We start from the raw sequence: 57,671 nt of genomic DNA on the forward strand, positions 1-57,671 counted from the left end.
AGAGCTATCATGGCGACAGGAATTGCTCATCTATTGTCGCTTATGTGCGCGCAGTGCCGTTGTCGGAGGTGGAATATCTGGGGCCATGTTCTTATTGCGCAAAATAGAGAAGGACGGGAAAGGAGGAGACTCAATGGAAGATATAAACCGGGTACATATAATATTTATGACATTTTTAGCGGCTGCGGCCTGGCAGGATTTGCGGAATAAAAGTGTTAGTGTATGGCTGTATCTGGGCTATGGGGCAGTTGCATGTGCCATCAGGCTGACTGGTGGGGAGCCTGTTTTACAGGCCCTGAGCGGGGGCCTGGTGGGGGTGGTGCTTTTGGCAGCAGGCAGGCTGACCGCAGGTGCGATCGGAATTGGCGATGGCTTGTTTTTCGTGGTCAGCGGGCTTTACTTAAGCTTTTATGATAATGTGCGGCTGCTTTTATACGGAATATTATGGGGCGGTATATTTTGCCTGTTTCTATTTTTTTATGGAAAAAAACATGGAATAAATATACACAGAATGACGGTGCCATTTTTACCGTTCCTCATTCCCGGATGGATCTGGATGGTGATTTCATGAAAAAAAGACTGGCAGGAAGTTATACCATAGAGGCAGCCTTCGTTATGGCGCTTGTTCTGTGGGCAGTTTTGTTTTCTGTTCAGGCAGCGTACAGGCTGCGGGATGAGACTGTGGGAGCGATGGCCCTGCAGGGAGCTTCAGAGTATTTACGTCATGGAGAGGAGATTACGTCGGAGGAGGCGGCAGCCTATGCAGAGCGCCTGGCAGGAAGACCATTCTCCTGGAGCGGCTATAAATTCATTATAGAGGAAAAAAGAACGGCACTGATGGGACGGAGCGTCAGCGCCTCTGGAGAAGGGGGAACCTGGTCCCTTTCAATCCACCAGAATGAATATGATCCGGAGAATTTCCTGCGGATGTGCAGTCTTTTAAACCAGGAGGAATGATATGGAAATCACATATAAAAGAGAACTGAAGCATAATTATCTGATTATTATCCCGGAAGAAACTTTTTACGACAGCTATGAGATACGGATGATGGCCTCCAACTGTATCGATGGACTTTTGAAATTTCATGTGAAGCAGGTGGATAACATAAGATCTTACTACTATGAGATTACATCGAGACAGCCTCTGACGCGGCTTCTGGAATACCAGAGCCTGGGGGCAGAGGAGCTCCGATGCCTGATTACGGGGATCGTCAGGACTCTGGAGCGGATGGAGACATATTTACTGCAGGAAGGCCAGATTTTGTTAGAGCCGGATTATATCTATGTGGAGCCGGAAAATTTTACGGTGTATCTCTGTCTTATTCCAGGACGTCAGGGGATATTTCCGGAAGAGATGACGGCTCTTCTGCAATACCTTCTTGGAAAGGTGAATCATCAGGATAAGGAGTGTGTAGTAATGGCATACGGCCTTTATCAGGAGAGCTTGAAGGAGAACTATGGAATGGGGGACCTTCTGAGGCTGACAGGCCGGGATAAGTCTGATGACATGAGAAACGAGTGGGGGAAAGAACCGGAGATGAAAGATAATGACTGGCAGACGGATGCGATGGAAACCGATGGAGAGGCGGAGCTGATACGACCGGTGGGCAGGAATAAAAAAGCGGTGCGAAGAGAACCGGAGTGGAAAGAGCGCGGAAAAAAGGTGCTTGAGAACAAAACTATATTACAGGATGGCAGTAAAAAGAGAGAAGAAAGTCTGGTGGAAACGAGAGCTCTGTTCCGCAATATTTTAACCTTTGCCGTTATTGCTGCAGGCGGACCTGTTTTTTGCTGGTTTTTATATGGAGAAAGAGGTATAAAACAATACTGGCTGCTTCTGGTCGCGCTGGATGTGCTGACAATAATTTTTTTATTTGTGCGTATCGTCATTCCGGAATTACTTGAGGGGGATCAGAAAGAACGGGATTTTGTTGAACGAGAGGACAAAAACAGATATGATGAGGAAGAAAGTCGCCATGAGTGGCAGATGGTGTTTCAGGAAGAACCTGAGAACAGTCATGAAATTCCGGTTACAGGTAATTATGAGATGAATTTAAAGAATGAGGAGTGTACTACGGCCCTATTGACTGAACCGGAACGGCCTTTAAATTCCAGATGCCTCCGCAGTACAGAACCGGGAATCCCTGACATTATCATTTCCTACGTTCCGTTTATTATTGGTAAACAGGAAGGACTGGCAGACTATGTATTAGCCCGTGATACAGTCAGCCGTCTCCATGCGAGAATAGACAGAGAAGGGGAGGAGTACAGGATTACGGATTTAAATTCGACAAACGGAACTACGGTAGGCGGAAGGCTGCTGGAGATGAACGAAACCGCGGTACTTTTGCCTGGAGAAGAAGTTTATATCGCAAATATTGGATTTATATTTACATAAAGCGGCAAATTGTGCTAGAATGGTCGTAAGATTATAAGGAGAGCACAATGGAAGATTTGTACGGACGAAAAAAAGCATATGTGAATACCGGCCTTATCGCGCTAAACGTGCTGTACTTCCTTGTTCTGGAGGCGACAGGTTCTTCGGAGAATACATCATTCATGGTGGCACACGGCGCCATGTATGCGCCGCTGGTAATAGAAAAAGGTGAATATTACCGGTTAATTACCTCTGTATTTATGCACTTTGGAATCAGCCATATTATGAACAATATGTTGATTCTTTTTATCCTGGGTGATAACCTGGAAAGAGCCCTGGGTCATATAAAATATCTGTTTTTCTACCTGATCTGCGGAGTGGGGGCGAATATCGTATCCATGGCCGTGAATTTAGGTGAGTACCGAAACGTCGTATCAGCCGGCGCTTCGGGAGCTATATTTGGTGTGATAGGCGGACTTTTATACGCCGTCATCATAAATCGTGGCCGGTTGGAAGACTTGAGTACCAGACAGCTGGTTGTGATGATTGTATGTTCCCTGTATTTTGGCTTTACCAGCACAGGTGTTGATAATGCCGCGCATATTGCAGGTTTATTAATAGGCATTGTAATGGGGATCCTTTTATATCGCAGGCCCAGGAAAAAACGCAATACCGAGATATGGGGATAAAATGGAAGGAGGTGAGAGTGTGAGGGATGACAATTGTATTTTCTGCAAAATTGCTAATGGCGAGATACCGTCAGAAACCATTTACGAAGACGAGACGTTTCGTGTAATTCTGGATTTGGGCCCGGCATCGAAGGGACATGCATTAATTCTACCAAAGCAGCATTACAGCGACATCTGCGAGTTAGATGAGGATGTTGCGGCCAAGGTCCTTCCACTGGCAGCAAAGATAGGAACGGCGATGAAAAAATCTTTGAATTGCGCCGGGTTTAACGTAGTCCAGAATAACGGGGTGGAAGCAGGACAGACTGTATTTCATTTTCATGTGCACATTATTCCTCGTTATGAGAAAGGGCCTGTTATGGTTTCGTGGGTACCGGGAGAGGTGAGCCCGGAAGAATTAACAGAAACAGGAGCTGCCATAAGGAGCACCCTGTAATCAAAGGGGGCATAGGAGATGAGCATGCAACAAGATGAAGATATGCTGTTACAGTCGATTTACGAAGAGTATCAGGGAACGCTCCGCCGGATTGCGAGAGCGCTGAATGTTCCCAATATGGAACTTGAAGATGTAGTTCAGGAAACTTTCATAGCTTATTTTAGGAAGTATTCCTTAACATGGTCGCCAACACGCAAGAAAGCGATGTTGGTGAAAATCCTGAAAGGAAAAGCGATTGACTGCCTCAGAAAGAATGGACGCTATGAAAAGGTCAGTCTTGATGAGGAGAATTCGGTAAGATGTATTGAGATGCTGACCACGTACGTGGTAACGGATCCCATTGATATTATTATCAGTGAGGAAGCAATACAGAGAATTACCACGGAAATCGCCAATATGAGACAGGAATGGAAAGAGATGGCCGTTCTGTATTTCCTTGAACAGAGAACTATACCAGAGATTTGTGAGATGCTGGAGATACCGGGAACGGTATGCCGCTCCCGGATTTACAGGACAAGAATGTGTCTGAAAAAGATTCTCGGACCAAAATACGATATTTAAAAATTTAATAATGTTTAGTTTGAAGCCAGAGATTCGATCATATCCACGATTGTATCGACGGCATTATGCAATTCACTTTGTTCCATGCGGCTGATATAGGTTTGACGGTCATTGTATGTTTGGGTAATGGCCTGGAACAGGGAATCGTCAGAAAGATTCTCTTCTTCCAGGACGCAGCTGAAGCCCTGTTTTTCGAATGATCGTGCATTTAGGATCTGGTCACCGCGGCTGGCAGCAGCAGAAAGTGGAATCAGGATATTAGGTTTATGGAGTGCCAGAATTTCACAGATAGAATTAGCACCTGCTCTTGATATCATTAGATCCGCTGCAGCGAATAAATGTTTCAATGGTGCGTCAACGTACTCGTACTGTACATATCCTTTGGTGGTTTTCAGGCTTTCATCCAGATTGCCCTTGCCGCAGATATGTATTACCTGGAAGGTCTCAAGCAGTTTTGGAAGTATATGGCGTACAGAGCGGTTAACGGTAACAGAACCGAGACTACCGCCGATAATAAGAATGATAGGGCGGTTGGCAGACAAACCGGTGTATTTTAGTCCGGTAAGCCGATCGCCCCGTAACAGTTCTTTACGTATCGGGGAACCGGTAAGGCATGCCTTTTCTTTTGGAAGGTATCCCAGCGTCTCCGGGAAATTACAGCAGATCTTTGCCGCTGATGGAATACAGATTTTATTAGCCAGTCCGGGGGTCATATCGGATTCATGGATAATAACCGGAATTTTATAATGCTTTGCCGCAAGAACAACGGGAACGGCAACAAAACCGCCTTTGGAGAAGACGACATCGGGCCGGTGGAGTTTTATCAGCTTCAGGGCCTCGCCATAGCCTTTCATAACGCGGAATGGGTCGGAGAAATTTTTGATGTCAAAATATCTGCGGAGTTTACCGGAGGAGATACCATCATAGGGAATACCCGCTCCTTCGATGAGTTTCCGTTCGATTCCCTGATAGGATCCAATGTAACGGATCTCATAGCCATGTTCTTTCAGAGATGGAATCAGAGCAAGGTTCGGGGTAACATGTCCGGCTGTTCCGCCGCCGGTTAAAATGATTTTTTTCATAAGACGTTGCCTCCCAATATCGATATACTATTATAGTAAACGTTAGCAACAAAATGTCAACCCCAAAGCGTGTGGGAACTTCAGGATAACCTGTAATTATGAGGTGTGTGCGTGGACCAAGATAGGAATCATGGAAAAAAATGTTCTGTTTTCAAGCGAATAAAATATTTTTTAACACGACAAGTAAGAATGGATGCACGGTTGCTTGATTTTATGCAGGAGCACCCGGAAATAGCACCAGATTCTGATCTACTTGAAGCACCGCCCGGTGAATTTCAGAAAATATTGGCTGAGATGGATAAAAGAGGAATCAAACCTGCTGTTAAAAGGCAGGTAAAACTAAAAAACAGTCTGACCAACGCAGGAAGATATATGCATAGGCCTGCGTTTGTTGCGCTGTTAGTGGTTTTGATAATTGGTGGGACTTCTGTGGGGACATCGGCGAAGAAGGCTTATGATTATAGGATGAGAGAGAGGTCGGCAGGAAAGAGTAATCTTGTATGGAATAATGATCAATATATATTGTCAGAGGATGATGGCATTGATAAGGCTTATAGTGATATAGAAGAATTATTGGGAATTAAACCTTTAAAAATGGCATATCTCCCTTTTGAGATGAAATTTACAAGAATTGAATTGAGTGAAGGGAATGCTACGATGGAGTTTAACTATAATGATAAAAAATTTTACTTTACTCAAGCTAAGCATCCTGTAGCGGCCTCCAATAGTGTAGCTTCTGATAGGTCTGTTTATAAAGAAATATATAATATTTGGCTAAACCAGAATATAAGAATGGAAAAGAATACCTTAGCTACAGATGATATTGAATATAGTGCAGTTATAAATTACGATGGTGCCTATTATTACCTATCTGGAATTATAAGTGAGGATGAGTTTGCAGAAATTTTAAGGAATATTTTTGTTTAATAAGGAGAAGAAATGAATAAGATTATTAAAAGCATGTTTTTAAGTATGTTAATATGCATATTATGCACAATACCTACTTTTGCAATGGGATCGGCTGAGAATGCGGCTTTGTTAAAAGGGAGAACTGAACAAATAGTTGTAAAGCCTCAGCCGAGAGGATCAATAATATCTACTGGTACATTAAGAATATCTAATGGACAAGACGGATCAATAGGTGTATTTATGCAGACTTTGGCTCATGTAGATGTAGATGAAACCGTTTTTGGAATTTATTTAGATCGATGGATTGAAAGTGAAGAAAGATGGGTAAATGTGGATCATTTTACATTTTCGTATACAAAAGAGGAATACCCGGATGAAGATCTGGCAATGAAATCTTTATCATTTAAGATTATTGGACAGCCTGTAGATTGTTATTATCGTTTGCGTGGTTTGCACGCTGTTGTTTTAAATGGTATGCGTGAAATGCTTACGACAGAAACTCAAGGAGTTTTGCTTACCAAAGAGTAATAAGATTATCATGATTATCAAAAAATGTAATATTTGTTATACAAAACATAAAATTAATTATTAGTATAAATCTTAAAAAGGCTGTAAAATCAGTCCTCAATTAGGGATCGCCAGTTCCGGCAAATACCGGTTCTGGCGATTCTTATTTTCATACTTACTTTTTTACGTGGTTCTTGATTTCGCTTGTAAAAAATGTGGCCACTTAATAAGCCTTTGAGTGTAATTCTTAAATTTTAACAACTTTCAATTGTGTACCTCCTTGTATTTAAAATATATTTTTTAATTACAAGGTGCCCACGCAAATCTGTATTTATGTTAAGCTATTTCATAAAAATTCCCCGTACATCTCATTTTAATATAGAGAGATTTTCTTACCTTATTGCCATTGACCCCATGGCCCGGGTGATTTTTCTTTTAGGGGAGTTTTTAAGACCCCTTTTGATTTTTAGATTATAGAATTATCTTAAGCATCTACTCCACTCCACGTCCTTAAACCCAACCAAAACAAATTCTTCCCCCACAACAATCGGCCGTTTTACAAGCATGCCATCTGTAGCCAACAATTCCAACTGCTCAGCCTCAGTCATTTCTGGTATACGATCTTTTAAATTCTGTTCTTTGTAAAGATTTCCACTTGTGTTAAAAAACTTTTTCAGAGGGAGCCCGCTTTTCTTGTACCAGGTTTCCAGTTCTGCCGCGGTGGGGTTCTGCTCTTTGATATGGCGGGCTTCATAGGAGATTCCATTGTCATCCAGCCATTTTCGGGCGCGTTTGCAGGTGCTGCATGGGGGATACTGTAAAAATAATATGCTCATATTGGAGAATCCTTTCTTTTTATCAAATTTTTCATATATTTATTGGGACTTTCGCATGGGGTAAAAGCCCATTCTGGCGATTGAGCGCGTTACTTTTGGTACAACTGCCATTGACTCTATTTTATACTGGATTGCCCTGAATGAAAAGGGGATTTTTGAATAGAATGTAGTAATAGACAGAATTGAGGAGTTTCAATGAGCTTTATTTTATTTTTATCGGAGGCAATGGTTCCGCTGATTCTTTTTTATATTGTTGGATTTGGAATTCTTTCGAAACGTCCGGTTTTTGATGATTTTATCAATGGTGCAAAAGATGGGATGAAAACAGTTGCAGGGATTATGCCAACGCTGATCGGATTGATGACTGCGGTGGGAGTACTGCGCGCTTCGGGCTTTTTGGATTTTCTGGGGGAACTTTTGAAGAATCCTGCAAGCTGGCTTTGCCTTCCGGCACCAGTGGTACCTGTGATTTTGGTGCGATTGGTATCAAACTCCGCAGCGACAGGACTTGTGCTTGATATTTTTAAGGAATACGGCACAGACTCCTATGTTGGCATGCTGACTTCAATTTTAATGAGCTGTACAGAAACTGTGTTTTACTGCCTCAGTATCTATTTTGGCACTGTAAAAATCAAAAAAACAAGGTATACTATGGGAGGTGCTTTGGTGGCTACAGCGGCAGGAGTAGCGGCCAGCATTATTTTGAGCCGATTTTTGGCATAAAATCCAGTAATTAAACAGTTTTTTAAGAATTTCATAAGAATTCAGGTGGTTGCCTTAGGTTTCATTATCATGTATAATCATGAGGAAGCTTTTATTGGCAGGAACGTATGAAAGGGATAGACGTGGATACTTACGGGACTCTGAACGAAGTATTGGTAAGATTGTTTCGCGATATTATGGACATAGAACAACAGGCCATTATTACATCTGAGTTTAAGGACTTGACGAATAATGATATGCATGTCATAGAAGCCATTGGGATCGAAGAACCGAAGAATATGTCAACTATAGCAAAAGAGCTTTCTGTGACAGTCGGGACACTGACGATTGCGATGAACAGTCTGGTTAAGAAAGGCTATGTGACTCGTCAGAGAGGAAAAGAGGACCGCCGCGTTGTCTATATATTTCTTTCAGAAAAAGGAAGGGCTGCTTACGAGCATCATGCCAGATTCCATAAGGATATGATCGATGGCGTTATCGGTCAGCTGAGCGGAGATGAAGTAGAAGCTTTTATTAAAGCTCTGACCAAGTTAAATACCTGGTTTCGGAGCCTTGAGGAGAACTAGAAGGAGGCTATAATTAATCATGAAAAAATTCATCATGTGTTTTGTAGGAGCTATGCTGGTATTATCTTTGGCGGCATGTACACCAACTCCCGTAAAACAGTCAGAATCAGCAACAGAGCCTATGGTTGAGGCATCGACCGGCGGGGCCAGCGATAAAGTACCGGATCCGAACGTGGAACCGATGGAGATCATATCTGTATACAGTTCTAACGAAGATGCGACAGGATTAAATCAGGCGATGGACGCAGTAGATGAACTGACAGCGCAGTCGCTGGTTGATAAGCTGATTGAATATGGTGTTTTAGAAGAAGGGACTGAGGTCCTTAATTTTGACACAAAAGATGGCATCGGTACCCTTGATCTTTCAAAAATACCATCCAGCGGGACGTCAGGAGAATTATTAATGCTGACAGCCATTGGGAATACATTTACGGAAAATTTTGAACTGGACAAGCTGAAGCTTCTTGTGGATGGAAAGAATTATTCCAGCGGACACATTGAGCATGGCGATAATGATTACCTGGAATATAACAGAGATTATAAAAAGCTGTAAAGAGGCCTGCAATAATTATTATCATATCGAAGATACTGGTCATGTGTGAAATTATAAAATAGTAATATGGCAGATAGATAAAGGTGCCGCTTAATCACATTTACTTAGTGATTAAGCGGCACCTTTATTCAGTACAAATTATATACTGCATAAATCATAATAAGAAATTAGAAAATGCATGATGGATGGAATGGTCAGTTGGTCAAATGTTCAATAAATAGGGTTGGATAAGTGGCCAAATAAATACCCATTAAACTCATTTTCTGATCCTACTGATCCATCTGTTCCGCCAGCCACAACCGAAAATATGGCTGTATAATGCTGAACTGGGCCGGACCGATGTCGAGGAGGAAGGTGTGGAATGCTTTTAAATCAAATTGATCTTTCAAAATCTTTTCCGCTGTATTTCTCATTTCCATAATTTCCATGTATCCCACGTAATACTCCATATAGTTGGTAGGATTCTCCACCAGGCTGTAATAGATGGTATCTGCGACATCACTGTCACCGATATTATAAAATTTACTGAGATATTCTTTTACCTGTCCTTTATCCCAGCCATCGTAATTAATGCAGATATCGAGCAGTGCATACAGGCCGAGAGAGATGGCGGCATTGTGGGCCAGAAGCTGCCCCATGCTCGGATCGAGTCCATTGTCAAGCGTGTAGGAATAATACTCTACATAGGTGGCCCAGCCTTCCGAATAGCTGGAGAAGGACAGAATCTTCCGAAGATCACAGGTGTTATTGCTGATAAAGTAAACATTTTGATATAGATGGCCCGGATAGCCTTCATGAGCCAGTGTCGGAAATAAATCTTCATTCTGAAATCTGGTGCCGCCGTTAATGTAAATGACATTATCCTGGTAACGGTCCAGCGGAGGCACAAGGTAAAATGCAGGACTTAAGGAACCCTCCAGCGCTTTTGGAACGTATTTGACCTTATAGCTGCATTCGGGAAGCGTGGGAAAATCTTTGGAAATCTGCCCTTTTAAGGCCTCCAGAATTTCATCTGGCTTTGTATACTGGAATGCATAGGTATCCAGGGCATCGACCAGCTCGGGATGAGTCTGCACGATTTCTCCCAATGCCTTTAGATCAGAATTTAACTGTTTCTCAATTGCCTTCTGAAGCTTTTCAACGCTGTCATAGGAGGTTGCCGTGTTGGATTTTACAAGATATTCAAAATATTCCTTTCCCTGTGGAAATTCACTCAATCCTTTTTCATTAGTCCCTGTTCCCATCAGCGAAGTGATCCCGTCAATGAGGTTCTTATAGGCGGGGATAAAATGATCTTTTAATACCGCAAGGTTTTGCTCTTTATATGCAGCCTTTTCTTCCGGTGATGCATCGGTAAGAGCGTCAACCCGTTCGTTAAAGGTCTCCGCCAGGAAACTGTGGTCCGGTTGAATTAAGTAGGCCTCACAGGACTGAAGAACATGGTCGGCGGCGGTGTCACACATGAAAAGTCCTGCCTCCGATTTTTCCTTCTCAAATTCCAGAATCTGTCCATAATATGTATCAATCGTGGACAGCAGGGCCAGGTAGTGATCTACGTCCTTTTTACTGTAAAAGGTGTATTCGGCCAAAAGGATAGGGAGCTGTGCCTGAATGCCGATCGTGCTGGTTAAGGGCTGTGCATAGAGTTCCAGGCCTTCCGAAGATAGTTCCGTCTCAAGATAAGAGGAGAGAATCTTGTAGGTGAGTTTCTGCTCCTTAGTCAGCTTTTTTATATCGATGGAGCCAAGCGCTTTCTTCAAATCCTGCATTTCACCGTAGTTTTTCTTCATGTTGCCCAGAGAAAATTCTCCAAAAGTATCAGGAACTTCTGTGATGCCGCGTGAAGCTGGATCAGCCAGCGTGTAATGAAGATCAAGGCCAGAATTCTTAAGTTCTTCTTTGAAAATAGTCTGAGTGAGGGCGTCAAATTGATTCTGGACGCTCACATTTTCCGATTTGTACTGTTCGTACTGGGCGGAAGACGTTTCAGACGGTGCTGGTGTCTTTGGTCCCGCGCAGGCCGCCAGCATGGAGGCCGAGAGAAGAATGGCCAGCAGACGGCGGGCCTGTTTTACATGTTTGTTTGTCATAATTATTCCTCCAATATTCACTATTATAATTATATGGAGAAAAAGAGAACTCATGAGTTAAAGTTTGACGAAAAACAACGTGTTTTTCAGTTTTATCGGGATTTATAACCAGTTTCCCGCTTGACAAACCGGATGGAAACTATTACACTAAGAGTTACAAATCCAGTTTATATAGGAATGCAGAGAAAAGAAGAGTAAGAAGAGCGCTTCATGTGCAGAGACTCCCGGGAGCTGAAAAGGGAGCTTGAGGTCCTTCCCAACATGGTCTTGGAGCAGCAGAGCCGAAGTGGCGGTTACCGCCTTTAAGCTTTGACGGTCACACCCGTTATCGTGTCAGACTGTAATCCCCGTTTTAGACGGGAGCGCAGCCTAAGAGGTCCGTGTCGTGAGAGACGGATAAATTAAAGTGGTAACACGGGAAATATTCCGTCTTTAAGTGTCCTGAAAGGATATTTACAGGCGGTTTTTTATTTCACAAAAAAACAGGTCCCATGAAATAAAAACGCTTGCCGGACACTTTATTCTTTTCAGTAATGAAATGCAGTTAGTTATAAAATGTACAGGAGGGAAAAACAATGTGTAAAGATTGTAAGAAAGAACCATATTATATTACCACTGCCATTGCCTATGCGTCGGGAAAACCACACATCGGTAATACGTATGAGGCAGTGCTTGCGGATGCGATTGCCCGGTTTAAGAGAGCCGAAGGGTATGATGTATTTTTCCAGACAGGAACAGATGAGCATGGTCAGAAGATAGAGGAAAAAGCCGAGGCAGCAGGTATAACACCACAGGAATTCGTAGATCATGCCGCAGGGCAGATCAAGACGATCTGGGATCTGATGAACACTTCCTATGATAAGTTTATTCGTACAACGGATAAGGATCATGAGGCCCAGGTACAGAAAATTTTCAAAAAGCTGTATGATCAGGGGGATATTTATAAAGGCTATTATGAGGGACTTTACTGTACTCCGTGTGAATCTTTTTTTACGGAATCCCAGTTGGTTGACGGCAAATGTCCGGACTGTGGCCGTGAAGTTAAGCCGGCGAAGGAGGATGCGTATTTCTTCCGTATGAGTAAGTACGCAGACCGCCTGATTAATCATATCAATGAGCATCCGGAGTTTATTCAGCCAGTATCCAGGAAGAATGAGATGATGAACAATTTCCTCCTTCCAGGACTTCAGGATCTTTGTGTATCCAGAACGACATTTAGCTGGGGAATTCCGGTGACCTTCGACCCGAAGCACGTAACCTATGTATGGCTTGACGCTCTGACTAACTATATAACTGGAATTGGATATGACTGTGATGGAAACAGCAGTGCGCAGTTTGCGAAACTCTGGCCAGCAGACCTTCATCTGATTGGAAAGGATATCATTCGCTTCCACACTATTTACTGGCCGATCTTCTTAATGGCTCTTGACCTGCCGCTTCCGAAGCAGGTATTTGGCCATCCGTGGCTGCTTCAGGGCGACGGTAAGATGAGTAAATCCAAAGGAAATGTCCTCTATGCAGACACTCTGGTAGATTTCTTCGGCGTGGATGCCGTAAGGTATTTTGTTCTTCATGAGATGCCATTTGACAATGATGGCGTGATCTCCTGGGAGTTGATGGTAGAGCGTATGAATTCTGATCTGGCTAATATCCTTGGAAATCTGGTCAACCGTACAATTTCCATGTCTAATAAATACTTTGGCGGAGTGGTCAACAATGCAGGCGATACGGAGGCGGTAGACGACGATTTAAAAGCAGTCGTGCTGGACGAAGTGAAAAAGGCCCGCGAAAAGATGGAGAAGCTTCGTGTGGCGGATGCCATTACGGAAATCTTTAACATATTCAGGAGAAGCAATAAATATATTGATGAGACGACACCCTGGGTTCTGGCGAAAGATGAAGCGAAAAAGGGCCGTTTAGAGACCGTGCTCTATAATCTGACAGAGGCCATTACTATTGGAGCATCTCTGCTGGAATCCTTTATGCCGGATACTTCCGCAAAGATTCTGGAGCAGCTTCATACTGAGAAACGCAGTCTGGAGCAGATGGATCAGTTTGGATTTTACCCATGTGGAAATCATGTGACAGATAAACCGGAAATCCTCTTTGCCCGTATGGATATCAAAGAGGTAATGGAGAAAGTAGAGGCCATGCAGGCTGCCTCGGCTGTTGGAACCGCACAGGAAGGCGCTGGTGAAGAGACGGGAGCGGACGCTCATGAGGTTATCGATATTGAGGCAAAGCCGGAGATTACCTATGATGACTTTGCGAAGCTGCAGTTTCAGGTAGGTGAAATAATCGCTTGTGAGGCAGTGGCAAAGTCGAAGAAGCTTCTTTGTTCCCAGGTTCGTATCGGAAGCCAGGTAAAGCAGATTGTGAGCGGAATTAAAGCGCACTATACTCCGGAAGAGATGGTAGGAAAGAAGGTTATGGTAGTCGTAAACTTAAAGCCTGCGAAGCTGGCGGGAGTGCTGTCTGAGGGCATGCTTTTGTGTGCAGAGGACGCGGAAGGCAATTTATCCCTTATGGTACCGGAAAAAACGATGCCTGCGGGAGCAGAAATCTGTTAATAGAGTAGAAAGTTGGGGCTGGGTTCCGGGAATCCGGCCCCAGTAGTCTATGAAAGGAGTATGGATGGAGCAGACTTCAGCAAAATATGGAGCCGGCGAACAGTCAGGTGGAATTTCGGGAAATACACTTAAGATGGTTGCGATTGTTACCATGCTTATTGATCATATCGGAGCGGGAATTGTGGAACCATATCTTAATATGAACATGGTAGTGATGGAAGGAAATGAGTTGCTTAGCCGCCTCTATTACCTGGATATGGGGCTGCGCATCATTGGAAGAGCTGCCTTTCCGATTTTCTGCTTCCTGCTGGTGGAAGGATTTCTTCACACACATAATGTGAAAAAATACGGGAGCCGTCTGCTTCTGTTCAGTCTGATCTCGGAGATTCCATTTGATCTGGCATTCTTTGGTACCTGGTTTTATCCGGCATATCAGAACGTTTATATCACACTTTTTATTGGCCTGGTGGTCCTGGTTGGATACCGGCGCTGGGAGTATGACGCGGTTAAGAAAATGTTAGTAATGGCGGCTGGATGTGCGGCGGCTTATCTGCTGAGATGCGATTATGATATCAGCGGTATACTGATGATTGTTATTCTATATGAATTCCGGAGAAATAAACGGTATCAGGTGCTTGCGGGCGGACTTATGGCGGGGCTGGAAAGCATCAGCTTTTTTGGAGCGGCAGTGCTGGCATTTATTCCAATCAGCATGTATAATGGTACGAGAGGACGGATAAATTTAAAATATTTTTTTTATTGGTTTTATCCGGTCCATATAATGGTATTATATCTGATTCAGCTCCTGGTTGTCAGGTGACAGGCTCGTTGTGTCAGCGCGGGCGGAACTGGGTTTAGAGATATGAGGGAAGAAAATGATGATATTTGATACACATGCTCATTATGACGATGAGCAGTTTGACGAGGACCGGGAGGAACTCCTTGCTTCCATGCAGGCATATGGAGTGGAAGCGGTTACTAATATTGGGGCCAGCCTTGCTAGCTCACAAAATACGATTGAACTGACAAAGAAGTATCCGTTTGTCTATGGCGCTATAGGCGTCCATCCCAATGAGGTCGACGAACTGAATGAGGATGGTATTGCCTGGCTGAAAGAAAATTCCGCTCTGCCGAAAATCGTGGCTGTCGGTGAGATTGGTCTCGATTATTACTGGGATGAGCCGGGGCGGGAGGTTCAGAAAAAGTGGTTTCTTCGTCAGCTGGAGCTGGCTCGGGAAGTAAAGCTTCCAGTGGTAATTCACAGCCGCGATGCTGCGAAAGATACGCTGGATATTATGAAGTCATTTCATGCAGAGAATCTCGGCGGAGTGATTCACTGCTTCTCCTATACGAAGGAGATGGCGCGGGAATACTTAAATATGGGTTTCTATCTGGGAATCGGCGGAGTCGTAACCTTCAAAAACGCAAAGAAGCTGAAGGAAGTAGTGGAATATATGCCGATGGAGCAGATGGTTTTAGAGACAGACTGCCCCTACCTATCGCCTGTTCCAAACCGTGGTAAACGCAACTCATCGCTGAATCTCCCATATGTGGTGGAGGAAGTGGCCCGCTTAAAAGAGATATCGGTGGACGAGGTAATAGAAATCACAAACAGAAACGCGAAAACAATGTACAGGCTTTAATGGAGGGCGCGAATGGCGACACTGGGAAACCCCCAAAAGACGATAGAGATCATACAGAAATATGAATTTGCATTTCAGAAAAAATTCGGCCAGAATTTCCTGATCGATACCCATGTGCTGGAGAAGATTATAGCGGCTGCGGGTGTGACGGAGGACGACTGCGTGCTGGAGATTGGACCGGGAATCGGGACTATGACGCAGTATCTGGCGGAACATGCCAGAAGCGTTGTAGCGGTGGAGATCGATAAGAATCTGATTCCAATTCTTCAGGAGACACTGAAGGAGTATGAGAACATCACCATAATCAACGACGATATCTTAAAGGTTGACATAAATAAACTGACAGAGGAATATAATGGTGGACGGCCGATTAAGGTGGTTGCCAATCTTCCATATTATATTACGACACCAATTATTATGGGGCTCTTCGAAGGAGGGGTTCCCATCGACAATATTACCGTCATGGTTCAGAAAGAAGTGGCGGAACGTATGCAGGTAGGGCCGGGATCCAAGGACTATGGAGCGTTGTCGCTGGCGGTGCAGTACTATGCTGACGCCTATATTGTGGCAAATGTGCCGCCCAACTGTTTTATTCCGAGACCGGGGGTTGGATCAGCAGTAATCAGGCTGACAAGGCATAAAGAACCACCGGTAGAAGTGGATGATCCGAGGCTGATGTTTAAGCTCATACGTGCGTCCTTTAATCAAAGGCGTAAAACGCTGCAGAATGGGCTGAATAATTCGCCGGAACTGCCTTTTGCCAAAGATGAGATCGCAGATGCCATAGAGAGTCTGGGTGTCACTCCTCAGATACGCGGTGAGGCGCTGACACTGAAACAGTTTGCAGATTTAAGCAACTATTTTACACGTAACAGGGGGTAATATGTCAGATTCACTCATTACAAAAAAAGCGATTGCCGCAGCGCTGAAACAGGTTTGCAGGGAAAAGCCGTTTGATAAGATATCGATCGCGGATATTACCGCAGTATGCGGATTGAACCGTCAGACGTTTTATTATCATTTTCAGGATAAATATGAACTGCTCAGCTGGATCTATTATAACGAGAACTTTTCTAAGATCACAGAGGATATTACCTTCGATAACTGGGATCAGAAAATTCTGGAGATGCTTCAGATTATGGAAAAAGAAAAGTGGTTTTATGTAAATACACTGAAAGAGCAGGAACACACATTTGAGAGTTATTTATTTGAGATGGCCAAAGCCCTGTTTTCAGAGGCCATTGCCAGATTGGATGAGAATAATCATTTAAATGATATGGAACGGGAGTTCGATGCCGAGTTTTATGCGTATGGTATTTGCGGAGTCATCGTTTCCTGGACCCAGAGTGGAATGAGAATAAAACCGGAAGTTGTGGCGGAACACTTAAGGAGCCTGGCCAAGGATACAGAGCGGATCGGTTATATCCGAAGCCAGGGTATTATTTAAGAAATCTTATCCATGATATAACTAATGCAATCTTCCATTGAGGAAGTCTTAATCAGCTGGAGCAGTTCATCGTATTTCATGCGGCACTCACACGGGGAAGTATTGAACTTGTTTAAAAGTTCCTCGATGTTGCGGGCCGTCCGTTCCGGTGATTTTTTGCTGTTTCTTAAAAAATGGAAGAGCGCCGTTTTGAACACGGATTCTCTTAGATGTTCCTGCATGTTTGCATACATGACAATCCCCCCTGACTAATATGACTCTGTAATTGAATGCGGTAATCTGACTCTATTGTAGAAGATGAGAATCGATTTATCGATAGACAAAATAGAAAAAATGTCTGGTTTTGCGACACCGTATTGACGGTGTCGTTTTTTTGACATTAAAAATTTCATGTATGGTGACAGGCCAGATGAAGTATGCTAATATTAGGCTATGAACAGTAACCGATTGACGAGGTAAGAAAGGAAACGGATATGAAGAAAAAAAATGGACTGGGAAAAGCGATTGTCTGGGGCGCGGCAGCAGCGGCAGCCGGTGTAGCGGCAAAAAAAGCGTATGATAATTCTAAAAAGAAACAGGAAGAGAAAGTAGATAACGTATCGGATCAGGTTATGGAGAACCGCAGCTATGAGGGAAAGAACGCCTATTTTGTTGGCGGCGGACTCGGAAGCATGGCAGGCGCGGCGTATTTAATCCGTGACTGTAAGTTCCCGGCAGAGCAGATCACAATCTATGAGGGAATGCATATTCTCGGCGGCAGCAATGATGGAATCGGTACTCCGGAAGGCGGATTTGTATGCCGCGGCGGCAGAATGTTAAACGAAGAGACGTATGAGAATTTCTGGGAGTTATTTGGCTCAATCCCATCACTCAATAATCCTGACAGAAGTGTGACTGAGGAGATATTGAATTTCGATCACGCTCATCCTACACATGCAAAGGCCCGGCTGGTGGATAAGGATGGAAACATTCTTGATGTGAGAAGCATGGGATTCACTCAGGAAGAGCGAATGGCCTTGCTGAAACTGATGAACACACCGGAAGATAAACTGGATGATATGACAATCGAGCAGTGGTTTGCGGACATGCCTCATTTCTTTACTACGAATTTCTGGTATATGTGGCAGACGACCTTTGCTTTCCAGAAATGGAGCAGTCTGTTTGAATTCCGCCGTTATATGCGCCGGATGATTCTGGAGTTTTCGAGAATTGAGACGCTGGAAGGCGTGACGAGAACCCCGTTAAACCAGTATGACAGTGTAATTAAGCCACTGGAAACATATTTGAGAGATAAGGGTGTTAATTTTATCGAAAACTGTACGGTGACAGATATTGATTTTGCAGATGGAGACGGAATTACTGCAAAAACACTGCATCTGGATGATAACGGAGAAGAGAAAACTGTTGAAATCCAAGCGGGTGATATCTGTATTATGACTAATGCCTGTATGACAGACAGTGCAACTTTGGGTGATCTCCATACACCTGCTCCGGAACCGGAATTAAAGCCTATTTCGGGTGAACTCTGGAGCAAGGTGACGATGAAAAAGCCAGGACTGGGAAATCCGGAACCGTTCTTTGGAGACGTACATGAGACAAACTGGGAGAGCTTTACTGTGACAAGCCGTGGTAATAAGCTGTTAAAAATGATCGAGGATTTAACCGGCAACGTACCGGGAAGCGGCGCCCTGATGACATTTAAAGACTCTAATTGGCTGATGAGCATAGTTATAGCAGCGCAGCCACACTTTATTAATCAGCCAATGGATGAGACGATATTCTGGGGTTATGGCCTGTATACGGATCATGTGGGCGATTATGTGAAGAAACCGATGAAGGACTGTACGGGGGAAGAAATGCTGACAGAACTTCTTCATCATCTGCATATGGAGGACCATATCGATGAGATCATGGCCGATGTGGTCAATGTTATTCCATGTATGATGCCTTATGTAGATGCCCAGTTCCAGCCGCGTAAGATGACCGACCGTCCGAACGTGGTACCGGAGGGCTCTACTAACTTCGCCATGATCAGTCAGTTCGTAGAGATTCCGGATGACATGGTATTTACAGAAGAGTACTCCGTGCGTGCAGCCAGAATCGCTGTATATACTTTGATGGACGTGGACAAGACGATCTGTCCTGTTACACCATATGTAAAGGATCCAAAGGTACTTTTAAAAGCAGTACAGACGGCATACCGTTAATTGTAGGAAAAAGCCGGGAAGCAGAGAAATTCAGTTTCCCGGCTTTTTAATTGCTCTATTTTTTAATATTTCCACGAATCTTCCAAAAAATGAAAGGATTTTACGGATTGCAAGAAACTTAAATGTATGGTATGCTATAATCTGCGCTGTCTGTCACAGACAGACAAAGAGAAAAGATATGGAGGGAAAGTAACATGAAAAAAATGGCACTTGTATTAGCTGCTGTTCTGGCTTCCGGTATGGTTCTGACCGCGTGCGGCGGATCCGGCAATGCGGCAAAGGAAACAACAGGTAATAATACATCGACCACAACTACAACCACCGGCGGACTTGATCTTGCAGTTCAGGTTGGACCTGATCCGGAGACTGTAGATCCGGCGTTAAACACGGCAATTGATGCATCTAATATCATTCTGCACGCATTTGAGACGCTTCTTACCTTTGATGAGAACAATGATATTGTTCCTGGACAGGCGGAATCCTTTGATGTGAGCGATGACGGACTTACTTATACATTCCATCTTCGTGATGGATTAAAGTGGAGCGATGGCTCCGATTTTACAGCGGAAGACTTTGTTTATTCCTGGAAGCGTCTGGCCGATCCGATGACGGCGGCTCCGTATGCGGCAGACATGCTGTCTATGGTAAAGGGTTATGAAGAAGCTGCGGCCGGAGACATCGACGCTTTGGCAGTGTCCGCACCTGACGCAAAGACTCTGGTTGTAGAATTAGCCAGCCCTTGTGTTTACTTTGACAAAATCATCACCCACGCAAGCATGGCTCCTGTTAAAAAGGATGTCGTAGATGCTAATGGTGATCAGTGGGCTCTGGCTCCTGAGACCTATGTATCCAACGGACCGTTAAAGATGATCGAGTGGGTGCCAGGATCTCATATGACTTTTGCAAAAAATGAAAATTACTGGAATGCTGACAAAGTTACCTTAAATTCCTTAAAGTTCGTTCTGATGGAAGATTCCAACGCGGCTTACAGTGCTTATCAGACTGGCGAAGTACAGATGATTAAGGATATTCCGACTGAGGAGATTCCAAGTCTGCAGGATAGCCCGGATTACCATCTGGATCCTCGTCTTGCTACCTCTTATACGATCTTTAACACACAGAAGGCGCCATTTGATAATGCAAAAGTGCGTATGGCCCTGAGCCTTGCTGTTGACCGTGAGTATGTAGCTAATACACTGATGATCGGTACCGTTGCCCCGGCGACCAACTTCGTAGGCCCTGGCATCTCTGATGTAGAAGCTGGTTCCTCCTTTGAAGAAGTAACACGTGCGAATAACGGCGGGGATTTCTTTAATGTAAGCGACTATGAGGCTGATCTGGCAAAAGCAAAGGAACTCCTTGCTGAAGCAGGATATCCGAATGGAGAAGGCTTCCCGATCATTGAATATATGACCAATGATGCAGGATATAACAAACCGGTTGCCGAATATTTGCAGAGTGCCTGGAAAGACCTTGGCATAACCATGGACATTAAGATTGTAGAGTGGTCTACCTTCACACCAACTCGCCGTGCCGGTGATTTTGAAATCTGCCGCGGAGGCTGGGTATACGACTATGATGATCCTTCTAATATGCTGAACTTACTTGCAAGCACAAGCGGAAACAACGATGGAAAGTATTCCAATCCGGAAGTTGACAAGCTGCTTGAAGAAGCGCGTTCTACTGCTGATAAGGCAGAACACTATGAGAAGCTTCATGCTGCAGAGAACCTGATCATGGAAGATGCAGCTGTTTCTCCGCTTGTTTATTCAAGTGATTTCTATCTGCAGAATCCGAAGTTAAAGGGAACATGGCATTCTCCATATGGTTACTGGTACTTCATGTACGCAACCATGGAAGAGTAATTGGAAATAACAGAAAATCAGAAATCTACAAAGAATTAAATATTCAAGAAATATCGGAAAGGGTTCCGCCACTTGTCAGACAATGTGGCGGGATCCTTTTTGACATACTGGATCATTTGTTATTTTTTTAGTATTCTCATTAAATAGTTGATATCCAGCAGGTTTACTGTTTCAAAATTACCATTATAAAACACACCCCAGTTATTGAATACACAAGGAAGTTCCTTTGCTTTTTGGAGCGTATCTACTTGAATAAAAGATACGGGAATCTTACTCTCTTCACAATGCTGCTTAATCATCTCGATATTTTGATGAATATAGGGACATTGCAAATCATAATAAATGGTCAGCTCTTTACTTTCGATTCCAGGGGTTTTGACATTTGGTGCAAATCTTGGAGTTGTCCCATCCAAAGAAAGAGCAAGCAGCTCGTATCCATTGTCGGTAGTATCGACAACTTCGAAGCCGAATTTTTTTGCAAATGCCTGGTTGGAAAGCCAGGATTTTTGTTTTTTCGCCCCTAACATGCAAATACCGGATTTTCCTTTTTCCTTGGCATCAGCCAGACAATATTCCATCAGAACTTTCCCATATCCTTTTCCTTTGTAACTGCCAGTAACCCATAAGCAATAAAGATACAGATAGTTGTCCCCATTTATAGGAACCCATGCTGTTTCAAGAGGCGCATATTCGATAAAAACTGTAGCCTTTGCATCTAACTTTCTAAAAACATGACCTTCATTCAGCCGGTCTGAAAGCCATTGGCGCTTTGCCTCAACACCGGGATGGGGTTTTTTACTGCGGATAATACAGCATAAATGCTCATTGGCAAGGTTCTCTGTCGTCAAGTTTATAAATTCAGTATCCATATGCTGCCTCGCTTTCAATAAACGGCTGTTATTTTCTTAGCCTTGCGGTATCTTACATTAGTTCAGGATTGTAATGGGCCCGCTCTCCGCCAATAAATTTAGGCCTGGTTCGCGCGCAGACAACGCGGGCGGCACCTACGTATTTGGTGGCGATGCGCACGGGAACCGCAACGGCTTTTAAATGCATGCCGATCAGAGTATCTCCGATATCAATGCCGGCGGCTGCCTGGATATGTTCCACTGCCACCGGATGCTGTAAAGTATGGTACGCCGCAGTGGCAAAAGAGCCGCCGGCCTTTAATTGAGGAACTACATTCACTGGTTCATATCCATAGCGTGCGGCAGCTTCTGCTTCCAGGACCAGAGCCCGGTTTAGGTGTTCACAGCACTGGGCAGCTATGTCAATGCCGTGAGAAGACATGATCTGATAAATAGCGGTGTATACTGCTTCGCCGATCTCCTCGCTGGAGTGAGAGCCGATGCAGTATTCTGCAATTTCACTGGAAGAACAACCGATAACGACAAGATCGTGTTCTTTTAAATGAGCGGCTTCCAATAATTCTGCAGCGGCATCGGCCGCCTGCTTTCTGATGTCATCTAACATGGATTCCACACTTCCTTTTTGGTTTATCAATTATAATGCGGCGCGAATCGCAACAGCCATGTCTTCATACTCTTCATCAGTTAAATACACCTTGTCTGGATTCATGGCAAATGTTCCGCCCCATTCATCCCCGCCATTGTATTTGGGCACGATGTGCATATGAAGATGGCAGCCAGTATCTCCGTAAGCACCATAGTTCACTTTGTCAGGATTAAATACCTTGTGTACAGCCTTGGAGACCTTGGCAACGTCAGCAAAAAATGCGCTGCGTTCATCATCGCTGATATCGATCAATTCACTGACGTGTTCTTTATACGCGAGAATAACTCTGCCGCGTTTGCTCTGTTCCTTGAATAAATATAAAACGCCGGTTTCCATCTCGCAGACAGGATAACCAAATTTTGCGACCAGTTCTCCCTGCATACAGTATGCGCAATTTGGATCTTTCATAATATTAGTACCTTCTTTCTTTTATTTTTATTATTCTGGATCTATTTTATCAAAATAGAGTGGGGATGGGAAGAGGGCAGAGTATTAACTTTCTCAATATAGAGATTAAACAACAGGTCAAAGAAATAACTTACGCCGTATCGGGTGTATACATTTTGAATGCCCTCGGTAATGCGGTCACTGGAATGAAATTTGTGACTGAGATAAATCACATTGTCATAGCAGGACTCAAATTTTTCGGAATGATTAAGGGTAATCAGCACTTTGCAGGCGTGGACGTTCTGCAGGTCGGAGAGCGTAGCTATGGCGTAATTGCCGGTGGTTGAGGTAACAATAACCAGGTCTTCAGGCTTTAGATTTTGCAGGAGAGCAGTATCAGGATAGGCATCTGTAACAATACGAATCAGTTTACCGATCGCAGCCAGTCCCTGCTGCAGTACCTTCGCTGGATAACTAGACAGATCCGCAGCCAGGATAACGACCTGTTCACTGTCGTGGATGCGTTTTACCAGCACTTCGAGATTCTGGGCCAGGAACATCTCATTGATATCCTGCATCATATCATCCATGGAAATACGAAGATACTGGTCGAATTCCGGATGGCAGGCATACTGAACAAAGGCATCCATGTGCTGTCGGGTAATTGGTGCATTCTGTTTCATGGCAGTAAAGCTTTCGTAACCGATCAGTTTGGCAAATCGTTGAATACTGCTTCGGGAAACATAGCATTCCTCCGCCACATCATAGATACTCAGGTTTTTCAATTCATGAAAATGTTCCAGTAAATATCTTGCCAACACCAGGTTCGTATCATCATCTTCATTGGAATTTAGGACTGCCAATAAAGACGTCATTAAATTAAAATAACTTAAACTGAATTTGTTTTGGATTTTATCTGTATTCATAGCCAAATCATATCACAGGTTTTTTATTCTGTCATCGATATTCACAATAAATTCTTATTCGACTTTCCATAAATGTAGTGTTTTTCACAAAATGTGGATTCAAATGTTGAACCCCATCGTTTTCGCTTCTTTGGTACACTGTTTATATGAACCAAACGTAAAAAGCAAAAATCGAATTTTGAAAGGAGACATATTTTATGAAGTATTCAAAGAACCCGGTATTTCCGGAAGGATTCTTATGGGGAGCATCCAGCGCAGCATGGCAGGTAGAGGGGGCAACCGCTGAAGATGGCCGTACTCCCGCGATTATTGATTTGAATTCTCAAACCAAGAAACCTTATGCAGATAACTCGGTAGCATCTGATCACTACCACCATTATAAAGAGGATGTAGCGTTGATGAAGGAGTGTGGCTTTACCAGCTACCGTTTTTCGATTTCCTGGTCCCGTGTAATTCCAGCGGCTGACCGTGAGGTAAATCCCATGGGAATCGCATTTTATAATAACCTGATCAATGAATTGCTGGAGGCAGGGATTACTCCGATTATCACATTGTATCACTATGATATGCCATGCTGGGTAGATGAAAAGTATGGTGGATGGCATAATCGGGCTATTATTGATGAATTCGATTACTATTGCCGTGTCTGCTTTGAGAACTTCGGGGACCGTGTAAAATACTGGCTTTCTATTAATGAACAGAATATGCAGATTGTCTATGGTGACTGGTTAGGTGTATCCAAGGGCTGCACAGACTGGTTTAAGGAAAAGTGGCAGATAAACCACATTATGAATTTGTGTCACTCCAAAGCCGTTGTCGCCTGCCATGAGCTGGTTGAAGATGGAAAAATCGGTCCAGTACCTGGATACGTGCCGATTTATCCTTATTCCTGCCGGCCGGAGGATCAGATAGGTGCCATGAATGCGGAGGAACTGACGCAGAAAATCTGGGATGACTTATATGTATTCCGCGAGTACAGCAGTTTTGTAAAAAATTACTGGAAGGTTAATGATATCGATCCGGATATTCGGCCTGGCGATATGGAATTAATAGCCCAGGCGAAAATCGATTTTATCGCGGTTAACTGCTACCGATCTGATGTGGGAATGGCCCCCGATGACAGCTATAAGCAGGAAATCGGTCTTAATAAATCCGGTATCAAAGGGGAATTCGTATATCCTAACTTGCCAGGTGAATATGCGCTGGCCAGAAATCCTTACGTAGAAGTGACGGATTGGGACTGGCATATTGATCCAGTCTGCATGCGCTATTCACTGCGTTACCTGTGGGATCACTACCACCTGCCGATGGTTATAACGGAAGCGGGCTATGGTGCTCATGAAGAGCTGGGAGAAGATGGTAAGATCCATGATCAGGCCCGTATTGATTATCTTAGAGAGTATGTTTATAATGTAGGTCTGGCGATACAGGATGGGGTAGAGGTATTCGGATTTAATCCATGGTCCTTTACCGATCTTCTCAGCACTGGAAACGGCATGGCAAAGCGTTATGGTCTGGTCTTTGTAAACAGGACCGACGATGACTTAAGGGATATGAAACGGATTAAAAAGGACTCGTTTGACTGGTATTCCACATTAATACACTCTAACGGTCAGGAATGGGGAACGGATATGTCACAGTGGCGTAATTTTGCTAAAAATAAGGCAGAATAAACAATAAGAGGGGGTACCAACATGGTTAAAAAGAATTATGCGGAAATCTGTAACTCGATCATCGCGGTGTGCGGTGGTGAAAATAACATCTCCCGCATTAGTCACTGTATGACTCGTTTGCGCGTACAGCTTTTAGACGGAAGCAAATTAGACAGAGAGGAAGCAGGAAAAATACTGGGAGTTCTGAACCTGGTAGTACAAAATGGTGAATATCAGTTTGTCATCGGTCAGGATGTTCCAAATTTGTATGCAGAATTTATTAAACATGAGGGGCTTAAGACTGACGGAGAAGTTACAGACGCCGCTGCATTAAAGCAGGATACGGAAGCGAAAAAGGGAAATGTAATGAATACCATTATGTCTTTTATTGGTGGAACCTTTTCACCTGTTATTCCCGTGTTAATAGCTGGCGGTCTTACCGGGGCCGTATTGACGCTGCTGACCGCATTCTTTGGAGTATCCACAGAGTCGGGGACTTATACAGTTATCTATGCGATTAACCAGGCGACATTTTACTTCCTGCCAGTCTTCATAGGCTTTTCTGCAGCAAACCGACTGAAGTCCAATGGCTTTCTAGGGGCCTTTTTGGGGGCAATACTGCTGTTCTCCACTATTAACAATGCAGAGGGGCTTAATTTCCTTGGTATTCCTATTCAGCAGATTAGTTATAATTCTACAGTATTTCCGGTAATATTGGGCGTGCTTTTTATGGCAGTCGTATACCGCTTCCTTTCTAAGGTAGTTCCCGTGTATCTGCGAACTATCTTTGTACCGCTGATTACTATGCTGATCACAGTGCCTGTGACTTTAATTGTGTTAGGCCCTATTGGTAATCTGATGGGAACATGGCTGGCAAACGGTGTATTTGCCATCTATCGTGCGGCTCCGCCGGTTGCTGTTATGATTATCGGTATAACGACGCCGTTGATGGTTTTCTTTGGTATGAATAATGCGACTTATCCTATTGTATTTGCTCTGTTGGCAGAGGTTGGATCTGATCCGCTGATCTGTACCGGCATGGCTCCGGCTAATGTTGCCGTAGGGGGAGCCTGTCTGGCGGCTGCGCTGATTGCAAAGGACATTAATGACAGAAGTGTGGCTACTGGCGCAGGGATTACTGCGCTGTGTGGAATTACTGAGCCAGGGGTCTACGGAGTGTTGTTTACTAAGAAGTATCCTTTAATCGGCGCCATGGTTGGAGGCGGAATCGGCGGACTATTGGCCGGATTGGTGGGGATGACCCAGTATGTAATCTCTACGCCAGGTTTTATCTCTATACCGGCGTATATCAATCCTGATGGTACTTCAGCTAATTTGATTTGGGCTATGGTAGTCATGGGCCTTGCAGTAACGGTTGCCTTTGGAGTTACTTATGTATTAGGCAAAAAAATGGAGAAATAGAGTTACAGTTCACTCTCCACCAGGGGCACCGCAGTCCGGTTTGGCCGGGCAGGCTTCCTCAGCCTTTCCAGTTCCGGTTTCGGGCATAAGAAATTCTAAACGCGCAGAATTTTTTAAAAAACAAGGTGAAATTCCCAAACTCGCTGCGCTCAGACAAGTGGGAATTTCACCTGAACGAAAAATTTTGCGCGTTAAGAACTTCTAATACCCTGCAAAGTCACAGGAAAGGCTGAGGAAGCCTGCCCGGCCAAACCGGACTGCGGTGCCCCTGGTGGGGAGTGAACTGTAACGAAATAGATTATGATCGATGAGGGCGACAGCTAAGAGGCTGGACATTGAAAAAACGGTATGCTATGATTGAGAAAATGTATGGAGTAAAGGGGCAGTCCCATGAATAAATTATTTACTATCGGCGAGATGGCGAAGCTGTTCGGTATTAATGCGAAAACGCTGCGTTATTACGATGAAATAGGATTGATCCGTCCGGAGCATACGGACCCCATGACGGGATACCGTTACTATTCTACCGGGCAGTTTGAGCGCCTTAATACAATTAAATATCTAAGAGCACTGGATATGCCCCTGGCTAAAATTATGCGTTTTTTTGAAAATAAGGATATCGGTCAGATGATGGAGATTCTGAAAGAGCAGCAGCAGGAGGTTCTTGTAAAACGCAGAGAATTGGAACGCATAGAGCACAAGATCAGTGAACGTCTCTCACAGCTCCATGATGCACTGTATACCATATATAACCAGGTGGAGGAGGTTACTCTGCCGGACAGAAAGCTGGCTATGCTGCGGACGGGAATTCCGGCCACGGATGATCTGGAATATTCTATCCGCCAGCTGGAACGGAAGACACAATTGGAGGCTGCCATGTTTTTGGGGAAGGTGGGCGTGTCCATTTCAATGCGTCATGTGATGTCACATAAATTCGATGAGTTTTGCTCCATATTTGTTGTGCTGGAACCTGGAGATGTCTATGACGGAGAGGCAGTGGATATTCCGGGCGGAAGATACCTAATACTTAGGTATTGTGGGACGCATACGCAGTCATCAGTCTACTATGAAAAACTTTTGTCTGAAATGAAAGTTAGAGGCTATGAACTGGCCGGAAATTCTATTGAAATTACGTTAGTGGATGCGGGAATGACAAACGATACTACACGTTTTGTAACAGAGCTGCAGCTGCCTGTAACAGTTGGGCAAGAGTATGGCCTTAGGAATTAATATAAAAAGGAATATAGCTTTTATAGTAGAGCTGCCGGCCGGCAGCTCTGCTTTTCTTAAAAACTGTAGTGAATAAGAGATAGTATGCAAAGATAAATAAGAAATAAAAATAATGCAGATTACTGTGGCTCCGTTTCTTTTGGCATATCGTTGTTGTTACGGAGACTTTCTTTGTGTTTCTGAAAGGTCTTAATCATATCAAGGACATAATCCTGTTCTTCTTTTGAAAGTAAGGTAGATAAATGATAGATCTCGGCAAGAAGATGAGCACTTCTTTCCGCGTCTTTTTCTGATTCCATGGGGCCTTCACCCTGAAGAAGCCACGAGCTGTTAATTCCCAGTTCGTAACAGATTCCCCGAATGACGAGCATTTGTGGTTCTGCTTTTTCGTGTTCAATGTTTGTGATGACACCGCGGGAGACACCAATTGCATCAGCAAGAGAATTCTGTGTATACCCTTTTGAACTGCGGGCCTGTTTGAGACGGGCACCTATTCCCATTTGATACTCCATTCCGCGTAGGCGCTGCGCCATAATCGATAAGATGGTAGGACATGCGCCAATCCGCCATTTAATTTAGATTAATAAAACACTTCATAAAATTCTGTGAATCCTGTACTTATTGGTTTCGTTCAGACTTTATCTGTGATATGAATAATGTACAGTGCAATTTCCAACGATTCAAAAATTTCAATCCACATTCTGAGTCCAGAATACAAAACCCAGAATGACATGGTAGCTATGCTACCATTTTATTCGGTTGCCCGGATTGTTTTGACCTCATGTCAGTGGGGGATATCTGCCCGCCACTGCCGCTAAGTTTTTTTTCGATTCATCTCCCACCTATGGAGGCTGGGGGAATTCTCGTAGATTTTGTTAAACGGGAATACATGTTACATGTCAGGCGCATGTGATTACGATTACTTTGGAGGTACAGGTTAAACACAAATGGGAAGCTTATCAACCATGGTAGTTTATGTATACAGTAACGCATGTGTTGAAAATACAATGTGAGTACCGTAATAGAGGTCAGTAACAGTAATTAATCATGTATAAACAATGTACTAAAAATCCTGATAACTAATCTTAACACGGTAAAAATGATTTGTCAAGACATAAATGTATTGATAAGACGGATAAACGTCTTGACAATGTGATTGAAACATGATAGCATGTATTTATAAAACATAAAAAAGATTTATCAAGTCAAAAGCCAAAGGCGGAGGGTGTAGGATTGCAGTCCATAGAAAGAGATCAGGAGAAGAACCGTCCGGAATTAATCCTTGAAGAGTCTGGAAAGCTTTCTGTTAAAGAGCAGGAGTGTATTCTGGCCACGATAAGAGGAATGGTGTTTACCAGAAGCTGTTTTTTAAAAAATGGTGTGTATAAAGACGAAAAAGAATGAGTTTGTTTATAGTGAAAATAAATATTTGAGTTAGGTTGGAATTATTATATTCAGCAATAGTTATGCCCAATTCTATGCCCATTTCTGAATAGTTTATAGAATTTAAGATCGAACAGTCTGCCATTATTTCATAAAACCCAATAAAGATAGAAGCTTTTATTAGTTATCTGGAGTTAATTTTTTCAGTCCATCTTGATGAGGTTGGTTTTTAATAAAATTATCGTTATTAACCATCAGCCCCTGCCACTATAGCTTTTTAATAATTTATGCATGGTTTTTTATAATGCTGCGTTTTACCGATTATTTAATACGATTAATGTATTATGTTTGAAGCATAGGGAAGAGATAATGACCCAGTCTTAAATATTCTGGTTTTACGCAGAATGCTTTGTGTTCTGAATGATTATTTTGGCTATATTTGAAAGAATCTTTAACCCCAAATTCAGTAACGGCCTTCTGAGGAAGATGATCAGTTTAATATAATTCCAATTAACTAAACAAAATTAGTGGATATGCTGTGAAAAAACAAAGATGTAATGGGATTATTGTTGACATTGTTTGGCGAATGTGATATTGTATGAATGTACAAAATATTGAATGTTGACGATGACAACAAAAAAGCAGGTATTTAGATGGGATATGAAGTTGGAAAGAGCATTTTATATCAAAAAACAGGATTAGCCAAAAGTCTGCTGGCGTTGGACTTACTGTCCAAGAATACGGGTGACAGAATACAGCCTATCTCCGAGTATCAGGAAAAGTTTGGAGTGTCCAGGGGGACTGTTCAGAATGCGTTTACATATTTAAAAGAGTGTGGTGCAGTGGTGCTTGAGCATCATGGGCATCAGGGAACCTATATAGAGAAGCTGAATTACCGCAAATTACAGGAAAACTGTATGAGAAAAGAGCTGTTGGGTATCATGCCGCTGCCATATTCTTTAACTTATGAGGGATTTGCTACAGCTATTTACTCGGAACTGGATGAACTTAACTTTAATATGGCTTATGCGAGGGGTGCAGTTGGAAGAATTGAACTTGTGGAGTCGGGAACCTATCAGTTTGCCATTTGTTCCCGCTATGCAGCGGAACAATCCATAAGCAGCGGCAAGAAGATAGAGATAGCCTTTGATTTCGGACAGGGTAGTTTTCTTTCAAAACACGTGCTCTTATTGGCTGATGAATCAAAAGATGGTATCTGTGATGGAATGAAGGTTGCATACGACAGCAAGTCCCTTGACCAAAGCAGGATTACGGATAATATCGTCAAGGGAAAAAAGATAACATTGATACCGATCAGGACACAGCAGACGATTGGCGCTCTGATAGATGGTACCATAGATGCTGGTGTATGGAACTATGACGACGTGTTGGAAAATCATCACGACAGGCTCAAAGTGGTTTCGTTGGCTGAAACAGACTATAATAATTCTTTTTCGACTGCTGTCCTGGTGATAAAAACAGGTGACGAAGCATTGAAGGCACTGCTTAAAAAATATATAAGTGTGGAACGCGTACTGGGAATTCTTTCTGAGGTCAGAGAGAAGAGGCGGGAGCCATTTTTCTGATGTAAAAGAAATAATTTCAGTGGATACGAATATCCTGCATCAGTATGTCAGGATATTGTTTTATTGGTAATGCAACTGGTTAGCCGTAGTATAGATATCGCGAGGATTACAGCCGCGGTATCTATACAATATAAGTAACAACGTGATATTTATACCATATAACCAACAGCCAAACTGCGAGTTTGCCTTTGATGGTGGTAGCAAATAATTCAGCGTTCAGGTGTACGAATAGCCGTAACGCAATTGATTGGCATATAGCCGTCAAAAAGAGTATAGCAGAAATATTTTATATCAATGTACAAAATATTGTATATTAAGAAGGAGGAGTATTATGAATCTGGAGGAATCCTTAAATCAGCGTCTCGAGATTCTTTTAAGCAACGGTGTCATAACACAGAGCATTTCTGATTATTCGAAAACAGTGGTGAAGCTGCTGATTAATCAAAAACCGGAGGCAGACAGTGACAGGGCTGCTATGTTTATTACGCATCTGGCCATGGCCGGGCAGAGGATCTTAGAGGGAAAGGAGGAAAAGCCGCTGGACGGCCAGATTTTAGAGACAGTGAAGCAGGAGCCAGTTTATGGCAGTGCATTGGATTTTCTGACAAACATGCTGAATCAGACTGATTTGGAATTTCCAGATACGGAAAAGGATTTTTTAACGGTTCATCTATGTAACCTGTTTATGTGATGGTTTGGAAGGTTGTAAGACAGTAATGCACTAACGTAAAGCGTATGCTGACGGGGATGAGATACTTCAGTAAATAAAATGTAAAAGAGAAGGAGAAAAAGATGGGGACAGGAAAAGAAGGATAGGAAGAATTGTATAATAAAAGAGAGAAGTAAACGCAAAATAAAAAGGCAAGAAATGCATTTACATATGGGAGTTTTGAAAACTATAAATTTTAGGAGGGAAAAATATGCGTTATATAGTTATATTTTTAGCCGGCGCTTTTGGGGCACTTTTAGCTAACAGGGGTATTGCGGTTTTTAATGATGCGGTAAGACCGGTTGTTCCGGAATACCGAGAGGGACGTATGACAAGGCTGGAATTTGCAACGACGACGTTTGCCTTAAGTTTCGGTCTGGTCATTGGATTTGGAATACCGTATTCTATTATGTCACCCATTATACTTGTCCATTCTCTATGGCTGGGAACCGATGTTATCGGCATTTTCTTCCCAGCAAAGAATATTGAAAAATGGTATCTGGACAAAGAGAGTCTGATTGGTGCGGGTCTTTCCGTTCTGGTAGGCGGTCTGTACGGAGTGCTGCTGCTGGCAGGTCTCCAGGGGTTTGTCAATATGATGCAGGCTCTGCCGGTTAATGTATTTGATGCATGGCAGAATATTTCAGGCCCGGTTATTTCTGCGTTTATTGCATTCCCATGTGTTGTGATTACTATGGATTACGGTTGGAAAAAGGGTCTTGCATCGCTGGTTGTATCTGTGTTGCTTCGGCAGATCATGGTATTTATAGGAAAAGGAGATATTGCTGATGGTGTTGCCCTGCTAACCGGCCTTGTTCTTATTATTGTATTTGCAGTAAGGGATAAATCCGAATCAACAGGAAATCTGGCTTCTATTTTTGGAGATCGTGTAAAGAATATCAGAAAGAACATTATCTGGATTGCCATTATGGGCGCAATCTATGGACTTGCCTGCAATATGCACCTCCTGATGGAAGGTCCACAGTCTCTGGTTGCGTTAAAGGATGGAAATATTTCTTCAGCAGTCAGCATCAGCTTCGCGAGAGCATTATCCTTTATTCCATTAAAGGCATTGACTTCTCTGACAACAGGTACTTTCGTGACGGATGGATTTGGATTTACAGCAACAGTAGGTCTTTTGGCACCGAATGGAGTACTGGCAGCGGTATTTGGTGCAGTGGTAATGTCTCTGGAGGCATTGTCTCTGGCAGTAGTTGCAAAACTGTTTGATAAGGTTCCAAGTATAAAAAAATCAGCTGACAGTATCCGTGTTGCGATGACCAAGTTACTGGAGGTGGCCATACTGGTGGGCTCCATGTCGGCAGCGGAGGGCATGGCACCTGGATTTGGCTTTTTGGTAGTCGGCGGTTTCTTTGTCATGAATGAGTATTTTAAGAAACCGATTGTGCGGATGGCGGTAGGGCCAATTGCCGTAATCGCAGTAGGAGTTCTGGTCAATGTACTGGCAGTTGTAGGTTTGTACAGCGTTTAATATTATACAGTGACGCGTGAAAGGAGCAGTCAGCATGAAGATAGTAATTGGCGGACAGATGGGAAAAGAAGAGATAAAAGAACTGGCAGTCACGGCCATGGGAGATGAAGGTGAAGTCGTCATCAAGGACGATGTGGCTGCGGCTATGGATGTAAAGGGCGGGAAGGCCGATTTATATCTGGGAGCATGTATGACTGGAGGCGGAGGTGCGCTTGCGATGGCCATTGCCATTCTGGGCTATGGAACGTGTATGACAGTAGCCGATGCGGATGAAAATGCCATTAGAAAGGCACTGGAATCGGGAAAGAAAGCATTTGGATTTACTCCTTCCATATCGAAAACGGTGGTTCCGGTAATTGTAAGGCTTGCGAAAGAAGTCATGTGTAATTGAGAAACCGGATACTGCATTGCACAATTAAGGTCACATAGCATCTGCGATCAGCGTAATGCAGTACAGGCAGAAAGGAGAAATGATGCAGACATATCCGTTACAGAGCATGTCCATGGAAGAAGCAGTCAGGCTTCAATTTTTTGTGGTGGACTGCATGACAAAAGTATTTGAGGGGCATGAATTGCTGACAAGGGGAGATTTGGGTGTTGTTATGGGCCTTAATAAACCCGTGACTACCTGGAAGGCCGAAAAGGTGATTGCCAATGTATTTGGCGCGGAGGCGTGTATTCTGGTACGGGGGGCGGGAAGTGCCGCAATTCGTTTTGGACTCCATTCCATGATGAGGTCTGGCGACCGTATCCTGGTACACAGGGCGCCTGTCTATAATACTACGGCGACTTCTCTCGAAATGATGGGAATTGACGCAGTGGAAGCCGATTTTAATAAACTGGAAGAGCTTCGCCGGGTTCTGATAGAGAATCCGGATATCAGGGGAGCGCTGGTTCAGTATACGAGACAGCTGCCGGAAGACCGTTACAATATGCATGAGGTGGTACGTGTAATAAAAGAGACTGCGAACATCCCTGTGCTGACCGACGACAATTATGCGGCCATGAAGGTAAAAGAGATTGGTGTACAGTGCGGAGCGGATCTTTCCTGTTTTTCTGCATTTAAACTGCTGGGTCCTGAAGGTGTAGGCGTAATCGTTGGAAAACAAGAATTGATTGAAAGGCTGGTTAAAGAGAGCTATTCCGGCGGTATGCAGGTACAGGGCCATGAAGCGCTCGACGTTCTGCATGGACTGGTTTATGCGCCGGTAGCACTGGCTCTTCAGGCGCAGGTCAATGAGGAATGTGTCAGACGCTTAAACAGCGGTGAAATACCGGCGGTAAAGCAGGCATTTCTGGCAAACGCCCAGTCTAAAGTCCTTTTAGTGGAGTTCAGGGAAGATATCGCTGGACAGGTGTTGGAGGAAGCTGAGAAATATGGTGCTGCGCCCAATCCCGTGGGTGCGGAATCCAAATATGAGATGGTACCCATGTTTTATCGGATATCCGGCACGTTTCGGAAGGCAGATCCGGAACTGGAACATCGGATGATACGTATTAATCCTATGAGAGCCGGAGCCGACACTATTTTGAGAATCATAAGAGAATCTGTAGAAAGAGTGGTGTAAATGTTCCTGGAGCAAACAGTAAAACGGAATTCCGAACTGGTACGCCTGGCATTCAGCCTTCATCAAAAGGGAGTAATAGCGCCGGATTCTTATCTCGTCGATGTGGATACCTTTCTGCAAAATGCGGCCGAAATGTTGGCGTGTTCCAAACGAAATGACGTAAAACTCTATTTTATGCTAAAACAGTTGGGACGGAATCCCTATCTGGCCAGAGAACTCATGCGCCTGGGATACTCCGGCGCGGTGGCAGTTGACTATAAAGAGGCTGCCGTGATGATGGAGCATGGGATTCCTATCGGAAATGTGGGACATCTGGTTCAGATACCGACGGCTTTAGTGAGACAGATTGTCTCCTGCCGCCCGGAGGTAATCACGGTCTACTCTGAGGAGAAGATCCGGCAGATTGATCAGGCTGCGTCGGAATTGGGGGTAATCCAGGAGATTCTTTTGCGGGTATATGGGGATGGAGATATGATCTATTCCGGCCAGACTGCCGGTTTTAAGCTGAATACCTTGAAGGGACTGGTGAGCCGTATCGTTGGTTCAAGCCCTCATGTGAGAATCGCAGGTGTGACTTCCTTTCCCTGTTACTTGTATGACGAAGAACTGGATGACATTATACCTACGGCTAATTTACAGACTGTAAAAAAGGCGGCGGCCATTTTGGAGGCGCAGGGAATAATTTGCCGTATCATCAATACACCATCTGCAACCTGCTGTCGGACAATTGAACGGATGAAGCAGGACGGAGGGAATTGCGGCGAACCGGGACACGGATTCTCCGGGACGACGCCCATGCATGCCGCTCATGAGCAGCCAGAGAAACCATGCGTGGTTTACATAAGTGAAATATCACATAATTTTGAAGGCCGCGGATACTGTTTTGGAGGCGGCCATTACAGGCGTTCCCATATGAAAAATGCGTTAGTGGGAGAAAATCTCCTAAGCGCAAGACACGTGGAAGTAATTCCGCCTTCGGATGACAGCATTGATTACCATTTTGGATTATCGAAAGAGTGCCCTGTCGGCCAAACTGTGGTGATGGCATTCCGGTATCAAATATTTGTAACCCGATCAGACGTCGTTTTAGTCACCGGACTTAGAAAGGGCGCGCCGAGGATTGAGGGAATCTATGACAGCGCGGGCAGAGAAAAATGAGAAAGCGATTTATCGTTATTGTACTGGATGGATTTGGAATAGGGGCCATGAGAGATGCCCATATCGTGAGGCCGGGGGATGAAACGGCCAATACACTGGAAAGTATTTTAAAGGACTGTCCCGATATGAAGCTGCCGGTTTTGGAACGGATGGGGCTGATGAATGCATATGGAAGGGAAAGCAGGAATATGAAATTCAGCCCCGACGCCAATTTCGGACGGTGCGAATTGATGCATTATGGCGCGGATACATTTATGGGCCATCAGGAGATCATGGGAACGCTGCCGAAAAAGCCGGAGGCTCATCCGTTTTTGGAGAAGGCGGAAGAGGTCAAAAGGCATTTGATACAGAACGGTCATGAGGTCCACGTGATCGAGAAGCAGGGACTGAAATATCTGGTGGTCGATCAGTATGCTACTGTGGCAGACAATCTGGAGGCAGATCCGGGAATGTGTTACAATGTGACTGCACCGCTTGATTTTATGTCGTTTGATAAAGAAATGGAGATTGCCCGCCTGGTCCGTGAAGTGGTAACCGTGGGGCGTGTCATTGTGTTTGGCGGAACTGGCAATACAATGGATGACTTGTGGAATGCGGAAGAAATAAAGTATGGAAAATATATCGGCATCGCCTCCGCAAAATCGAGATCCTATGAGCATGGCTATCAGTGCAGGCATATGGGCTATGGAGTGGATAAAAATGTACAGGCCCCTACAATACTGACAAACGCAGGATTTGACTGCACACTTATCGGTAAGGTGGCAGATATTGTGGCAAATGACGGCGGTGTGAGTATCTCCTGTGTGCCGACAGGGGAGGTGATGCGGCTTACTGTCCAGGCAGTAAAGAACATGGAAGAAGGTTTTATCTGTACAAATGTACAGGAGACTGATCTTGCAGGCCATTCACAGTCTTCGGCGGCTTACCGGGAGATACTTGAGATCGCAGACCAGGGAATCGGCGCAGTGCTGAAAGAAATGACAGCAGAAGATATCCTGGTGGTCATGGCGGATCATGGCAATGATCCCGATATCGGTCATAGCCGTCATACGAGGGAATGCGTGCCTTTACTCATTTATAAAAGGGGGATGAGCGGCCGTGAAACAGGCACCAGAAAGACGCTCTCGGATGTAGGCGCGTCAGTATGCGCCTGCTTTGGGGTGAAGAGTCCGCAGAATGGAACTTCATTTATGAAAGACTTCCGTTTATTGTGAATGGTAAGAACTGAATGTAACGTGCTGAACGAGAAATTCAGAATAAGATTCAGAAAAATGGCTGAAAATCCGCCTGAAAAATCCAGAATGAGATTCGGAAAAGCTTGAAATCATGATTTAAATTGATTATAATAAAGATGTAGAAGGAACAACCGCCCACAAAGTGGTTGACCCGGTTAATAAGTTACATTCATAGAAATGCCACCATCTGACCTGTCAAAGTAGAGGGGGGTTTTTCTATGCTTTAAATAAGCACTATCGACAGAACGTAAAAACGAACGTCAGCAATGCCAGGATGAACAGTCCAAAAGTCATTAAGTCCTTAAAATCAAATTTCACCCGCACCACCTCCATTCTATGTAGAAAGGAGGTGGACTACTTCTTTTATTCTCTGCTTTCTACGATTTTTTCCAGCTTAAATACAGTCTTGCTATCACATCCTCAATAGGAGCTCTTCTGATTTCCACATCTTCGATTCCCTGAAATTCCGCAAGATTACCCAGAACCTCATGGATTCCCGTCTGGCTGCGGTTAAACTCATATTCGTATATGCCCTCATTGGAAGAAAGCAGCTGCAGCCCCGGTATTGTGGGAGCGGTTAATGCTTTATCAGATGTTAAAGACTGCTTTTTAGAGCCTGGATTCTTCATGGTGACAACAATGCGTGAGCAGGCGCCGGCCGTATTTCTGAGCTTGTCAAAATTTCCGTCAAATGCAATCTGCCCCTTGTTGAGCAAAATAATCCGCTGCGCCATTTCCTCCAGATCATCCATGTCATGGCTTGTGACGACAATGGTGGTTCCGCATTCCCGGTTAATTTCCTTTAAAAAATGTATCATCTGCTGTTTGGCCAGCACGTCGAGGCCGAGAGTCGGCTCATCCAGAAATATGACGGAAGGATCGTGCAGCAGCAGCATTCCAATGTCTGCCCGCATACGCTGGCCCAGGCTAAGTTCCCTGGCAAAGGTGCGCAGGATGTCTTCCAGGTCGAGCAGTTCTGTCACCAGGGAAAGGTTCTTTTTATATATATCCTCCGGGATGCCCCACACCTCTTTTTTCCATTCAAAGCTGGTAATGATGGGATGATCCCACCACAGCTCTGTTCTCTGTCCAAACAGTACACCGATATGGCGCATCAGCTCAATTCTGTCAGTGACCGGGCTTAAACCGGATACGGATACCGTGCCCTCAGAAGGACTCAAGATGCCGGAGAGAATCTTGATGGTTGTGCTCTTGCCGGCTCCGTTGGCCCCGGCGTAGGCGACAAACTCGCCCGGAGCCACTTCAAAGGAAAGATGGTCGAGAGCGGTGATAATGCGTTTCTGTGGGTGAAGCATATTTTTTAAGATATCCCGGGCGTGACCGCTTCTCTGCCATTGGGAGTATTGTTTTGTAACATTATCTATGACCAAAGCCGGAGTATCGTGGTGAACCATTGACTGCATAATATTTCATTCCTTTCTTAAATACATAAATTGTGAGTAGTGACAATGCAAACGCCGCTGTCGGCAGATAACATGCCTGCAGGAGCATGGGAAGGTCAAATTCGCCGCAGCCTGCCTTTAAAAGCAGCGCCGATGGGAACCAGGCCGCCAGTCCCACTGGGAGTACGGTCAGGAACAGCCGTCTTACTGAATGGTTTATCGTACCTAACGGATAAGTCTTCAGAGATGTAAATAAATCCTTGCCCACCTGGGCGATCTCCTCGGCAGCTGCAGGTGCGTAAAATGCGGCGCAGGACAGCAGGGTCATAAAGGAGATAATCAGAGCTGTAGCGCTTACTGCATAAATAAGCAGCAGCATAAGCCATGGCATCGTGACGGATATGGGCAGCCGGCTGACAGCATATGTGGTCAGTCCAATCCCGCATATAAGCATGCTGCTTCCTGAAAGCGGGGAGAATCCCTGGGCCAGCAGCTCCGCCCATATGGGAACTGGCTGTATCATGACGTGATCCAGTTGACCTCGCCCGATAATACGGCTTATCATGGCTGTATTATTTCCAATAAAAAACATCATATAAATTCCGTCAACGAGAGTGGAGAAGCCCATCATAAAGAGGATCTCCGCCTGATTCATACCGCCGAAGCCCCCGAATTTTTCGGACAGCAGGAATACGCCGGCGATGGTGCAGCAAGCGCATATGGTATCTGAAACGATCTGAAGCAGACAGTAGCGAGTGTCCCGAAGGAACCATAAAAGGTCCATTTTTGTGTATTGCCTGTAGAGGCGAAAAAGTATTTTTAAATTATCCACCAAAAGAGATCATCCTTTCTTTGCTTTTATTGAACACCCTGGCCGCAGCAATCCACAGAACGATATTCCAGACGAGCTGCAGCCCGATGGTACGTAAGGGAGCAGCGGCCGTACCGGTATAGATCGTGAGCGGCGCATGGGCGATGGAGCCAAAGGGGAGGAAGGAAAAGACCTTATCCAGTCCCCAGGGAAACATGGCGAAGGGGATCATTTCCCCCGACAGGAGGGAAAATGCCGCCTCTCGTATATTGTTTGCCACCCAGCAGCCATTTTTCAGGAACATGGCAAAGGCGGCAAATAATAAGTCCATGGCAAATCCCAGAGAAGCTGAAAGTGCCAGACTGATGAGCGCTAAAGCTCCGGATGTCAAATCCGCCGGCGCCGGATTTACGCCCAGAAACGGGGCGATAATCAGCAGAGGGAGGCCGAAAAACAGAAAGTTCGGAATCCACCATCGCCCGATCGTCTCAGCGATAAAGCTTATGGGAACGGGAACCGGCCTGGTAAACCGTCCAATGACAGAACCTTCCCACAGCGAGGCGGTAGCCGGTGAAACAATATTTAATTCCTGATGCAATACGGTCGACATCAGAGTGTATGTTATCAGTTGATTTAACGCCATGCCGCCTAAATCGGCACCTTCCCGGTCCAAAGCGGTCCAGATAAAAATAAGCATGACAAACTGTACGGCAGAAACAAGGTATCCGCCTGTGATACACAGGATGCCGCCGTCAAAAATTTGTTTTGTACACATCAAAATAGTGGAGACAATGGCGCGGGGCCCGCAGCCATGTCCGGCAAGAAATGTCCTAAATTTATTCATGATAAAACTACCTTTCTAAAAATGGAATAATAGAACCCGTTTTCCGAAAAGGGCAGATTTTTTTGTGACAGGAACATGATTCCATCACATAAAAATACCCAAAAGCGTAAACGCCTTCGGGTAAATAAACCATCATGAAAACCAGTTGTTAGGACAGCCGGAGAATCGATGAATTTGAAGGGCAGACGCTGTTGTTATCGTAAAAATGGGCGCACTGATACACGGAATCGTCATTTTTATACGTAATGACAGCGACATTGTCAATATTTGACCATAATGTTGTAGCCTCGATTGTGATGCAATGCATAGCGTCCACCTCCTTTTTTCGAAATATTTGTTTCAGCATACCATGGAAGAGAGGAAGAGTCAAGAATATATTTTCCGATATTTCGAAGGAGTCATCCCATTTGCTTTTTTGAATACAGTCGAAAAGTACTTTTCATCGCGAAATCCTGTCTCATAAGCAATCTCATAATTTTTTAGATCTGTTTCTTTCAAAAGACGGCAGGCCTGTTCGATTCTGTACTGCGTCAAATAATCCAGAAAATTAACGCCAGTCTGTACTTTGAAAATCAGACTCAGATAGGCGGGAGTAATGTGGATATGTCTAGCCAGGACATTTAAGTCGATGGTTTCACTGTAATGCTGGTGAATATAGTCAACAGCAGCGCGGACAGAAACGCTTTTTTCAGATTTTGCGCGAATGCTTTCAGTGATTTGAGATATCGCGGTGTCGGCGGTCTTTTCCAGATCTTTAAGTGTTGTGAAACAAGCCATCTGTTTGTAGTCGATCAGTGTATGCAATTCGGAGGGAATAGTTAGCGAACAGTCCTTACATAGTTTCATAACATCCAACATCAAGGAAAGAAAATGATTGATGATAATATTTTTATTTCGGGGGTATGCCTCGATCGATCGGAATATATCCTGCAACAACTCCTGGGATTTTTGTGAATCTCCAGAACCTATAAATTCCAGAAGTCTCTTCTTTTGAGTTTCAAACTGGAGGTATTGCGCGTCTGTAAACGCAGGTAGATCCGGTGCCGGTTCTCCAATATCTTCAAAAAAGGATTGTCCAATTCCTCGTAGAAGATTCTGATGTTCCAGATCCTGGAGATACAATTTCTTGCACCTGTTAATGCTGCTTAAAATATCCTCCATACGGCAGGGCTTTAGCAGATAATCGGAAACACCATACTTAAGCGCCGTCTGGGCATAGGAAAATTCATCATATCCGCTCAGGATAATCATTCGAATGTTTAACTGTTTATCATGAATATATTTTACAACCCCTAATCCGTCTAAAAGAGGCATGCGTACATCCAGAAGAGCAATATCCGGGTGTTCAGCCTCAATGATTTCGATGGCTTCTTTTCCGTTGGAGGCTTCTGAACAGAGCAGGATGTCGTACTCTTTCCAGGGAATCGTGCGCCGAATCGCATTGCTGGTGTCGGCTTCATCGTCTGCTATTAATAGTTTAAGCATACTCTCCCTCCTGTAAGGCGGGCAAAATCAGGGTGACAGTGGTCCCCATACCCTTATTGCTGGTTATTGTCATGGTAAAATTGTTCCGATAGATGATGCGAAGACGATCCCTTACATTGTGCAGGGCATAGCCTCCCATTGTTGTGGATTGATTTGTTCCGCCTCGGAGGGCTGTGAGAACTTCCGCATCCATTCCTACCCCATTGTCACTGATCCGAAAATGCAGTTTGTCCGCTTGTAAGAAACCGGAAACTATTACCTGACCCTGTTCACCTTTTGGCTCCAGGCCGTGGTAAATCGCGTTTTCGACGATAGGCTGGAGGATGAGTTTCGGAATAAAAAGAGTCTTTGCATTTTCTGCCAAGTCAATCTGATACGCAATCTTACTGCCATATCTTAACTGCTGCAGTCTTAAATACTGTTCAAGAAACTGAAACTCGTGAAATACGGTTACATACCGGTTTCCTTTACTTAAGCTGGTTCTGAACAGATTGGAAAGGGTCCATACCATCTCAGCAATTTCAGTTTCCCCTTTTGCAAGTGTTTTCCAGTAGATGGAATCCAGAGTATTATAGAGAAAATGAGGATTAATTTGGCTCTGCAGAGCATTTAACTCTGCTTCCTGTTCTTTGATTTGAAGGACATAAACTCTGTCGATCAACTCTGCCAGACTTTTTACCATCTCGTTGTATCCATTGCCGAGTTGGCCGATCTCATCCTTGTAATGAAAGGATATGGAAGAGTCAAAATTACCGTTTTCAAACGAATGCATAGCGGACAGTAGTTTTCGTATGGGCCGTATGATCAGGAGAGATGCAAACAGTACCAGAGGTAAGGAGAGTAAAAGTGCTGTGAAGCAGAACGGAATGAGGTAATTGGCAGAATTATGAATGCTTTTTGTAAGCAAAGCTGTTGGTACTCCATAGAGATAGGTCCATCCTGTTTTCTCATCTGTTATATGGCTTAAAAGAAGCGTGTTTTTCGATGATTCGTAGATTTCCACTCCTTTTTTCTCCGCTTGGTACTGCAACAGTTTATTATGAGGAAGTTGCGATAAATTGTTGTTACCAGTTCCTGATATGAGGCTTCCTGCCATATTGAATATGGCGATACCGCCCTCGTCCATATCAATTCCCCGGGTGTATTCTCGACGCAGTGCAGGTTCACTGATACCTACCACGATCAAACCCAGATTTTCGTAGGTATTGTATTCTCTTATCATCCGAATCATAAAAATTCGATTATATTTGTTATTAGCTGCAAAAAGGTAGGTTTCATCTGAGTTTTCCAGCCATACCGGTTTCCCTTTGGCAGCTTTTGCAGCCTGAAAAAATTCTGTATGGAACAGTTCTTCATAATCAGGAAGGGAAAAACGACTGTCAATACTTCTAATAAATGGAACGGAGTTATTTTGAAAACCGCAGACGGAGAGCGAAGACACATAATCCTTGGAGGTGATAAGATTGACTGCGTTTTTCAGACTGGAGTCAATATACATTTTTTGAGTTTCGCTTGTGGCAGAGTCATAGGGCTGTATGTATGCCTGAACCTGTGGCTGAATCATAAGCTGTGTCGTCATGTCTTCTATTTCGCGCCGCAGAAACAGGACATTAGAGTTAATTTGTTCCAGAAGATAAAGATTAGCGTTTCCAACATTTTCCAAGAGGTTGGCTGCGGCGATCCTGTTATTATAGTAGTAAAAAGACATGGATAATAATGCCAGGAAAAAGTAAAATATTATAAGCAGTTTGTATGTAATACTAAGATTTAAGTACCATTTTTTCATAAAGTATGTCTCCTCGCCCTATATAACTTACTATATTGTAACATTAAATATTTTGTGAGTAAATATAAAGGGGTGAATTGAATAAAACTGTAAAAGAATTTAAACCTTTTTATAATTTTCTTACCTGTTAAACGAAATTAATTCCAGATAAAATATAGGTATACAGAACGGATCACAATTTTTGCAGAAACATTGGAAATTACGCAGGAGAAGGAGGATTTTATGAGAAATTACAAGATAGTGAAGATGTTGGCGGCAGCGGCAGTCCTGTCCATGGTTATGATGACTGGGTGCCAGCAGACGAAAGGAGGTAGTGATCAGGGAGGCAGCGAAAAAACAACGGCGGCAGCAGAGAGCAAAAAAGAGGCGCCGGAGTCTGATACGACCATTACTGTTGCTTTGATGTCGAATGACTGGTTAGATGCGGCGGAACAGATTGCCAGTGATTTTACTCAGAAATACGGAATTAAGGTTGAATATACGCCAATGCCCGGTGAGGTAGAGGAGTATTTACAGCCTAAGGCAGCGGCCGGCACGCTTCCCGATGTGATGTCAATCAATGCAGGCTCGTTTGGCGCAGATTTAGCAGAAAATGGCCTGATCATTGATCTGGCGGAGATTGATGCGGCAAAAAATATGGTTGAAAGTCTAAAACCGGTTTTTACCTCGGAAAGCGGAAAATTGTTTGGAGTGGCAGGGGGCCTGTCTTCGACACTGATTTATTACAACAAGAATATTTTTGAGGATGCCGGAATCACGAAAGAACCAGAGAACTGGAATGAATTTCTTGAAGTCTGCCAGACCTTAAAGGATAAAGGATACGCGCCGCTTGCGGTTGCCATGGGGGATGGCGCTATATCCAATACAGCCTGGAGCACAGGAAATGCGGTGGAAGTGGCATCTCAAAATCCTGACTACATAAAAGAGATTGCAGCCGGTACCTTCCAGTTTGATACACCTGAGCAGGCCAGGATTTTCGAACGGGTTAAGATTTTGAATGATAATGGATATCTGCTAACCGGTTCGGTCAGTGCGATGGTTTCCACTCTCCTCGATTCCTTTAAACAGGAAAAAGCAGCTATGTGTTTTCAGGGGATCTGGATGGCAGGTTCTTTCATGGAAAGCCCATTTGATGTGGGGATGATGGTGCCGCCGTGGAACATGGAAGGCCAGAAACAGGCAGTTGTTCTTGGAACGGAAACAGGATTTGCAGTCGCTGACGGGCCGAATAAAGAGGCTGCTATTAAATTCGTCAATTATATTGCAAATGAAGAGGGTTTTTATACGTACCAGCAGTCAAGAGGCAGTATCCCGTCTCTGATTGAATATAACCAGGACAAGGTGAAAATGACGGACGAGGTAAAGGAATATGTGGACAGGCTTATGGAGATTGAAGTAACAGGGGCTTACTGGTTTGAAATTTTGCCGCCATCCGTTTATGCACGTCTTCCGCAGACCTTTCAACAGGTGGCGACAGATGAGATATCACCGGAGGAGGCCGCCAAGATTTTACAGGATTTGTATACAGCGAAATAAAACACAGATTTTAGCGAGAGGAGGATGCCGGCTTTGAAAAAAAGAGACAACGGTAAACAGAAACGATGGAGCGGATGGGACAGTAAATATATCAATGCGGCGCTGTTCGTTCTGCCGGCAGTCCTGTTAGTTACTGTATTTTTGGTATATCCGATTATTCTTTCGTTTAAGTACAGTTTTACTGACTGGAATGGAGTGTCAGAGGAGTACCACTTGATGGGACTGGAGAATTACCGGAATGTAATTGCTTCTTCGGAGTTTAAGACACTCTTTTCCAATACATTCTATTTAATTATTTTGTATGTACCGGTTTTAAATATTATGGCCATCCTTTTTGCTGTGATTATTTATGATATTGGGAGGGCGGCTAATTTCTATAAAGTGGTCCTGTTTCTTCCCAATATTGTCTCCATGGTAGTCGTGGGGTTTATATGGAGAACGATTTATAATCCGGCTACGGGGCCGCTTGTGTACCTTCTGGAAAAGATGGGGATGGAAAACCTGATTCAGGACTGGCTGGGGCAGAAGCAGACGGTAATGCCGGCGCTGAGCGCGGCGATTGTGTGGTTTGCCGTAGGATTCTATGTTTTAATCTATCTTGGGGGCCTTTCTACGGTCCCCGAGGAACTTTACGAAGCGGCGGCTGTGGATGGAATCAACTGGTGGCAGAAACTTTGGAGAATCACTCTGCCTCTGATTGTGCAGTCTGTGACCATCAATATCATCGTGTCTACAATTGCAATTCTGACCTTGTTTGATCTGCCGTACGTTCTGACACAGGGAGGGCCGGGATATGCATCACAGACCATGGCGCTGATGTCATACCAGTATGCGTTTAAGGCAATGTCACAGGGGAAGGCGATGGCGATGGCCGTTATGCTGACTTTAATCACGGTGGTATTTGCGGTAGCAGAATTGTTTGTTCTGAACAGAAAGCCGTCTGACTGAACGAAAGGAGGTTGAAAGATGAACTTAAGCGTCAGGGGAAAACGGCGATTGAAGGCGGCAGTTACCAATGGAATTATGATGGCCATTATGATCTTTTACCTTCTGCCGTTCTGGTATGTTGTGAATAATGCATTTAAGGAGCGTTCCTATATTTCACTGCAGCCATTCACCATCAATCTGGATATTTTTACACTGGATAATATCATCTCGGCTTTTTCTAAAATGAATTATCCGGCCGCTTTTTTTAACAGCTTCGCAGTGCTTGCGATATCGTGTCTGATTTTTATCCTGTTAGGGTCTATGACGGCCTACGGGATCTATATTGCGGACCATAAGTTCTTTAACCGGCTTTATGTGCTGTTTGTCGCTCTGATTGCACTGCCGTTTCAGGCGGCTATGGTACCGCTTGTAACACTTTTGAGGACACTTCATCTTTCTGATAATTTTTTGGGACTGGCTCTGATATATTCAGCCATGTTTATGCCGTTTATTGTATTTTTATATACCGGGTTCATGAGGTCTCTGCCCAAAGAACTGATGGAATCAGCACGAATTGACGGATGCAGCTATTTTCAGGTTTATGCATATGTGTATATGCCGCTGCTCAAGACTGTTACGGGAATTGTGCTCGTTCTGCGAGGGGTCTATGTGTGGAATGATCTTCAGGTTCCTCTGATTGTGATTAATAATCCGGTAAGGCAGACGCTGCAGCAAAGGCTTTATGTATTCGCCCAGTCAAGAATTGGTAATTTTGATCTTGTATTTGCAGGGGCGCTTCTGACCTGTCTTCCGATGATTCTGCTATTTTTGATGATGCAGAAATCCTTTATCAAGGGGGTCATGGCGGGAAGTGTAAAAGGATAGAAAAGAGGAGAATGTGATGAATGTTGTTTCTGTTATGGCGCATCAGGATGATGAGCTGATGTGTCTGGGAACTATGCTGAAAATGAAGGCCAGAGGGGACAGACTGCACTTTATCTGTCTTACCGGAGGCGAAATGGGGATGGTTAAACACCCGGAGATGAGCAGTAAGGAGGCCTCGGAGTGCCGTAAAAAGGAGATGGAGGCACTGGCAAATGAGGCAGGAGGGAGTTACCAGTGCCTGGGCTTTGAGGATGAATTCTTATTTGACGGAAAAGAGGTCAGGCTGGCTTTAATCGATGCCCTTCGGAGGACAAAGGCGGACGTGATTTTTACACATTATTTGGTCGATTACAATTTGGATCATATGAGAGTGAACCGGCTTGTGCGGCAGTGTGCAATGCAGATGGCATTTCCTATGATTAAGACGGCTGCGCCGCCTGTGGAAGGATTTCCGGCTGTATTCTTAGTGGAACCGGCGGACGGCTTTGAGTTTGAGCCGAGTCACTGGGTGGATATTGATGACGTGATGGCGGAGAAAATGCGACTTGCAAAGCTTCATCGGAGTCAGGATGAGGCATTTAAATCGGCATTTGGAAATGACTATGGAATCAAGGAATGGGCTGGAAAAATCTCTGGTTTTCGAGGGCGTCAGTGCGGCTGCAGCCATGCGGAGGCATTTGTACCGATGAGGACCAGAGGCTTTGTGAAAGGCTTTCAGGTACTTCCATAAATTATTTTTAAGTGGAAAGGCGGAAAACAGATGATTGTAGATTTACATACGCACTATGTGCGGTACCCGGATGACTTTATGGAACCATTTTTCAGCGACTTGGATAGGTGTAACATTCCGCGGGAGTCCTGGAATTACTCAGAAGAAGAGTATTTAAAGGGAACCGAGGAGGCAGACCGTGTTGTGGTATTTGGATTGAGGGGAAAAAAGACGGGCTGGCGCGCGGATAATCGAGCAGCAGCCGAATTTGTTTCGAAGAATCCTGAAAAGTATCTGTTTTTTACATCGATTGATCCGACAGAGACTGATTTCATGCGGATGCTGGAAGAGGACTATGAGAAGTATCACTGCAGAGGGGTTAAGATCGGCCCGGTTTATCAGGGGCTGCACCCGCATGCTCCGGAGTATTACAAGATCTATGAATATTGTGAAAAGCATCATCTTCCCATTATGACCCACATGGCAACGACATTTTCCTCTGGAGTACCGCTTTCTTATGGGAATCCTGTTTTGATGGACCAGGTGGCATGCGACTTTCCTGATCTTAAGATAGTGATGGCGCATCTTGGCCATCCATGGGTGGGAGAATGCATTGCCGCCATTCGGCATCAACCAAATTTATTTGCGGATGTTTCAGCGTTGTATTACAGGCCGTGGCAGTTTTATAACGCAATGCGGCTGGTAGAAGAATATGGTGCCGGAAATAAGGTCTTTTTCGGTTCTGATTTCCCCGCAACGACGACAGGGGATTCGATCCGGGGATTTCGAGGTGTTAATACTATCGTTAAGGGAACCGGGCTGCCTCCGGTATCAGAACAATTGATTGAATCAATTATAAACAGGGATTCCCTGGAGATTTTGGGAATCAAATAAGGGGGGAATGGGATGAAAGCGCTTGTTCTGGAAGCACAAGGACGGCTGGCACAAAAAGAATGTTCGGTTCGCCAGCCTGACCCGGACGAATTACTGGTTAAAACAGAGGCGGCGACGATCTGTACATCTGATTTAAACGATATCAAACACAATTCCTTTGGAATTCGTTTTCCAATGATTATGGGACACGAGGGCGCCGGGGTGGTGGTGGCAGTCGGAAAGAACGTAACTGGATTTAATATAGGTGACCGCATAGCGGCTCATCCGGTTATGCCTTGCGGCACCTGTTCAAACTGCTTAAGAGGGCTGCCGCATCTGTGTGGCAATATGAAGCATCTGGGAATCAATCTGGAAGGAGTTTTTGCAGAATATTTTTGTATCAGAGCCGACCGCGCAAGGAAGATTCCCAATACTATGGACTATGATGTGGCAAGCCTGATGGAGCCGGTCAGCGTATGTATCGAAGCATTGGAACGGGCAAATGTAAAAAAGGACGGGACTGTACTGATTATTGGCGACGGACCTTTCGGAATTATTATGACGAGACTGTTGAGGGTATACAATCCGGGCAGAGTCATTCTTACAGGGCGTCATTCATTCCGTTTGGCTATGGCTGGAAATGCAGAGACGATTCATGAACGTGAAACGGCAGACGTATCAGAAAAAGTATATCAGTTGACAAATGGCGAAGGTGTAGATAGCGCGGTACTCTGTGTGGGAACCGGACAGGCTGTAAACACGGCTATCACCTGTTTGAAGGCGAGAGGAACATTATCCGTATTTTCCGCAGTTATGCCAATGCCGGCAATTGATCTGTTCCGGGTTCATGTCAAGGAGCTGAATTTATGCGGCTCCTGCAACGATGAGAATTATCTGGACAGGGCGCTGGAACTGCTGGATAAGCGGGAGCTGGGACTAAAGGACATGATTACACATCGAATTCCATTTGATAATTGGGAAAAGGCTTTCGAACTGGCGGAAAAGGGAAAAGATGAAGCGCTTAAGGTGACGTTGACATTTACGTGAGGAGGTAGCTTGTGAAGATTACAGATGTGGAAGGCATCATACTGGAATCTCCGGATAAATACTTGAATCCGGCAGGAAGCGAGGAAGCAACCGGTGTCGCATACTGTTTTCTGATAAAGATCAGTACGGATGAGGGAATAACCGGCTGGTCTGATGTGGAGACGGCTCCTCATGTGGCCAGTTCCCTGATCGGCGCGCCGAGGACGGGGTCCGATATGATGGAAGGAATTCGGGAAATGCTTATAGGAGAAGATCCCTTTGAGATGGAGAAGATATGGAATAAGCTTTACCTGGGGACCGCCTACTATGGCCGGCGCGGCGTAGCCATCCAGGTAATGTCAGGGGTCGATATTGCCTGTTATGATATCATGGGAAAGGCAGTGGGAAGACCGGTATATCAGCTGTTGGGAGGCGGTTACAGAAAGCAGGTGAGAGCGTATGCGTCTACTTTATTCCGGCCAACACCGGCTGATATAAAGAGAGCCTGCGATTACTATATGTCAAAGGGCTTTACCGCAATTAAATTTGGCTGGGGAGTTTTTGGTCAGGATGTCAGCCGTGATATAGAGCTTGTGAAGGCGGCAAGAGAAGCCGTGGGAGACCGTGTGGAGCTGTTGGTGGATGCAGGCTGGAAGACCAGCCGCAGTGCTTATGATGCGGTGGAGCTGCTGCGGAGACTGGAGCCGTATCGCATTTACTGGCTGGAGGACTTTCTGCATCCGGAGAACTATGAAGGCTATCGAAAGGTGAAAGAGGCAGGGGTGAAGACGAGACTGGCCGCAGGGGAGCAGGAAGCAACTGGCTGGGGATTCAGAAGACTCATTCAGGAAGGGAAGATAGATGTTGCGCAGCCCGACATTTCACGATGTGGAGGTTTTACCCAGATCAGAAAGATTATATGGGAGGCAGAAGCAGCGGGAATTGATGTTTGTCCCCACGCATGGCTTACGGACTTGCTGACTGCGGCGAGTCTCCATGTCAATGCGGTGCTCCCAAGGAGTCTGTTTTTGGAATATAATGTGAGTTCCAGTCCCATGCTTCGGGAAATTATTGATAATCCGGTACAGATGGATGAAAATGGTATGATGGATGTCCCGCAGGGGCCGGGGCTCGGAATCACAGTGAATGAAAAGGCCATCGAAAAATATCGGATTTATGAATGGTAAAGGGGGGAGAATAATGGTTTGGCAGGAATATGAGTCTGTCGAAAAATCCGCCTTATGGTTTCTTGGTCAATCCGGATTCTATTTAAAAAGCGGAGGAGTATCCGTGGTCATTGACCCATATTTAAGTGACTGCGTCGGGGAGGATTCTCCATTATTTACCAGAACTTATCCGGCGCCGGTATCGCCTTATGATTTAAAAGCGGATATCTATATTGTGACACACGACCACCTGGATCATTTGGATCCGGCTACAATCCGGGCCTATTCCCATAAAGAGGAGACTATATTCGTGGCGCCGCGTCATGCCGCTAAAAAACTGGAGATTTTAGGAATTAACCCGCAGCAGATCCGAATCGTGGATCAGGGGGATGGATTAGCTGTAAGCGGGATTGATATACAAGGCGTTTTTGCACTGGGTACTGATGAAGGCGTTCTCGATACAACTGGATACCGAATTCGATTTGAAAATGGGAAAAGCGTCTATCATACCTCAGACACTTCATTCTGCGATTTGCTGCTGAGAGCATGTCCTCATGCAGATGTTCTTTTGCCCTGTATTAATGGAAAGTTTGGGAATCTGACAGCGGAACAGGCCGTTCTGCTTACCCAGGCAGTTAATCCGCAGTATGTTGTGCCCCACCATTATGATGTCATGGAGCTGAACGGAGAAAATCCGAACGTATTCCGATATTTCTGCGTTCAGAGTGGAATGGAAGAAAGGTGTCGGATTTTAAAACCATTGGAGATGTTGGAATGGTAAGATCACTAATGTACGAAAGCGTGAATTCTTAAGGTGACAGGAAAAGGGAGATGCAGAAATGACAGATCATGAAAAGTATAAATGGATAAAGGATAACTTATATGTGCCGGTAGTGTGTGATATTCTGGATCAATTGGGATACCGGCATCAGGCTATGCATCAGCGGCTGCGGCCGCTGGACGAGACTTGCTGTGTGTTTGTAGGGCGGGCCAGGACTTTCCGGTGGCTTGAGACTGATTATGTGGTCCAGGATAATCCATATGGAAGAGAGATTGAAGCCATGGACAGCTTGGGAGAGAATGATGTAGCGGTTCACTCTACAGACAGCGGAGGGACAAACGCACCCTGGGGGGAATTGATGTCGACAGCGGCTATGATGAGGAAGGCGGTTGGCTGTGTCTGTGACAGCCAGATCCGCGACTGCATCCGCATCAAAAAAATGGGATTTCCCGTATTTTATGCGGGAATCCGTCCGCTGGACAGTAAAGGACGGGGGTTGGTGGTGGATTATGATGTTCCGGTGCGCTGTGGTGATGTTCTGGTGAATCCAGGTGATTTGATTTTTGCAGATTTTGATGGAGTTGTGGTGATTCCAAAAGAGGTTGAGGAAGATGTTCTGGATTTGGCAAAACAGAAGGCTGCTATGGAGAACATATCGCGAAAAGAGCTTTTAGAAGGAAGAACCTTAAGAGAGGTATATGATAAGTACGGGGCACTGTAATATGATGTCCTTACATGATTTACATAATTCTAAACGGTTCTTTCAACCTTAGGTTTGTTATAATAATTCGCCGAGGTGTCAGAACGATGACAGATAAGACTCTGGCAGGTATTCTGTGACTCAAAAAACGACGAAATTCCATGGAGTATATGTCAGTAAATGCCGCACGTAATGGGAATTAAACGTAATGATGGGATTAAATGAAAAGCTCCTCCGGTATGAAACCGAGAGGGGCTTTTCATTTATGTACCGTTCAGACAGTACCGCTGTTTTTATTTGCAGCAGTCACCGAGTTTTGCAAGGGCAGCATCATCAGCTACGATTGTTACGTCCGGATGCAGCTGTAAGATGGAAGCTGGAACGCGAGGAGTCACTGGTCCGCAGATGACTTCACGTAAGATGGCAGCCTTGTCCTCGCCGCTTACTACCAGCAGTATTTTTTTCGCGCTCATGATGGTTCCGATACCCATGGTATAAGCCTGGCGCGGAACGTCGTCAATGGAGGCGAAGAAGCGCTTATTTGCTTCGATGGTGCTTTCCTGTAAGTCTACGATATGAGTTTCCTTCGGATATTCGTCGGCCGGCTCGTTAAAACCAATATGGCCATTATGGCCGAGGCCTAAAAGCTGGAGGTCTACGCCGCCTAACTCATGGACTACTTTTTCGTAACGCGCACACTCTTTTGCGGCGTCAGGCTCTGTACCATCAGGGATGTTGGTGTTCTCTTCCTTGATGTTGACATGTTTGAACAGATTCTCGTGCATGAAATAGTAGTAGCTCTGATCGTTATCTCTTGTCAGTCCCTTATATTCGTCCAGATTGGCAGTCTTTACTTCAGCAAAATCCAGATCACCGTTGTTGTACCATTCGATCAACTGCTTGTAGGTCCCGATCGGTGTGGATCCGGTAGCGAGTCCCAGTACGCAGTCTGGTTTCATGGTAACCTGAGCGGAAATAATGTGTGCCGCTTTGCGGCTCATGTCATTGTAATCCTTTGCGCGGTAAAGTCTCATTTTTATAGCCCTCCATGTTCTTGAAAAAAAATTTTATTTCATTTATAGCATTAGGATAACATTTTTATGGCATAGTTTCAATGGCTAATTGCATAAAATATTTATAAAAGGGGTGATATCATGTCCAATTATCGGAGACTAATCTCATATATCTATGCCTATGAAGGCGGAATCAAAGGAAAAAACATTGGGTTCGCGAAAATAGAAACGCGGGGCAGCCAGTGTAAGATTACGGTGAATGTTAAGAAGGTTTATGTGGGCGGCAATGATATCGGCGTCTATCTGCTGGCCGGTGAAAAGGAAATCTTGCTGGGAAATATTTTTATCCGCGGAGGTTCCGGGGAATTCCGTACGGTCGTTTCGGTAAGCGATGTGGAACACTCCGGAATTCCCATGGATCAGTGTTACGGTCTGACGGTCCATGATGTGGAAAATACGTGGCGCTCTTACACGACGATCTGGGAGGACGCGGTGGCCCACGCCGCTGAAGTAGAACTTTCCAACACGCTTCCCGAGAAAAAGGAAAGAGAAGAAACGGCGCAGGAAGCGCAGATTAAAAAGGCAATGAAGGAAATTGAGGAAGAGTTCCCGGTAGAAGCTGTCCAGGAAACAAAGGAAATTGAGAAGCAGGATAAAATGTCCCGGGAGCAGTTAAAGGCATTTACAGAGAGCGCCAGAGAGCAGTCGAAAGCATTTGCGGAGAGCATCAGAAAACAGGTGGAACAGTCCGCAGATACGACGGAGCAGACGGCGGAAGCATGGATCAGGCAGCAGGAAGCCAGGATGGAATGGTCCAGAGCAAAAGCTTCTTACATAGAATCCATGAATGAGCCGGCGAAGCCGGAAATGGTGCCGGTGGAAGAGCCGGTGAGTGATCTTCACAGCACGGAGGAACCGGCTGCAGATAAGGATACTCCAATTCGGGAACCGTATCGACAGCAGCAGGAACCCATGAAAATGGCACACGCGGATGAGGGATCTTATCGAAAACAGGGTAATTCTGCGCGCAGCTACACCAGTTTCTCCGGTATCCCGGCTGTAGAATATGCCGCTGAACTGATGCCGGATATCGAGACGGTTACCACACTTCACACAGGTATCATGGAGTCGGATACGGAGGAATCTTATTATATAGAAGAAAAAAATCAGGCTCCGTTTATGGCTGAAGGGCAGTGTGATACTGATCCGGAAGAGATGCTGTATAATGTGGAAGAGACCGGAACCCGGAGTGAATTTCTGGAAGATATCCAGGGAGAGACGATCTGCTACCGGGCCGATACATCAGGTTCCTTTGTCTCCAGACCGGAAAGCGGGTCGTACCCGCAGCAGCTTGAAAAAATGGAAAATTCAGAGCGTTTAGCCGAAGAAATGAGGATGAATGAACCAGAGCTGAGCGCGCCGGAGTCAATAAAATCAGAAGTATATGCGCCAGAACTTCGGGAAGCAGAGATGGCAGTACCGGAAAATGGCCCGGATCAGATATCGGGATATACATCACAGTACGCATCGGAATATGCGCAGCAAGGCCCAGACATGTATGGCGGTCAGGACACATACGAAACGTCCGGAATCCATTCTGCAAGCGACATATACGGCATCCCAGGCGCATATGCCATGGAGAATACACAAAATTCTGTTATCTCCGGCACAATGACCGGTACGCAGAATATTTCCAGTTCCCATACAGAGGAATCCATGCAGGAAATATCAGAAACGTATTCGACAGACGGAAACGATGACATTTCGGAAATGACCTCAAAAGACGCTGTTCAAAGCTCTTCAGAAGCCGCCGCGCCAAAAGGAATGCGCGGATATCCGGTTAATCGTCCGGTAGAAAGTATGTGGTACAGTTCTGATATGCGCCAGGCGGGAGACACACATGATTCTCTCAAAATGAGCGCCTCAGAAAATTACACAGCGAAATCTTGTATGGCGGAACCTATACAGGAATCAGGAGAGCCCGAAGAACCGGCCGCAGTAAGAGGTGAAAATCCGGATAGTTATACATCAAAATCAGCAGCGTTCTCAGCATCAAAACCATCGCCGTTAACAACATCAAAACCATCGCCGGAAACAATACCGGAAAATGTAGAATCCCACAGAACGGATGAAGTATCGGGAGCCGGGCTGGCGCATACGGTGGATGAAGAACCCAAGGCACCGGAGCTCCAAAAGGCTCAGAAACCTCAGCCTGTTCCGGGCAATCCAATGGAACTGGAACGGTTGTTAAAGACTGAGGAAGAGGACGAAGATTCCAGCGAACGGGTATGGGAGAATTTGAGACGGGATCACACAAAAATCCTGGATTTTGACTATGAAAAGGGCTGTGAAATCCTGACTATTAAGCCGCAGGATATCGGCCTTCTGCCCAGAGAGATATGGGTATACGGAAATAACAGTTTCCTGCTTCACGGATATTATAATTACCGCTACTTAATTTTGGCAAAACTGTTTAACCCGGAGGGGACTCCACGCTATCTGCTGGGGGTCCCGGGGCATTATTACAGTAATGAGCGGTATATGGCATCGATGTTTGGTTTCCCCAATTTTGTTCTGTCAAAGAATCAGCCAATAGAAGACGGACGTTTCGGATACTGGTATACCGATGTCAAGATTGGAAGCTGATACCGTCAGCCATCTGTCAATAATCGATTCCGCGCAGAGAAACGTCAGCCATATATGGATGGAGAATTTCTGCAAAAGCCAGAAGCTCTTCCTTGGTACACGAACTGAAGCCGGAACAAAGGACTTCACCGGAGTCCACATAGTTTTGGAGGTAGTAGTGCCGGCAGCCCTCAAGCCACCGTCCGATATCCAGAAAATCCTGGCTGTCATGAAGTTCCTTCACGACGGTGGTGCGGAACTCATACGGGATGAAGCCATTTATCAGAAATGCCGCACTTTCCTCTATTTTTTCCATCTGAATGCCGGGAATGCCTGCCACGCGCGGGTAATTTTCCCGGCCGGCCTTGATATCCATTGCGATATAATCGAGAAGCCCTTTCCCGGCGAGATCCTTTAAGGCGGCGGGCTTATAGCCGTTGGTATCCAGTTTGATTAAGTAACCCATCTGCCTGATCCTGCGGATAAAATCTTCCAGATCGTCGGAGAGTGTTGGCTCTCCGCCCGTGATGCAGACCCCCTCTAAGACAGATGTACGCCGCTTCAGGAAGGTGAAGAGAGAAGCCTCACTCATGGCTTCTTCGGCATCATTTCCCAGGAGTCCGCTGTTGTGGCAGAAAGGACAGCGGAAGTTGCAGCCGCCTAAAAATATGGTGGCAGCGACATGACCGGGGAAATCCAGGAGAGTTGTTTTTTGCAGACCGCAAATTTTCATAATTTTCGCTTCCTTATTTTCATGGTGTACTTTTCGTGATATACTAAAATGCATTGCATTGGTTATCAGTGCACTTAAAAGTAAGTATACCATATTTTTGGAAGGAATGAAAAGAGGGACCGGCATGAATGCTGATGAAAAATATATGCGTGCTGCTATAGGACAGGCCCGGAAAGCGGGGGCGATCGGAGAAGTACCCATCGGATGCGTCATCGTCTATGAGGACAAGATTATTGCGAGGGGATATAACCGGAGAACGATTGATAAGAATGTTCTGTCTCACGCGGAGATCATTGCCATAAAAAAAGCATGTAAGAAGATGGGGGACTGGCGGCTGGAAGACTGTACCATGTATGTGACCCTGGAACCATGTCCCATGTGCGCCGGGGCAATCGTTCAGGCCAGAATACCCAAAATCGTAATCGGCTGCATGAATCCGAAGGCCGGGTGTGCCGGCTCTGTGCTCGATTTGCTTCATGAGGACGGTTTTAACCATCAGGTTGAGATGGAGAACGGCGTTTTAGAGGAAGAGTGTTCGCGGCTTATGAAGGATTTTTTTAAGGCTCTCAGGGAAAAGAAAGCAGCCATAAAAAAACAAAAACAGGAAGAGACGACTCCTTGACAAATAGCCGGATTCCATGTATACTAAATTGGCTATACATGAAAAGATGTATACGTGTGCGTTAATTATGTATATATATGGAAAGTTCGCATACAGACCAACACATGTCATAAAGTTTCCGTGCAGCCGGGGAGATAGCGGTGCCCTGTACCTGCAATCCGCTCTAGCAGGGGTGATGTCTCACCTCGGATCGTCTATTGCAGGGCTGCCCCTGATAAGTGGCGATGACGTTTGGGTCTTACGCAACAGGAATTCATGAACCGTGTCAGGGCAGGAATGCAGCAGCACTAAGTGGAACCTCCTGTGTGCCGTGAGGCAGCCTGGACTGAGTTAACTGTCAGGGTAACGCCTGTGGTAACGATACAAAGTGAGACGCACGGATTAAAAATATAAATAAAATACAGCGAATAGAAGACAATAAG

The 57,671-nt window shown here is 44.8% G+C and carries 57 protein-coding genes, 1 other RNA gene, 1 pseudogene and 1 other annotated feature (1 of these 60 cut by a window edge); of the genes and pseudogenes, 42 read left to right on the forward strand and 17 right to left on the reverse strand.

Translation table 11 applies throughout. The features are described 5' to 3' along the window. The 7 genes in view from H8S75_RS22040 to H8S75_RS22070 are tightly spaced (at most 47 nt apart) and all read left to right on the forward strand, a layout consistent with a single transcriptional unit that may run on beyond the window. Positions 1-107 carry the final stretch of a TadE family protein gene (locus H8S75_RS22040; protein WP_187023392.1) on the forward strand. The gene continues 859 nt to the left of window position 1, outside the view, so only the last 107 of its 966 coding nucleotides appear in the window; its start codon lies beyond the left edge, outside the window; its stop codon occupies positions 105-107. A gap of 26 nt (positions 108-133) precedes the next feature. Beyond that, the gene (locus H8S75_RS22045; RefSeq protein WP_187023393.1) at positions 134-571 is read left to right on the forward strand and encodes a prepilin peptidase; all 438 of its coding nucleotides are present in this window, start codon (positions 134-136) and stop codon (positions 569-571) included. Then, positions 568-957, forward strand: a complete 390-nt coding sequence (locus H8S75_RS22050) for a hypothetical protein (protein WP_187023394.1) — start codon at positions 568-570, stop codon at positions 955-957. Before H8S75_RS22045 ends, H8S75_RS22050 begins: the two co-directional genes overlap by 4 nt. Before the next feature lies 1 nt (position 958). Continuing rightward, the gene (locus H8S75_RS22055; RefSeq protein WP_187023395.1) at positions 959-2,398 is read left to right on the forward strand and encodes a DUF6382 domain-containing protein; all 1,440 of its coding nucleotides are present in this window, start codon (positions 959-961) and stop codon (positions 2,396-2,398) included. 47 nt (positions 2,399-2,445) lie between these two features. Beyond that, positions 2,446-3,066 (forward strand): rhomboid family intramembrane serine protease, encoded by a 621-nt coding sequence (locus tag H8S75_RS22060; RefSeq protein WP_187023396.1) that lies wholly within the window; start codon positions 2,446-2,448, stop codon positions 3,064-3,066. Positions 3,067-3,085: 19 nt separating this feature from the next. Next, on the forward strand, positions 3,086-3,502 hold the full coding sequence (locus H8S75_RS22065; protein WP_110323707.1) for an HIT family protein: 417 nt from the start codon (positions 3,086-3,088) through the stop codon (positions 3,500-3,502). Positions 3,503-3,520: 18 nt separating this feature from the next. Beyond that, positions 3,521-4,063: an RNA polymerase sigma factor gene (locus H8S75_RS22070; RefSeq protein WP_025532466.1), complete on the forward strand. Its 543-nt coding sequence runs from the start codon at positions 3,521-3,523 to the stop codon at positions 4,061-4,063. A 14-nt stretch (positions 4,064-4,077) separates the two neighbouring features. Here H8S75_RS22070 and murG read toward each other — a convergent pair whose 3' ends face one another. Next, complete coding sequence (murG, locus tag H8S75_RS22075; RefSeq protein WP_187023397.1) at positions 4,078-5,145, reverse strand: undecaprenyldiphospho-muramoylpentapeptide beta-N-acetylglucosaminyltransferase; 1,068 nt, start codon at positions 5,143-5,145, stop codon at positions 4,078-4,080. Between the two features lie 111 nt (positions 5,146-5,256). Here murG and H8S75_RS22080 point away from each other — a divergent pair, with 111 nt between their 5' ends. Both H8S75_RS22080 and H8S75_RS22085 read left to right on the forward strand, forming a co-directional pair. Then, positions 5,257-6,072, forward strand: a complete 816-nt coding sequence (locus tag H8S75_RS22080) for a DUF4367 domain-containing protein (RefSeq protein WP_349768970.1) — start codon at positions 5,257-5,259, stop codon at positions 6,070-6,072. A gap of 12 nt (positions 6,073-6,084) precedes the next feature. After that, on the forward strand, positions 6,085-6,582 hold the full coding sequence (locus H8S75_RS22085; RefSeq protein ID WP_187023398.1) for a DUF6147 family protein: 498 nt from the start codon (positions 6,085-6,087) through the stop codon (positions 6,580-6,582). A gap of 458 nt (positions 6,583-7,040) precedes the next feature. Here the strand turns inward: H8S75_RS22085 and H8S75_RS22090 are convergent, their stop codons facing one another. Further along, positions 7,041-7,397 (reverse strand): arsenate reductase family protein, encoded by a 357-nt coding sequence (locus H8S75_RS22090; RefSeq protein ID WP_187023399.1) that lies wholly within the window; start codon positions 7,395-7,397, stop codon positions 7,041-7,043. Between the two features lie 195 nt (positions 7,398-7,592). Here H8S75_RS22090 and H8S75_RS22095 point away from each other — a divergent pair, with 195 nt between their 5' ends. The 3 genes from H8S75_RS22095 (at position 7,593) to H8S75_RS22105 (ending at position 9,239) form a co-directional block, all read left to right on the forward strand. Beyond that, positions 7,593-8,120 (forward strand): spore maturation protein, encoded by a 528-nt coding sequence (locus H8S75_RS22095; protein ID WP_055659872.1) that lies wholly within the window; start codon positions 7,593-7,595, stop codon positions 8,118-8,120. A 107-nt stretch (positions 8,121-8,227) separates the two neighbouring features. Next, entirely contained in the window at positions 8,228-8,686 is a 459-nt protein-coding gene (locus H8S75_RS22100) for a MarR family winged helix-turn-helix transcriptional regulator (protein ID WP_187023400.1), read from the forward strand. Positions 8,687-8,705: 19 nt separating this feature from the next. After that, positions 8,706-9,239 carry a GerMN domain-containing protein gene (locus H8S75_RS22105; protein WP_187023401.1) on the forward strand — a complete coding sequence of 178 codons (534 nt, stop codon included), beginning with the start codon at positions 8,706-8,708 and terminating at the stop codon, positions 9,237-9,239. Between the two features lie 269 nt (positions 9,240-9,508). On the opposite strand, the gene H8S75_RS22110 is transcribed toward H8S75_RS22105, so the two are convergent. After that, complete coding sequence (locus tag H8S75_RS22110) at positions 9,509-11,329, reverse strand: DUF885 domain-containing protein (RefSeq protein ID WP_187023402.1); 1,821 nt, start codon at positions 11,327-11,329, stop codon at positions 9,509-9,511. Positions 11,330-11,502: 173 nt separating this feature from the next. Then, positions 11,503-11,766: a binding site (T-box leader), on the forward strand. A gap of 138 nt (positions 11,767-11,904) precedes the next feature. Here H8S75_RS22110 and metG point away from each other — a divergent pair. The 5 genes from metG (at position 11,905) to dhaS (ending at position 16,989) form a co-directional block, all read left to right on the forward strand. Next, entirely contained in the window at positions 11,905-13,899 is a 1,995-nt protein-coding gene (gene metG, locus H8S75_RS22115) for a methionine--tRNA ligase (protein WP_187023403.1), read from the forward strand. Positions 13,900-13,963: 64 nt separating this feature from the next. Further along, positions 13,964-14,719, forward strand: a complete 756-nt coding sequence (locus H8S75_RS22120; protein ID WP_187023404.1) for a TraX family protein — start codon at positions 13,964-13,966, stop codon at positions 14,717-14,719. Between the two features lie 58 nt (positions 14,720-14,777). Next, on the forward strand, positions 14,778-15,542 hold the full coding sequence (locus H8S75_RS22125; protein ID WP_187023444.1) for a TatD family hydrolase: 765 nt from the start codon (positions 14,778-14,780) through the stop codon (positions 15,540-15,542). Positions 15,543-15,554: 12 nt separating this feature from the next. Then, the gene (rsmA, locus tag H8S75_RS22130) at positions 15,555-16,424 is read left to right on the forward strand and encodes a 16S rRNA (adenine(1518)-N(6)/adenine(1519)-N(6))-dimethyltransferase RsmA (protein ID WP_187023405.1); all 870 of its coding nucleotides are present in this window, start codon (positions 15,555-15,557) and stop codon (positions 16,422-16,424) included. Between the two features lies 1 nt (position 16,425). Beyond that, complete coding sequence (dhaS, locus tag H8S75_RS22135) at positions 16,426-16,989, forward strand: dihydroxyacetone kinase transcriptional activator DhaS (protein ID WP_187023406.1); 564 nt, start codon at positions 16,426-16,428, stop codon at positions 16,987-16,989. Here dhaS and H8S75_RS22140 read toward each other — a convergent pair. Then, positions 16,986-17,222, reverse strand: a complete 237-nt coding sequence (locus H8S75_RS22140; protein WP_187023407.1) for a hypothetical protein — start codon at positions 17,220-17,222, stop codon at positions 16,986-16,988. The two genes, dhaS and H8S75_RS22140, sit on opposite strands and share 4 nt — an antisense overlap. A 240-nt stretch (positions 17,223-17,462) precedes the next feature. On the opposite strand from H8S75_RS22140, the gene H8S75_RS22145 reads away from it, so the two are divergent. Continuing rightward, a complete protein-coding gene (locus H8S75_RS22145) occupies positions 17,463-19,196 on the forward strand; it encodes an oleate hydratase (RefSeq protein WP_055659886.1) in 1,734 nt (577 codons plus the stop codon). Positions 19,197-19,390: 194 nt separating this feature from the next. Further along, the gene (locus tag H8S75_RS22150) at positions 19,391-21,061 is read left to right on the forward strand and encodes a peptide ABC transporter substrate-binding protein (protein ID WP_002605662.1); all 1,671 of its coding nucleotides are present in this window, start codon (positions 19,391-19,393) and stop codon (positions 21,059-21,061) included. A gap of 119 nt (positions 21,062-21,180) precedes the next feature. On the opposite strand, the gene H8S75_RS22155 is transcribed toward H8S75_RS22150, so the two are convergent. From H8S75_RS22155 to H8S75_RS22170, 4 genes are read right to left on the reverse strand one after another with little or no spacing between them, the layout of a single operon-like run. Continuing rightward, the gene (locus tag H8S75_RS22155) at positions 21,181-21,930 is read right to left on the reverse strand and encodes a GNAT family N-acetyltransferase (protein ID WP_187023408.1); all 750 of its coding nucleotides are present in this window, start codon (positions 21,928-21,930) and stop codon (positions 21,181-21,183) included. A 52-nt stretch (positions 21,931-21,982) separates the two neighbouring features. After that, on the reverse strand, positions 21,983-22,534 hold the full coding sequence (locus tag H8S75_RS22160; RefSeq protein ID WP_207729195.1) for a TIGR01440 family protein: 552 nt from the start codon (positions 22,532-22,534) through the stop codon (positions 21,983-21,985). 30 nt (positions 22,535-22,564) lie between these two features. After that, a complete protein-coding gene (locus tag H8S75_RS22165; RefSeq protein WP_002605659.1) occupies positions 22,565-22,984 on the reverse strand; it encodes an HIT family protein in 420 nt (139 codons plus the stop codon). A gap of 41 nt (positions 22,985-23,025) precedes the next feature. Continuing rightward, positions 23,026-23,826: a MurR/RpiR family transcriptional regulator gene (locus H8S75_RS22170; protein ID WP_187023409.1), complete on the reverse strand. Its 801-nt coding sequence runs from the start codon at positions 23,824-23,826 to the stop codon at positions 23,026-23,028. Between the two features lie 260 nt (positions 23,827-24,086). On the opposite strand from H8S75_RS22170, the gene H8S75_RS22175 reads away from it, so the two are divergent. The 3 genes from H8S75_RS22175 (at position 24,087) to H8S75_RS22185 (ending at position 28,193) form a co-directional block, all read left to right on the forward strand. Then, positions 24,087-25,562 carry a glycoside hydrolase family 1 protein gene (locus H8S75_RS22175; protein ID WP_025531956.1) on the forward strand — a complete coding sequence of 492 codons (1,476 nt, stop codon included), beginning with the start codon at positions 24,087-24,089 and terminating at the stop codon, positions 25,560-25,562. 21 nt (positions 25,563-25,583) lie between these two features. Continuing rightward, complete coding sequence (locus tag H8S75_RS22180) at positions 25,584-26,963, forward strand: PTS transporter subunit EIIC (protein ID WP_187023410.1); 1,380 nt, start codon at positions 25,584-25,586, stop codon at positions 26,961-26,963. Positions 26,964-27,353: 390 nt separating this feature from the next. Next, positions 27,354-28,193 carry a MerR family transcriptional regulator gene (locus tag H8S75_RS22185; RefSeq protein ID WP_187023411.1) on the forward strand — a complete coding sequence of 280 codons (840 nt, stop codon included), beginning with the start codon at positions 27,354-27,356 and terminating at the stop codon, positions 28,191-28,193. 119 nt (positions 28,194-28,312) lie between these two features. On the opposite strand, the gene H8S75_RS22190 is transcribed toward H8S75_RS22185, so the two are convergent. Next, the gene (locus H8S75_RS22190; RefSeq protein ID WP_187023412.1) at positions 28,313-28,693 is read right to left on the reverse strand and encodes a helix-turn-helix domain-containing protein; all 381 of its coding nucleotides are present in this window, start codon (positions 28,691-28,693) and stop codon (positions 28,313-28,315) included. 733 nt (positions 28,694-29,426) lie between these two features. Here H8S75_RS22190 and H8S75_RS22195 point away from each other — a divergent pair. From H8S75_RS22195 to H8S75_RS22230, 8 genes are all read left to right on the forward strand, one after another. Beyond that, on the forward strand, positions 29,427-29,597 hold the full coding sequence (locus H8S75_RS22195; protein WP_002605653.1) for a hypothetical protein: 171 nt from the start codon (positions 29,427-29,429) through the stop codon (positions 29,595-29,597). 632 nt (positions 29,598-30,229) lie between these two features. After that, positions 30,230-31,162, forward strand: a complete 933-nt coding sequence (yhfZ, locus tag H8S75_RS22200; RefSeq protein ID WP_187023413.1) for a GntR family transcriptional regulator YhfZ — start codon at positions 30,230-30,232, stop codon at positions 31,160-31,162. 331 nt (positions 31,163-31,493) lie between these two features. After that, complete coding sequence (locus H8S75_RS22205) at positions 31,494-31,853, forward strand: PRD domain-containing protein (protein ID WP_187023414.1); 360 nt, start codon at positions 31,494-31,496, stop codon at positions 31,851-31,853. 229 nt (positions 31,854-32,082) lie between these two features. After that, positions 32,083-33,363, forward strand: coding sequence for a YhfT family protein (locus H8S75_RS22210; RefSeq protein WP_110326857.1), 1,281 nt, complete (start codon positions 32,083-32,085; stop codon positions 33,361-33,363). A 34-nt stretch (positions 33,364-33,397) separates the two neighbouring features. Then, on the forward strand, positions 33,398-33,754 hold the full coding sequence (locus H8S75_RS22215) for a DUF2620 family protein (RefSeq protein WP_110326859.1): 357 nt from the start codon (positions 33,398-33,400) through the stop codon (positions 33,752-33,754). A gap of 79 nt (positions 33,755-33,833) precedes the next feature. Beyond that, positions 33,834-34,931 carry an aminotransferase class V-fold PLP-dependent enzyme gene (locus H8S75_RS22220; RefSeq protein ID WP_432764200.1) on the forward strand — a complete coding sequence of 366 codons (1,098 nt, stop codon included), beginning with the start codon at positions 33,834-33,836 and terminating at the stop codon, positions 34,929-34,931. Next, the gene (locus H8S75_RS22225; protein WP_187023415.1) at positions 34,932-36,089 is read left to right on the forward strand and encodes a YhfX family PLP-dependent enzyme; all 1,158 of its coding nucleotides are present in this window, start codon (positions 34,932-34,934) and stop codon (positions 36,087-36,089) included. It abuts the gene before it with no gap. Next, positions 36,086-37,303: a phosphopentomutase gene (locus tag H8S75_RS22230; protein ID WP_187023416.1), complete on the forward strand. Its 1,218-nt coding sequence runs from the start codon at positions 36,086-36,088 to the stop codon at positions 37,301-37,303. The genes H8S75_RS22225 and H8S75_RS22230 overlap by 4 nt, the downstream gene beginning before the upstream one ends. A gap of 398 nt (positions 37,304-37,701) precedes the next feature. Here H8S75_RS22230 and H8S75_RS22235 read toward each other — a convergent pair whose 3' ends face one another. From H8S75_RS22235 to H8S75_RS22260, 6 genes are all read right to left on the reverse strand, one after another. Next, positions 37,702-38,748: an ABC transporter ATP-binding protein gene (locus tag H8S75_RS22235; protein ID WP_187023417.1), complete on the reverse strand. Its 1,047-nt coding sequence runs from the start codon at positions 38,746-38,748 to the stop codon at positions 37,702-37,704. Continuing rightward, complete coding sequence (locus tag H8S75_RS22240) at positions 38,702-39,511, reverse strand: ABC-2 family transporter protein (RefSeq protein WP_243270391.1); 810 nt, start codon at positions 39,509-39,511, stop codon at positions 38,702-38,704. The genes H8S75_RS22235 and H8S75_RS22240 overlap by 47 nt, the downstream gene beginning before the upstream one ends. A 40-nt stretch (positions 39,512-39,551) precedes the next feature. Further along, positions 39,552-40,382 (reverse strand): ABC-2 family transporter protein, encoded by an 831-nt coding sequence (locus H8S75_RS22245; RefSeq protein ID WP_187023419.1) that lies wholly within the window; start codon positions 40,380-40,382, stop codon positions 39,552-39,554. Positions 40,383-40,530: 148 nt separating this feature from the next. Continuing rightward, positions 40,531-40,689 carry a hypothetical protein gene (locus H8S75_RS22250; RefSeq protein WP_187023420.1) on the reverse strand — a complete coding sequence of 53 codons (159 nt, stop codon included), beginning with the start codon at positions 40,687-40,689 and terminating at the stop codon, positions 40,531-40,533. A gap of 59 nt (positions 40,690-40,748) precedes the next feature. Continuing rightward, a complete protein-coding gene (locus tag H8S75_RS22255) occupies positions 40,749-41,867 on the reverse strand; it encodes a response regulator transcription factor (protein ID WP_187023421.1) in 1,119 nt (372 codons plus the stop codon). After that, entirely contained in the window at positions 41,860-43,653 is a 1,794-nt protein-coding gene (locus H8S75_RS22260; RefSeq protein WP_187023422.1) for a sensor histidine kinase, read from the reverse strand. The genes H8S75_RS22255 and H8S75_RS22260 overlap by 8 nt, the downstream gene beginning before the upstream one ends. Before the next feature lie 222 nt (positions 43,654-43,875). Between H8S75_RS22260 and H8S75_RS22265 the strand changes: the two genes are divergently transcribed. The 9 genes from H8S75_RS22265 to H8S75_RS22305 are packed head-to-tail and all read left to right on the forward strand — an operon-like array spanning position 43,876 to position 52,277. Next, a complete protein-coding gene (locus H8S75_RS22265; RefSeq protein ID WP_187023423.1) occupies positions 43,876-45,189 on the forward strand; it encodes an ABC transporter substrate-binding protein in 1,314 nt (437 codons plus the stop codon). 33 nt (positions 45,190-45,222) lie between these two features. After that, complete coding sequence (locus H8S75_RS22270; RefSeq protein ID WP_187023424.1) at positions 45,223-46,137, forward strand: carbohydrate ABC transporter permease; 915 nt, start codon at positions 45,223-45,225, stop codon at positions 46,135-46,137. Between the two features lie 18 nt (positions 46,138-46,155). After that, on the forward strand, positions 46,156-47,001 hold the full coding sequence (locus H8S75_RS22275; protein ID WP_187023425.1) for a carbohydrate ABC transporter permease: 846 nt from the start codon (positions 46,156-46,158) through the stop codon (positions 46,999-47,001). Positions 47,002-47,017: 16 nt separating this feature from the next. Further along, positions 47,018-47,731: a PIG-L deacetylase family protein gene (locus tag H8S75_RS22280; RefSeq protein WP_187023426.1), complete on the forward strand. Its 714-nt coding sequence runs from the start codon at positions 47,018-47,020 to the stop codon at positions 47,729-47,731. A 30-nt stretch (positions 47,732-47,761) separates the two neighbouring features. Next, positions 47,762-48,604, forward strand: coding sequence for an amidohydrolase family protein (locus H8S75_RS22285; RefSeq protein ID WP_187023427.1), 843 nt, complete (start codon positions 47,762-47,764; stop codon positions 48,602-48,604). A 12-nt stretch (positions 48,605-48,616) separates the two neighbouring features. Further along, complete coding sequence (locus H8S75_RS22290; RefSeq protein ID WP_187023428.1) at positions 48,617-49,630, forward strand: zinc-dependent alcohol dehydrogenase; 1,014 nt, start codon at positions 48,617-48,619, stop codon at positions 49,628-49,630. Between the two features lie 11 nt (positions 49,631-49,641). Next, positions 49,642-50,796, forward strand: a complete 1,155-nt coding sequence (locus tag H8S75_RS22295; RefSeq protein ID WP_187023429.1) for a mandelate racemase/muconate lactonizing enzyme family protein — start codon at positions 49,642-49,644, stop codon at positions 50,794-50,796. Positions 50,797-50,809: 13 nt separating this feature from the next. After that, entirely contained in the window at positions 50,810-51,556 is a 747-nt protein-coding gene (locus H8S75_RS22300) for an MBL fold metallo-hydrolase (protein ID WP_187023430.1), read from the forward strand. A gap of 58 nt (positions 51,557-51,614) precedes the next feature. Next, complete coding sequence (locus H8S75_RS22305; RefSeq protein ID WP_187023431.1) at positions 51,615-52,277, forward strand: RraA family protein; 663 nt, start codon at positions 51,615-51,617, stop codon at positions 52,275-52,277. A 272-nt stretch (positions 52,278-52,549) separates the two neighbouring features. Here H8S75_RS22305 and nagB read toward each other — a convergent pair whose 3' ends face one another. Beyond that, positions 52,550-53,290: a glucosamine-6-phosphate deaminase gene (nagB, locus tag H8S75_RS22310; protein WP_002605647.1), complete on the reverse strand. Its 741-nt coding sequence runs from the start codon at positions 53,288-53,290 to the stop codon at positions 52,550-52,552. 120 nt (positions 53,291-53,410) lie between these two features. Here nagB and H8S75_RS22315 point away from each other — a divergent pair, with 120 nt between their 5' ends. Then, on the forward strand, positions 53,411-55,915 hold the full coding sequence (locus tag H8S75_RS22315; RefSeq protein ID WP_187023432.1) for a DUF6128 domain-containing protein: 2,505 nt from the start codon (positions 53,411-53,413) through the stop codon (positions 55,913-55,915). A gap of 16 nt (positions 55,916-55,931) precedes the next feature. Here H8S75_RS22315 and H8S75_RS22320 read toward each other — a convergent pair whose 3' ends face one another. Next, positions 55,932-56,627 carry an anaerobic ribonucleoside-triphosphate reductase activating protein gene (locus H8S75_RS22320; RefSeq protein ID WP_187023433.1) on the reverse strand — a complete coding sequence of 232 codons (696 nt, stop codon included), beginning with the start codon at positions 56,625-56,627 and terminating at the stop codon, positions 55,932-55,934. 133 nt (positions 56,628-56,760) lie between these two features. Here H8S75_RS22320 and tadA point away from each other — a divergent pair. Both tadA and ffs read left to right on the forward strand, forming a co-directional pair. Further along, positions 56,761-57,249 (forward strand): annotated as a pseudogene (gene tadA, locus H8S75_RS22325) (tRNA adenosine(34) deaminase TadA); the annotation flags it as partial. Between the two features lie 118 nt (positions 57,250-57,367). After that, positions 57,368-57,629, forward strand: an RNA gene (gene ffs / locus H8S75_RS22330) — signal recognition particle sRNA large type. Positions 57,630-57,671: the final 42 nt, after the last annotated feature.

Source organism: Hungatella hominis (assembly GCF_014288005.1).
GTDB classification, from domain to species: domain Bacteria; phylum Bacillota; class Clostridia; order Lachnospirales; family Lachnospiraceae; genus Hungatella; species Hungatella effluvii.

Coding starts and splice junctions, on each gene's coding strand:
- H8S75_RS22045 (WP_187023393.1), top strand. CDS start 134: ATGGAAGATATAAACCGGGTACATATAATATTTATGACATTTTTAGCG.
- H8S75_RS22050 (WP_187023394.1), top strand. CDS start 568: ATGAAAAAAAGACTGGCAGGAAGTTATACCATAGAGGCAGCCTTCGTT.
- H8S75_RS22055 (WP_187023395.1), top strand. CDS start 959: ATGGAAATCACATATAAAAGAGAACTGAAGCATAATTATCTGATTATT.
- H8S75_RS22060 (WP_187023396.1), top strand. CDS start 2,446: ATGGAAGATTTGTACGGACGAAAAAAAGCATATGTGAATACCGGCCTT.
- H8S75_RS22070 (WP_025532466.1), top strand. CDS start 3,521: ATGAGCATGCAACAAGATGAAGATATGCTGTTACAGTCGATTTACGAA.
- murG (WP_187023397.1), bottom strand. CDS start 5,145: ATGAAAAAAATCATTTTAACCGGCGGCGGAACAGCCGGACATGTTACC.
- H8S75_RS22085 (WP_187023398.1), top strand. CDS start 6,085: ATGAATAAGATTATTAAAAGCATGTTTTTAAGTATGTTAATATGCATA.
- H8S75_RS22090 (WP_187023399.1), bottom strand. CDS start 7,397: ATGAGCATATTATTTTTACAGTATCCCCCATGCAGCACCTGCAAACGC.
- H8S75_RS22095 (WP_055659872.1), top strand. CDS start 7,593: ATGAGCTTTATTTTATTTTTATCGGAGGCAATGGTTCCGCTGATTCTT.
- H8S75_RS22100 (WP_187023400.1), top strand. CDS start 8,228: ATGAAAGGGATAGACGTGGATACTTACGGGACTCTGAACGAAGTATTG.
- H8S75_RS22105 (WP_187023401.1), top strand. CDS start 8,706: ATGAAAAAATTCATCATGTGTTTTGTAGGAGCTATGCTGGTATTATCT.
- H8S75_RS22110 (WP_187023402.1), bottom strand. CDS start 11,329: ATGACAAACAAACATGTAAAACAGGCCCGCCGTCTGCTGGCCATTCTT.
- metG (WP_187023403.1), top strand. CDS start 11,905: ATGTGTAAAGATTGTAAGAAAGAACCATATTATATTACCACTGCCATT.
- H8S75_RS22120 (WP_187023404.1), top strand. CDS start 13,964: ATGGAGCAGACTTCAGCAAAATATGGAGCCGGCGAACAGTCAGGTGGA.
- H8S75_RS22125 (WP_187023444.1), top strand. CDS start 14,778: ATGATATTTGATACACATGCTCATTATGACGATGAGCAGTTTGACGAG.
- rsmA (WP_187023405.1), top strand. CDS start 15,555: ATGGCGACACTGGGAAACCCCCAAAAGACGATAGAGATCATACAGAAA.
- dhaS (WP_187023406.1), top strand. CDS start 16,426: ATGTCAGATTCACTCATTACAAAAAAAGCGATTGCCGCAGCGCTGAAA.
- H8S75_RS22140 (WP_187023407.1), bottom strand. CDS start 17,222: ATGTATGCAAACATGCAGGAACATCTAAGAGAATCCGTGTTCAAAACG.
- H8S75_RS22145 (WP_055659886.1), top strand. CDS start 17,463: ATGAAGAAAAAAAATGGACTGGGAAAAGCGATTGTCTGGGGCGCGGCA.
- H8S75_RS22150 (WP_002605662.1), top strand. CDS start 19,391: ATGAAAAAAATGGCACTTGTATTAGCTGCTGTTCTGGCTTCCGGTATG.
- H8S75_RS22155 (WP_187023408.1), bottom strand. CDS start 21,930: ATGGATACTGAATTTATAAACTTGACGACAGAGAACCTTGCCAATGAG.
- H8S75_RS22160 (WP_207729195.1), bottom strand. CDS start 22,534: ATGTTAGATGACATCAGAAAGCAGGCGGCCGATGCCGCTGCAGAATTA.
- H8S75_RS22165 (WP_002605659.1), bottom strand. CDS start 22,984: ATGAAAGATCCAAATTGCGCATACTGTATGCAGGGAGAACTGGTCGCA.
- H8S75_RS22175 (WP_025531956.1), top strand. CDS start 24,087: ATGAAGTATTCAAAGAACCCGGTATTTCCGGAAGGATTCTTATGGGGA.
- H8S75_RS22180 (WP_187023410.1), top strand. CDS start 25,584: ATGGTTAAAAAGAATTATGCGGAAATCTGTAACTCGATCATCGCGGTG.
- H8S75_RS22185 (WP_187023411.1), top strand. CDS start 27,354: ATGAATAAATTATTTACTATCGGCGAGATGGCGAAGCTGTTCGGTATT.
- H8S75_RS22190 (WP_187023412.1), bottom strand. CDS start 28,693: ATGGGAATAGGTGCCCGTCTCAAACAGGCCCGCAGTTCAAAAGGGTAT.
- yhfZ (WP_187023413.1), top strand. CDS start 30,230: ATGGGATATGAAGTTGGAAAGAGCATTTTATATCAAAAAACAGGATTA.
- H8S75_RS22205 (WP_187023414.1), top strand. CDS start 31,494: ATGAATCTGGAGGAATCCTTAAATCAGCGTCTCGAGATTCTTTTAAGC.
- H8S75_RS22210 (WP_110326857.1), top strand. CDS start 32,083: ATGCGTTATATAGTTATATTTTTAGCCGGCGCTTTTGGGGCACTTTTA.
- H8S75_RS22215 (WP_110326859.1), top strand. CDS start 33,398: ATGAAGATAGTAATTGGCGGACAGATGGGAAAAGAAGAGATAAAAGAA.
- H8S75_RS22220 (WP_432764200.1), top strand. CDS start 33,834: ATGATGCAGACATATCCGTTACAGAGCATGTCCATGGAAGAAGCAGTC.
- H8S75_RS22225 (WP_187023415.1), top strand. CDS start 34,932: ATGTTCCTGGAGCAAACAGTAAAACGGAATTCCGAACTGGTACGCCTG.
- H8S75_RS22230 (WP_187023416.1), top strand. CDS start 36,086: ATGAGAAAGCGATTTATCGTTATTGTACTGGATGGATTTGGAATAGGG.
- H8S75_RS22235 (WP_187023417.1), bottom strand. CDS start 38,748: ATGCAGTCAATGGTTCACCACGATACTCCGGCTTTGGTCATAGATAAT.
- H8S75_RS22240 (WP_243270391.1), bottom strand. CDS start 39,511: ATGGACCTTTTATGGTTCCTTCGGGACACTCGCTACTGTCTGCTTCAG.
- H8S75_RS22245 (WP_187023419.1), bottom strand. CDS start 40,382: ATGAATAAATTTAGGACATTTCTTGCCGGACATGGCTGCGGGCCCCGC.
- H8S75_RS22250 (WP_187023420.1), bottom strand. CDS start 40,689: ATGCATTGCATCACAATCGAGGCTACAACATTATGGTCAAATATTGAC.
- H8S75_RS22255 (WP_187023421.1), bottom strand. CDS start 41,867: ATGCTTAAACTATTAATAGCAGACGATGAAGCCGACACCAGCAATGCG.
- H8S75_RS22260 (WP_187023422.1), bottom strand. CDS start 43,653: ATGAAAAAATGGTACTTAAATCTTAGTATTACATACAAACTGCTTATA.
- H8S75_RS22265 (WP_187023423.1), top strand. CDS start 43,876: ATGAGAAATTACAAGATAGTGAAGATGTTGGCGGCAGCGGCAGTCCTG.
- H8S75_RS22275 (WP_187023425.1), top strand. CDS start 46,156: ATGAACTTAAGCGTCAGGGGAAAACGGCGATTGAAGGCGGCAGTTACC.
- H8S75_RS22280 (WP_187023426.1), top strand. CDS start 47,018: ATGAATGTTGTTTCTGTTATGGCGCATCAGGATGATGAGCTGATGTGT.
- H8S75_RS22285 (WP_187023427.1), top strand. CDS start 47,762: ATGATTGTAGATTTACATACGCACTATGTGCGGTACCCGGATGACTTT.
- H8S75_RS22290 (WP_187023428.1), top strand. CDS start 48,617: ATGAAAGCGCTTGTTCTGGAAGCACAAGGACGGCTGGCACAAAAAGAA.
- H8S75_RS22300 (WP_187023430.1), top strand. CDS start 50,810: ATGGTTTGGCAGGAATATGAGTCTGTCGAAAAATCCGCCTTATGGTTT.
- H8S75_RS22305 (WP_187023431.1), top strand. CDS start 51,615: ATGACAGATCATGAAAAGTATAAATGGATAAAGGATAACTTATATGTG.
- nagB (WP_002605647.1), bottom strand. CDS start 53,290: ATGAGACTTTACCGCGCAAAGGATTACAATGACATGAGCCGCAAAGCG.
- H8S75_RS22315 (WP_187023432.1), top strand. CDS start 53,411: ATGTCCAATTATCGGAGACTAATCTCATATATCTATGCCTATGAAGGC.
- H8S75_RS22320 (WP_187023433.1), bottom strand. CDS start 56,627: ATGAAAATTTGCGGTCTGCAAAAAACAACTCTCCTGGATTTCCCCGGT.